Consider the following 57,671-nt stretch of genomic DNA (forward strand, 5'->3'; position numbering starts at 1 on the left):
TGAAGGACCGGCAGGGACCGGTTTCGTGCAGGATACCTCCTGCTATCATAGAGCGTCGCCACCAACGCGCGGAGATCGGCTGATGCTCGCAATCCGCTTCATCAACTAGGCGAGGCTCATCCCCATCCGATAGAGGCCGGGTGCCGGCGGAGCATGCGAATGATCTGGTTCATCCTTGGCGCCACGTTCGCCGTTGCGCAGGCCGGATGGGGCCTGGTTAGAAAGCCGATTTGGAGTGAATACGCCACCCAGGTTTTTGGCACCGCCGCCATTTTGGGCGCGGCCGTGTATGGTGGCATTTTATGGGTGGTTGCCGAAATGGTTCTGAGTGTCTCGACCATATAGCAAGAGCGGGACGGCCCTCCCCCGGAAGGCCCGATCGCTCCGACCAGTAAAATCAGTACCTTCGACTTTCTCGCAACCACCGCAAGCTTCGCGCCTGTCGGACTTTTCGCCAATCGGCGTGGCTGATCGAGCCCATGAGCACGAAATCGGCGCATCGATCAGGCAAACGTCCAGTTCTCATCCATCTTCTCTTTTCCACCGCGTTTCTCTTCTGTATCAATCAAGCGGGGTGGCAACCTGTTGAATGGAGAGGGAATTGATGCGGAAGATTATTGTCGCCGTGGCCGTTGTTGCCGCATTGAGCGGCTGCACCACAACCGAAAAGGATGTGGGCATAGGTACGGCTGCCGGTGCCGTCATCGGCGGGATCGCCGGAGGTGGAAGGGGCGCACTGATCGGCGCGGGCGCAGGCGCACTCGGCGGCCTTCTGGTCCGCAATTTGCGCAACGGATATTGCGAATATCGTGATCGGAATGGGCAAATCTACACCGCCAGGTGCAGGTGATCAGATAGTCCAAACGACCGGAGATCGGATTACCGCTCTCCGGTCCAGCAGGGAACGAATGATGGTGTGCGCAGTTGGTCGCCGATAGGAGGTCGACCCCATGCACTCCCCTTACGCCCGTTTGGCGCTCAATCTCGTGCTCAGCGCCGTCATCATGTATCTGGTTATGTTCGCCATGATCGATGGTCTCGCCGAGTTCTACAACAACATCAATATGCTCTACATGGCGCTGATGATGGTGGCCCCGATGGCCATTCTCATGCTGCTCACCATGGGGGACATGTACAAAAGCAAAGGCCTGAACCTGGCTCTCTATGCCGGGTTCACGATTCTGTTCATCGCGTGCTTCGCTTTCACAAGGGCGCAAAGCTTCGTCGGTGACCAACAATTTCTCCGCTCGATGATCCCTCATCACTCCGGCGCGATTCTCATGTGCCGGGAAGCACCCGTCACCGATGCCGAGATCAAGTCTCTCTGCGAAGACATCATCGCCTCGCAGCGTTCTGAGATCGACCAGATGAAGTCCATTCTGGCGCGTATGTAGACAAATTTCGAAAACGCTTCGCCGAAGCGATCGCGGTCGCCTTCGCTGCCCAACACATGCGGCCGAGCCTTTCTTGCCGATTCAGCCATCCGGATTCGCGCAATACGCGAAACCCGGCCGGTTAACCATCGCGACAGATTTTTTCCCAACACTTTTAACCTTCTGTTAACCAGAACGAAAATTTGTCCATTTGGAGAAAAAATTGTTTTCAAATCAGCAGGCGGCGGACGCCGCAACGGTTGCCTACAACCCGTACACGGATCGGGGCAGCCTGGAATTCAAATTCCGATCTGGCCGTTTCGTCAAAATACGTCAGCTCATAGAAACGATACTCGCCGAGCGTGGCGAGGCACGGATACTCGATATTGGAGGGACCCAGACGTATTGGCTGATCGGCGAGGAATTCCTCCGCCAGCACAGAAATCGCATCAAGATCACGCTGGTCAATACGGAAGTCGAAAACGTCACCGATACGAGGATGTTTGATGCCCTTGTCGGAGACGGCGCGGACCCGGACCTGTTCGGTTCGGAACGGTTCGATCTCGTCCATTCCAATTCGGTAATCGAGCATGTCGGAAGCTGGGAGCGGATGCGCGCCTTTGCGGAAAACACCAAGCGACTGGCCCCGCGCTCCTATGTCCAGACGCCGAACTACTGGTTTCCCTTGGAGCCGCATTTCCGCTTCGCCGGCTTTCAATATCTGCCGGAATGCGTGCGCATTGCCCTTATCATGCGCTATTCGCTCGGGTTTTTCCGGCGAATAGAGGATTTCGACGAAGCTCGCGACATCATCGATCATCACACGCTGATTTCTACGAGGCAGGTCCGCAAACTGTTCGCCGACGCGCAGGTCAGCCATGAGAAATTTCTCGGCTTCAACAAGTCGATCATAGCGATCCGCTCGTAGCGGGCGTCGGAGCCCGTGGCCGGGAAAGTGCTGCGACACTTTTGCTTAACGTTTACCCAGGGCGGGCTATTGCCGAATCATTAAGCAATTTCTATCTTGAGGGTGCTGGCGATCTTCCTCCTCCCTGATGGCCAGCGAGAATGCAGCGCACTCCTCCTCCCAGTGCTGCATTTGGAACTGCAGCCCGTCGCACTTCTTTTCGGCGACGGGCTTTTTCTTTGCCTCACGCATACACACTGGATGAGCTTGGCGGGCGCTCTAGGAGCGCACGTCCGAATGGCGCGTGCACAAAGGACGCCCGGGTTGAGCCTGCGCAAATTTTTTATGAAGTGCTTCCATTTGCACCAGAGGTATTAATTCCTTTTAAAGTAACCTTAAGTTACATATTTCCGACGATTAACATCTTTAGGTTGTATAACAATCTGGGCGGATGGTGAGAGTCATGCGGAGCGGGGCAAATCTCAAACGAACGGGAGCGGTTTTATGTAGCGGCTGGAGGAACCGATCCGGAACTTCCGCGATCGAGTTTGCGATCCTTTCGCCGCTTTTCATGCTGTTCCTTCTCGGCATGCTCGCCTACGGAATCTATTTCGGCGCCAGCCACTCCGTTCAGCAGATTGCAGCCGATGCGGCCCGCACCGCTATCGCCGGCCTGAACGAAGCCGAGCGCGACAAACTCGCCTCCGACTATATTCGTCTTAACGCCGCCGGCTATCCCTTCGTCGATCCTGACAAACTGACCGTGGATGCCCGAGACAGTTCGGCCGACGGCAACCAGTTCGTTATAACCGTCAGTTACGACGCATGGAGCCTGCCGATCTGGAGCCTGCTTCGCGACCTGCCTCTGCCGAAACAGACGATCCTTCGCCGATCGACGATCCGGATAGGAGGCATGTGATGGTGCGCTCAACACGGCCCTGCGCTGCCTCGCTTGCTGCGCGTTTCAGGCATTCCCGTTCAGGCAATATCGCGACCATGACCGCTTTGGTCATGCCGTTGGCCATCGTGCTTTGCGCCGTAGGGATAGATTCGGCCGCGCTCTATACAGAAAGGCGGCAGGCTCAATCCCTGGTCGACCTTGCCGCGATAGCCGCGGCCGCCAATCTCGGCAAAGCCGAAGCCGCCGTTCTTGCAACGCTGCACGACAACGGCATCAGCGATGCGAAGATTGTCCGGGAAGGCGTCGCACTTCCCGATACGCAAGCGGCGGTGGCAACTGTCACGCCGGGACGCTACGTGCCGTTGGCTTCAACCGCCGCAAGTGCCCGCTTCCAGGCCGGAGCGCTGCCTTACAATGCGGTCAAGGTAACGCTCAGGAAGGCGGGCACCCTGCATTTCGGCAGTTCGCTCATCAAGCCTCCGATGATCGCCACGGAGGCAACCGCAAGCCTCTCGGCGCAAGCCGCGTTCTCGATCGGCTCGCGCCTTGCAAGCCTCAAGGATGGCATTCTGAACCAGGTCCTTGGCGGGCTCGTCGGCGGCAAGCTGTCGTTGAAGCTCATGGACTACGAGGCCCTCGTCAGCACGGATGTCGAACTGTTCGACTTCCTCGATGCACTCGCAACCAGGGTCAACGTCACTGCCGGCAGCTATTCGGACGTTCTCGACGCGAGCGCGACTGTCGGCCAGATCGCTGCGGCGATGGCCTCGGTGCCCGGTAGCGATCCTCAAGCAAAACTCGCGCTGCAAGCGGTCGAGAACGCCGCAGGTCAGGCCAAGATCCAGCTTTCCAAGCTCTTCGATCTCGGCCCGCTGGGTGCATTGGCGATTGGCAGCCGCCCGAGCGGCCTGACGGCGAAAACGAGCATCATGGACATTCTGTCGGCGAGCGCTGCGTTGGCAAACGGCAACAGGCAGGTCGATGTCGATCTCGGTGCTTCCGTGCCGGGACTGCTTTCAACGAAGCTTGCGCTCGCCATCGGCGAACCTCCGCAGTCGTCGCCGTGGTTCAGCATCGGCGAGGCCGGCGCCATCGTGCGCACGGCACAGACGCGGCTCTTTCTTGAGGTTAACGTCGGTCTCGCGAAGGTGCTGCCTGTGCTCGACATCATCAAGGTCAGGCTGCCGATCTACCTGGAAGTTGCTTTTGCCGAGGCGAAGCTTGCCGGCATCTCATGCCCTGGAGGAAAACCTGCCGTCTCGATCGCCGCTCGCCCTGGCATTTTCGAGTTGCGCATAGCCGATATTAACGCCGGCAACTTCCGCAACAACCCAGTGCCAACCGCACGGGTGGAAATAGCGCGCCTTCCGGCCATCAGCGTAACCGCGCAGGCCTCCATCGCCAGTTCTAACCTCTCCTATACGGACCTTGCATTCAGCCAGGCCGACATCAACAGCCGCACCGTCAAATCGGTCTCGACCCGGAACATCACGCAGTCGTTGGTAAAGTCATTGATCGGCAAGCCCGGCGCGTTGAAGGTCGAGGTTCTCGGCCTGGACCTTCTCGGGCTGGGCAACATCCTGCTGCCGGCATTGAGCACAGCGCTGCAACCGGTCACCGCAATCGTCGATGAACTGCTCCATACTGTGCTCGCGGCGGTCGGCATTCACCTCGGGGAAGCCGATGTGCGGGTCAACGGCGCAACCTGCGGGCATTCGGTGCTTGTGCAATAAGAAATTTGAGCGTTTTCACGGTCAGATTGAAAATGCTCAAGCTAGCCGATCCTGCCAACAAAAGTTGAGAGGCCGGATAGCGAGACCCTGTCGCCCTTCACCATCGCCGCCGTCTTGGGCAATTCCAGCGGACTTAGCGGACCGAGATCCGACGGCACCCGCCACTCCGCCGGTGTCTCGGCGAAATTGAACAGGCACAGCAGCCTTTCGTTGTCCGCCTCGCGCACGAAGGCAAGTACGTCGCCTTCAGCCTCCAAGAAACTGATCGTTCCAGCAACGAGCGCCGGCTGCTGCCGTCGCAAAGCCAGCATCCGGCGATAATGGGCAAGCACCGATCGTGGGTCGTTTTCCTGGACATCCGCTGCCCGCCGGCGGTGGCTTTCCTGCACCGGCAGCCAGGGTTTGGCAGTGGAGAAGCCCGCATTCAGCGCTTCCGCCTGCCAGGCCATCGGCGTGCGGCAGCCATCTCTGCCCTTGAAGCCCGGCCAGAAGCGAATGCCGTAAGGGTCGCGCAAATCCTCGAAGGCGATATCCGCCTCCTCGAAACCGAGCTCCTCGCCCTGGTAGAGACAGATCGAACCGCGCAGGCAGCAGAGCAAGTCGATGGCGAATTTCGCCACACGATCTGTGTCGCCGCCCGGCTTCGACCAGCGCGAGGCATGCCGCGCGACGTCATGATTGGAGAAGGCCCAGCAGATCCAGCCATCCTTGACGGCATTTTCGAAGGCCTCGACGCTTTTGCGCACGTGGGCAGCCGAAAACTCCGGCCGGAGCAGATCGAATGTGTAGCACATATGCAGCTTGTCGCCGCCTTCGGTGTAGGCGGCGACGGTCTGCAGCGATCGCATCCCGTCACCAACCTCACCGACGGATGTGCGGGCGCCATATTCATCAAGCAGTGTCCGAAACCGCTTCAGGAAATCCAGGTTTTCCGTCTGCGTCTTGTCGAAGACATGCTGCTGATAGCCATACGGATTGGTGCCGGGAATGTCATTCTCAGCCTCCGTCGGCATCGGCGGGTTGTCGCGCAGGAGCTTGTCGTGAACGTAGAAATTCACCGTATCGAGCCGGAATCCGTCGACGCCGCGTTCCAGCCAGAACCGCACCGTTTCAAGAAGCGCATCCTGGACATCCGGATTGTGGAAGTTGAGATCCGGCTGGGAGGCGAGAAAGTTGTGCAGGTAATATTGCCGCCGCGTCGAATCCCACTCCCACGCGGGCCCACCGAACACCGAAAGCCAGTTGTTAGGTGGATTGCCATCTGGCTTCGGATCGGCCCAGACGTACCAGTCGGCCTTGGCGTTGTCGCGGCTGGCACGACTCTGAACGAACCAGGGGTGCCGGTCCGACGAATGCGACAATACCTGGTCGATTATGATCTTCAGCCCCAGGCGATGCGCCTCGGCAACCAGTTGGTCGAAGTCCTCGATCGTTCCGAACAGCGGATCGACGGCGCAATAGTCCGATACATCGTATCCCATATCGGCCATGGGCGACTGGAAGAACGGCGACAGCCAGATCGCGTCGACGCCGAGCGAGGCTATATGCGACAGCCTTTGGGTCACGCCGCTGAGGTCGCCTATGCCGTTTCCGGTGGTGTCCTGAAAGGAGCGAGGATAGACCTGATAGATGACGCAGCTACGCCACCAATCGGCATTGTTGGCATCCGTCAAAATTCAAATCCTTCCGCTCGGCAAAACGCTCTCCTCGGCAAAGACGACGCTTCTGCCGGCAACCAGGATGACGCCGCTTTCCTGCATCGAACCGTCCTCTTCACCCCAGGACATTTGCCATCGCGTTCCATCGCGTTGGGGCAGCACGAAGGTCGAGGCACGGCGATCCGCATTGAACAACACCGCGATCCGCCGCCCGCCACCGCCGTCGAGCATCATGGTGCAGCGCCGACGTGCCGGATCGCTCCAGTGCGCCGCCATCGACTGCCCGGTTTCCGTCAGCCATTCGACATCGGCAAGCCCATGCTCGGACGAGGCCAAGCCGGTCAGAAACTCAACGCCGCCAAATGCCGAAACCGACCTGCGCAACGAAGACAGGCTCGCCACCGCATCTTCCAGCGCCACATTCCGGCCGGCCCAGTCAAGCCATGTCACGGCATTATCCTGTGCATAGGCATTGTTGTTGCCGGCTTGCGTGCGGCCGAACTCGTCGCCCGCCGTCAGCATGATCGTGCCGCGCGAGGCAAACAGCGTCGCCAGCAGCGCGCGTATGTCGCGGCGGCGCCGCTCGATGACCTCACTGTCTTGCGTCTTGCCTTCGACACCGTTGTTCCAGGAAAAATTCTCGTGGTGGCCGTCGTGATTGCCTTCGCCATTCGCCTCGTTTCGCTTGCGCTCATAGGCAACGAGGTCGGCAAGTGTCATGCCGTCATGGGCAGCGATAAAATTTACGCTGCGCGTCCGCTCTCCGGAAAAGACATCCGATGAACCGGCAAGTCGTGTCGCCAAGGCGCCGACCATGCCGTCATCGCCACGCCAGAAGCGTCTTATGTCGTCGCGGTAGCGATCGTTCCATTCGAGAAAGGGCGGCGGGAAATTCCCAAGCTGGTAGCCACCGGGCCCGATGTCCCACGGCTCGGCGATCATCACCCTATCGCTGAGCTCGACATCGTCGCGAATGTCGCAGAACAGCTCGGCATTCGGATCGAAGCCGCTTTCGCCCCGCCCTAGGACGGACGCCAGATCGAAGCGAAATCCATCGACGCCGGCGTAACGGACGAAATGGCGCAGCGCATCGAGGATCATCTCCCGCACGACCGGCCGCTCGCAGGCGAGCGTGTTGCCAGTGCCGGTATCGTTGATGAGCTTTCCCGTGCGGTCGTGCCGGTAATAAGCTTGTGCGTCGAGGCCGCGCAGGCAGAGCGTCGGACCCAGCACATCGCTTTCGCCCGTGTGGTTGAACACCAAATCGAGAATGACACCGATGCCGGCATGGCGCAGCGCCGCCACCGTCTCGCGCAACTCGGCAAGGCCACCCGGTGCAAGGCGCGGCTCGAGCGCCATGAACGAAACCGGATTGTAGCCCCAGGCATTGCTCAGGCCTGGCGGCGGCAGATGACGCTCATCTATCCAGGCCACGACCGGCATCAGTTCGACTGCACTGACGCCGAGCTTTTGGAGATGTTCGATGATCACCGGATGGGCGAGTGCCGCAATCGTGCCGCGCTGCGCTTCAGGGATATCCGGATGCAGCATGGTGAAGGCCCGCACCGGCACTTCGTAGATCAGGCCGCCAGGCTGAAACAGCGGCGGTAACGAGGCAAGCGGATCGGGCAGTTCCGTCACCACGGCTTTCGGCATCAGGAACGCAGTGTCCGGCCCCTCGCCTCTGCGGGCCGAAAGCCGCTCGTCGAAACGGTAGGCCCGGTCGATCGCGACCGCATAAGGGTCCATCAGCAACTTGTCGGGATCGAACCAGAGGCCACGGTCCGGTGCGTAGTCGCCATCGGCACGAAAGCCATAGCGCGCGCCGGCAGCAAGACCAGGCACGAACAGACCATGCACGCCGTCACCTTGCGACTCGAGCGCCAGCCGATCGACTTCGCGATCCTTGTCGTCGAACAGCGAAACCCATACCTGCCGCGCCGCACGCGACCAGACTGAAAATCGCGCGCCGTGCCGCGTCAAGGCCGCACCGAAACGCGGCGTTGCATACTCATGGAAGCTCGGTCGCATCAGGTGATAACGCTCGGTCCGTCGCGGCTGGTATGCCGACGGATGCCGGCAATCTCGTCGGCGGCGGCAAGCAGATCGGCGAGTGCCTCCTGCGTATCGAGATTGTGGCGCGCCGGATCAGGCTCGTATCGCTCGACATAGAGCCGGAGCGTCGCGCCCGAGGTTCCGGTGCCGGAGAGCCGCAGCACGACGCGTGAGCCGCCCTCGAACAGGATGCGGATGCCCTGATGCTCACTGACCGAACCGTCGACCGGATCGCGATAGGCGAAGTCGTCCGCCTTGGCGATCTTCATGCCACGCACCACCTTGCCGGACAGCGTCGCCAGTTTGCCGCGCAATTCATCGACCAGCGCGTTGGCGGCCTCCGTTGCCACCTCCTCATAGTCGTGGCGCGAATAATAGTTCCGGCCGAACGTCGCCCAATGTTCGGTGGCGATCTCTTTGACGCTTTGCCCGCGCACGGCAAGGATGTTCAACCACAGCAGCACGGCCCATAGCCCATCCTTCTCGCGAACATGGTCCGAGCCGGTTCCAGCACTTTCCTCACCACAGATCGTCGCCATGCCGGCGTCGAGAAGATTGCCGAAGAACTTCCAGCCGGTGGGGGTCTCATACATGCCGATGCCGAGCTTTTTGGCAACGAGATCGGCCGCGCCGCTGGTCGGCATGGAACGCGCAATGCCCTTCAAACCGGCGCTGTAACCCGGCGCCAGATGGGCGTTGGCCACAAGCATCGCGAGCGAATCCGACGGCGTTACGAAAATGCCGCGCCCGATGATCAGGTTGCGGTCGCCGTCGCCATCGGAGGCCGCGCCGAAGTCCGGTGCGTTCGGCCCCATCATCTCGTCATACAGAGCTTTGGCGTGGACGAGGTTGGGATCGGGGTGATGGCCGCCGAAATCCGGCAATGGCACGAAGTTGCGGGCGGTGCCTTCCGGCGCACCAAGGTGCTTTTCCAGAATCTCCTTGGCATAAGGGCCGGTCACCGCATGCATGGCATCGAAGGCCATGCGAAAGCCCGACGTGAACATCTTGCGAATGGCATCGAAGTCGAACAGGCTTTCCATCAAATCCGCATAGTCGGCGACCGGATCGATGATTTCGACCTTCATGCCCGCCACTTCGACAGTGCCCATGGTGTCGATATCGACGGGGTCGATATCGACGATCAGATAGCGTGAAATCGCCTTCGAGCGCTCGAACACGGCATCGGTGATCTTTTCCGGCGCGGGACCGCCATTGCCGATATTGTACTTGATACCGAAATCCTCATGCGGCCCGCCTGGATTGTGGCTGGCCGACAGCACGATACCGCCGAACGCCTTGTTCTTGCGGATGATGTGGGAAGCGGCCGGCGTCGACAATATGCCGCCCTTGCCGATGATGGCGCGGCCGAATCCGTTTGCCGCGGCCATCGCGATCACCGTCTGGATGACCTCGCGGTTGTAGAAGCGGCCGTCGCCGCCGACGACCAGCGTCTTTCCTCGAAAGCCTTCGAGCGAATCGAACAACGACTGGACGAAGTTCTCGACATAATGCGGCTGCTGAAACACCGGCACCTTCTTCCTCAGCCCCGAGGTGCCTGGCTTTTGATCGGGAAACGGTGTGGTTTCGACGGTTCTTGCCATGCGTCACGCAGCCTTTCTTGAAATCAGCGATCGGTAGAGTTGTGCGTATTTGCCAGCGCTCCGCGCCCACGAAACGTCCGATTTCATGCCCTGCCGCTGGATTGACGCCCAGACCGGCCGATCCGCGTAGACGGCGACGGCGCGGCGAATGGCATGCAGGAACGAGTTGCCGTTTTCGGGCGCGAACTGGAAACCGGTCGCCACCCCGGCGCCAAGTGCCGCCTCATTGGCCTCGATGACGGTATCGGCGAGCCCCCCTGTCCGCGCAACGATCGGCACGCAGCCATAGCGCAGGCCGTAAAGCTGCGTCAGCCCGCATGGCTCGAAACGCGATGGAATGACGATCGCGTCGCAGCCGCCCTGCATGATATGAGAGAGTGTCTCGTCGAAGCCGATTATCGCACCGACGCGTCCCGGATGGCGGGCGGCGCCCGCAAGCAGCGCCGCCTCGAGCGCCACGTCCCCGGAACCGAGGATGGCCAGTCTGGCGCCCGAGGCCACCACTTCGTCCAGGATCGAACTCAGGACGTCCATTCCCTTCTGCCAGGTCAGTCGGCTGACGACGCAGAGAATAGGGCCGCCGTCTTGATCCAGTTGAAACCGTTCTTCCACCGCTCGCTTGTTGGCGGTGCGAAGCTTCACGGTTTTGGCGGAGAAATTGGCGGCAAGATGGCGGTCTGTCGCCGGATCCCATATGTCCACGTCGATGCCGTTGACGATTCCCGTAAGATCGGCGGCGCGCAAATTGACCAATCCCTCCAGCCCCATGCCGAAGGCGGGCGTGCGGATTTCCTGCGCATAGGTCGGACTGACCGTGGTGATCGCCCAGGCGGCCTGCAGTCCGGCCTTCATGTAGCCGACCCCGCCATAATATTCCACGCCGTCGATCGACATGGCGCTGGCCGGCAATCCGAGCTCGGAAAAGATCGCCGCCGGAAAGCGGCCTTGAAAGGCCAGGTTGTGGACAGTCATGACCGAGGGTACGCCGGCCGCCTTTCCGTAACGCATATAGGCAAGCGTCATCGCCGCCTGCCAGTCATGAGCATGGACGATATCCGGCGCATAGCCAGGGATTGCCCCCGCCGCGATATCGGCGCCAACCTGGCCAAGGGCGGCGAACCGCCGCCAATTGTCGGCCCATTCGGCGCCGCTTGCATCGCCATAAGGCCCACCGATGCGATCGAATAGATGCGGCGCATCGAGCACCAGGAGATCAAGCCCGGATATGTCGATCGCAAAGAGACGCGCCTCGCTGCCCTGGATATCCGAATAGGTCAGGAGCGGCTTCATTCGACTGAAGGCTCCCATCACCACCGGATATCCAGGAACCAGCGTCCGCGTCGAAACGCCCTGCTTGGCGAGCGCTATCGGCAGCGCGCCGGCGACATCGGCGAGGCCGCCACTCTTGACGAGCGGAAAGATCTCCGGCGTGACGGAAAGTACCTGCACTGCTGCCCCTCTTTTGAAGCGGTTCCTGCTTTGAATCGAAGAACCGCTCTAATTACTTGATTCAAATACGAAAGCTATTTCATCCTTCAAGCCGGTCGATCATCGGCTGCGTGATCAGGCAAATGCCCTTTTCCGAAACGCGAAAGCGCTTGGCGTCCGATTCCGGGTCCTCTCCGACCACCAGCCCTTCGGGAATCCTCACCCCATGATCGAGGATGACCCGCTTCAATCGAGCGCTACGACCTACATAGCAATCCGGCAGCATGACGACTTCTTCCAGGTTGGCATAGGAGTTGATGCGCGCGCCGGTAAAGATCAGGCTGCGCCAAAGTGCTGCCCCCGAAACGATGCAGTCGCCGGCCACCAGCGACGACACCGCCATGCCGCGCCTTCCGTCCTCGTCATGGACGAACTTTGCCGGCGGCTTCAACTCGGAATAGGTCCAAATCGGCCAATCGCGATCATATAGATCGAGATCCGGAGTAACGTCGGTGAGGTCGATATTGGCCTCCCAATAGGCGTCGAGCGTTCCGACATCGCGCCAGTAAGCTTCGTCCTCCGCGCTCGAGCGCACGCAGGACTTGGCGAAGCGATGCGCCACCGCCTTACCGTTCTTAACGATATAAGGGATGATGTCCTTGCCGAAATCGCGACTCGACTCCGGATCGTTTGCGTCGCGGCGCAACTGCTCCAGCAGGAAGTTGGTGCGAAATACATAGATGCCCATCGAAACCAGCGAGAAGCCGGGCTTGTCGGGCATGGAAGGCGGATCCGCCGGCTTTTCGACGAAGGATATGATGTTGTCCTTATCGTCGATATGCATGACGCCGAAACTGCTCGCCTCCTCGCGCGGCACTTCCAGACAGCCCACGGTCACGTCGGCGCCGGCTTCGACATGCTGGCGCAGCATCAGTTCGTAATCCATCTTGTAGATGTGGTCGCCGGCAAGGATGACCATGTATTCAGGGCTGTAGCTTTCGATGATGTCGATGTTCTGATAGACGGCGTCGGCCGTTCCCTCATACCACTGTGTCTCGGAAACCCGCTGGCTCGCCGGGAGAATGTCGAAGCTTTCGTTTCGTTCCGGTCGCAGGAAATTCCAGCCCCGTTGAAGATGGCGGATCAGGGAATGTGCCTTGTACTGGGTCGCCACGCCAAGGTGGCGAATGCCGGAGTTCAAGGCATTCGACAGTGCGAAATCTATGATGCGCGTTTTGCCGCCGAAGAAGACCGCAGGCTTGGCGCGGCGATCAGTCAGTTCCTTCAGGCGACTGCCGCGCCCTCCGGCCAGCACATAGGCCATGGCATCGCGCGCCAGCGGCTGCGGTCTTTTCGACATCGGCATGATTTCCTCCCGAACAGCTACTCCCCGACGAATTCAAGCATCAGCGTGGCCAGCGGCGGCAGAACCATCTTCGCGTGGATGTTTCCGTCCTTCCCCGCCACGGCCTCGACCATGCCGGCATTGCCCTTGCCCGACCCGCCGTAATCGGCGGCATCGGTATTCATGATCTCGCGCCATTTACCGGCAAACGGCAAAGGCACGCGGTAGTTCGCGCGCAGCACCGGCGTGAAGTTGGAGACGACGGCAATCGGGCTGGCACCCGGCGCCGAACGCAGCCAGGCAAAGACCGAATTGGCACTGTCATCGACGATGAGCCAGGAGAAACCTTCCGGCTCGCAGTCGCGCGCGTGGAGGGCGGCGCGTGACCTGTATAGGTGGTTGAGGTCGCGAACGAGCATCCGCATGCCACAATGCGGCGCATGGTCGAGCAGATGCCAGTCGAGCTGGCGCGCCTCGCTCCACTCGTCGCGCTGCGCGAACTCCTGCCCCATGAACAGCAGCTTCTTGCCGGGATAGCCCCACATGAAAGCATAGTAAGCGCGCAGACTGCTGAATTTCTGCCAGTCATCGCCGGCCATCTTGTGGAGCAGGCTGCCCTTGCCGTGGACGACCTCGTCATGGGAAAGCGGCAGCACGAAGTTCTCGCTGAAGGCATAGACCAGCCCGAAAGTGATCTCGCCGTGGTGGTGCTTACGATGAACCGGCTCACGCGCCAGATAAGCGAGCGTATCGTTCATGAAGCCCATGTTCCATTTGAAGCCGAAGCCGAGACCGCCTTCATGCACCGGCCGGGAAACCTTCGGCCATGAGGTCGATTCCTCGGCAATCGTCATGATGCCGGGGTGCGCGCCATAGACGGCGCTATTCATCCGCTGAAGAAAGCCGACCGCTTCCAGGTTCTCGCGTCCGCCCTGCTCGTTCGGCACCCATTCGCCTTCCTTGCGGGAGTAATCGAGATAAAGCATCGAGGCGACGGCATCGACGCGCAAGCCGTCGAGATGGTACTTCTCCGCCCAAAACAGCGCGTTGTTGACCAGGTAGGAAGCGACCTCGCGGCGGCCGAAATTGTAGATCGCCGTGTTCCAATCCGGATGGAAGCCCTTGCGCGGATCCTCATGCTCGTAAAGAGCGGTTCCGTCGAAATGCGCCAGCCCATGTTCGTCGGTGGGGAAATGCGCCGGCACCCAGTCGAGGATCACGCCGACGCCGGCGCGATGCGCTCCATCGACGAACCGCGCAAAACCCTCCGGCTCGCCAAATCGGGCCGTCGGCGCATAGAGCCCGGTCGTCTGATACCCCCATGACGGATCGTAGGGGTGTTCGGTGATCGGCATAAACTCGATATGGGTAAAACCCATTTCGACAACGTAAGGGATCAGCGCGTCGGCCAGTTCGTCCCAGCTCAGAAAGCCGCCCTCGCGGCTCCGGCGCCAGGAGCCGGCATGGACCTCATAAATCGACATCGGTTGCCGGCGGGGGTCGGCGCTGCTCCAGAACGCTTGATGCGCCTCGTCGCCCCATCGATGCGAAAGCGGTGCGGCCGTAACCGAGGCGGTTGCCGGCCGCAGCTCTGAGCGGAAAGCAAACGGGTCCGCCTTGAGCGGCAGTTTCTCGCCTTTCGCGCCGATGATCTCGAACTTATAGGTGCGGCCGACGTCGATCTCGGGAATGAATATCTCCCACACACCGGTATCGCGTCGATGCCGCATGACGTGGCGGCGACCGTCCCACTCGTTGAAGTCACCAACCACCGAAACGCGCTTGGCATTGGGCGCCCAGACGGCGAAATGCACGCCCGACGCGCCCTCATGGTCGATCATATGCGCGCCAAGCTTGTCGAAAAGCCTGAGATGCGCCCCTTCGGCGATGTAGTAATCGTCCATCGGTCCCAATACCGGGCCGAAGGAGTAAGGATCGCTCACCCACCATTCGCCACCGGCGTTGCGGGCGCGGTATCGAACCGGCTGGCGCTCGCGGATCGAGAGCCTGCCCTCGAAGAAGCCGGCCTCATGGCGGCGAAGCAGTTCGCCGGCGTCCTCGCCCGTGAGCGTGAAGGCTGTCACAGCCTGCGCATGCGGAATGAAGCAGCGCGCCACGAAGTCCTTCCCGGCCGCCTGGACTCCGAGAATCGAGAACGGGTCCTCATGCGCGCCTTTGACGATCGCCTCGACGTCGCTTGCCGCGATCTCTGAAGGTGGTTCGTGGGTCGCGGCCCTGGCGCGCAGCTCGTTCATATGCCGGCCGCTCCTCCCTTACGGCGTCGGCCCATGCAATCACATCAAAGCGGCACGTTCCATATGTCGTTCGCATATTCCCGAATCGTGCGATCGGAGGAGAACCAACCCATCCGCGCAACATTACGGATGGCCTTGGCGTACCAGTCCGGGCTGTCGTTCCAAACTGCATCGACGCTGCGCTGGGTGGCTGCATAGGCGTCGAAATCGGCGGCGACCATGAACCAGTCGCGATCGTAAAGATCGGAAACAAGGTCCCGGTAACGAGCCGGATCGTCAGGCGAAAACACGCCTGACGAGATCGCGGCCAGCGCCTGCGCCAATTCCGGCGTGTTTTCGATCAGGGCACGCGGGTTGTAGCCGCTGCTTCGGCGCTGCGTCACTTCGTCGGCGGTCAGCCCGAAAATGAAGATGTTGTCGTCGCCGACGTGCTCGCTGATCTCCACATTGGCGCCATCCAGCGTGCCGATGGTCAATGCCCCGTTCAGCGCAAATTTCATGTTGCCGGTACCGGACGCTTCCATGCCGGCTGTCGATATCTGCTCCGACAGGTCGGCAGCAGGGATCATCATTTCGGCCAGGCTGACATTGTAGTTCGGAACGAAAACCACCTTGAGCAGGCCGCGGACGGAGGGATCGCGGTTGATGACTTTCGCGACATCATTGGCAAGTTTGATGATCAGTTTGGCGTTGTGATAGCCGGGCGCCGCCTTGCCGCCGAAGAACTTCACCCGCGCCGTCCAGTCCCGCTCGGGATGCGAACGGATCTGGTCATAGAGCGCCACCGCCTCGATGATGTTCAGGAGCTGGCGCTTATATTCATGTATGCGCTTGATCTGGATATCGAACAAAGCCGACGGATCGAGCCTGACGCCGAGACGCGTGGCGACCAGTGCTGCCAGGCGCTCCTTGTTGGCGCGTTTCACCGCAGCGAATTTCTCCCGAAAGGCGGCATCTTCGGCGAGCCGGTCTAATTCTCTAAGCGCATCGATGTCGTCGAAGAAGCGGTCGCCTATCGCTTCGCGCGCCAGTGCCGTCAGCCCCGGATTGCATTGAAGCAGCCAGCGGCGCGGCGTGATGCCATTCGTCTTGTTGTTGACTCGTGTCGGATAAAGCCGATGCAGATCGGCAAACACCGTCTCCTTCATCAACTGGGTGTGAAGTGCCGACACGCCGTTGACCGAGTGCGAACCGACGAAAGCCAGATTGCCCATGCGCACGCGGCGCTCGCTGTTTTCCTCGATGAGTGAGATACGGCTGATCTGGCAGTCATCGAACTGCCCGCTCATCCGCGCCTCCAGGAGCACCTGCGCATTGATCGCGTAGACGATCTGCATATGCCGCGGCAGCAGCCTCTCGAACAGCGGCACCGGCCAGCTTTCCAGGGCTTCGGGCAGCAGCGTGTGGTTGGTGTAGGCGAATGTCCGCTTGGTGATGTCCCAGGCAGCATCGAAATCAATGCCGTGAACATCCATCAAAAGCCGCATCAGTTCGGCAACGGCGACGGCCGGATGGGTGTCGTTGAGATGAATCGCCGCCTTGTCCGGAAGCGATCGCAACTCGCCATACCGGCTGATATGACGGCGAACGATGTCCTGCAGGGAGGCGGCGGAAAAGAAATATTCCTGCCTCAGCCGCAATTCCTGGCCTGCCGGGCTGGAGTCGGCCGGATAGAGAACCCTGGACAGCGCATCGGCCCTGTTGCTTTCGCGCAGCGCCCCAATGTGATCGCCCGCATTGAAGGCTTCAAGCAGGATCGGATCGATCGGCATTCCCGACCACAGCCTCAGCGTGTTGACGCGGCTGCCGCGCCAGCCGACCACCGGCGTGTCGTAGGCCACCGCAAGCACGCGCTCCTGCGGCTTCCACACATGCTGCTCGCGCTGCCCGTCCGCACTGACGATTGCATCCACCGAGCCGCCAAAGCCGATTTCGGACGATCGCTCGCGCCGTTCGAATTCCCACGGGTTGCCATGATCGAGCCAGGTTTCCGGCAATTCGACCTGCCAACCGTCGGAAATCTCCTGCCGGAACATGCCATTGACGTAGCGAATGCCATAGCCATGGGCGGGCAGGTCCACCGTCGCCATGCTTTCCATGAAGCAGGCAGCAAGCCGGCCAAGCCCGCCATTGCCGAGTGCTGCATCAGGCTCCAGCGTCGCGATTTCATCGAGTTCGACGCCGAGAGAGCCGAGTGCCGCGCGCATCGCCTCCATGAATCCGAGATTGGAGAAGGCGTCACGCATCAGCCGCCCGATCAGGAACTCCAGCGACAGGTAATAGACGCGCTTGGCGCCGCTATCGTCGTCCTGTTTGGTGGAGGCGATCCAGCCGTCGATGATGCGGTCGCGCACGACCTGGATAGAAGCCGTCAGCCAATCGTCCTTGGTTGCGACGGCCGCATCCTTGCCATCCCGATATTTCAGCGCTTTCACGATCTCGGCGGCGAGCGTGGCCGGGTCGGGGATTTCCAGCGGCGGCTTCAGTGGTTCGGACGGTGTTGCAGACGACATTTAACCTCGAATGGATTTCCAGTATCAAGCCGCCATCGCATCCTCCGGCGGCTTCCTCGCACCTGTCATGAAGGCTACTGCGTCGGACATCGTGTAGTCTTTGGGGTCGATGACAGTAAGACGCCGGCCGAGTCTATGGATATGAATGCGATCGGCAACCTCGAAGACATGCGGCATATTGTGCGAGATCAATACGATCGGCAGGCCGCGCTTCTTCACATCAAGGATAAGCTCAAGCACCCGGCGCGATTCCTTGACGCCCAGTGCCGCCGTGGGCTCGTCCATGATGACGACCTTCGAGCCGAACGCAGCGGCGCGTGCCACCGCCACGCCCTGCCGCTGCCCGCCCGAAAGCGTCTCGACGGCCTGAGCGATGTTCTGGATGGTCATCAGCCCGAGCTCGGTCAGCTTCTCTCTCGCGCGCCGCTCCATCGCCGGACGATCGAGCATGCGCAGCCACTTGCCGAGGAAACCGGGCTTGCGGATCTCACGCCCCAGAAACATGTTGTCGGCAATGGAAAGCGCCGGCGACAGCGCGAGGTTCTGATAAACAGTCTCGATGCCGGCGTCACGCCCCTCCATCGGCGACTTGAAGTGGATCGGCTTCCCGTCAAGCCTGATCTCGCCTTCATCGGGCGTGATCGCGCCGGAAATCGCCTTGATGAGCGAGGATTTGCCAGCGCCGTTGTCGCCGATAACGGCGAGAATCTCGCCGGGATAGAGGTCGAAATCGGCATGATCGAGTGCCGTCACGCGGCCATAGCGCTTGACCAATCCGCGTGCGGTGAGGATGGGTTCGCTCGTCATCAGCCCGCGACCTTTCTGATCCATTGGTCGATTGCCACGGCGGTGATGATCAGCGCGCCGATCAGCAGATAGGTCCATTGCGGATCGGTGCCGATCAGGCGCAGGCCGAGCGAGAAAACGCCGACGATCAATGCGCCGAACAGCATTCCGAGGATCGACCCGCGGCCGCCGAATAGTGATATGCCGCCGATCACCACCGCGGTGATCGATTCAATATTGGTGAACTGACCGGCGGTCGGCGAAACCGAGCCGATGCGGCCGATCATTGCCCATCCGGCAAGCGAGCAGATCAGTCCGGCGAGCACATAGACCGAGATCAGCATCCGGTCGACGCGCACGCCGGAAAGCACAGCGGCATCGGGATCGTCGCCGATGGCGTAGAGATGCCGCCCCCAGGCCGTGTGGTTCAGCACATACCACAGCACCGCGACCAGTAGCACCATGGCGATGACGCCATAGGTGAACACCGCACCCCCGAGGCGAAAGGCATTGCCGAAGAACTGCAATATCGGCGCCTGCGCCTCGATATCCTGGGCGCGTATCGTCTCATTGGCGGAGTAAAGGAAATTCGTCGCCAGAACGATCTGCCACATGCCGAGCGTCACGATGAAGGGCGGCAGGCGCATATAGGCGACGAGCGCACCGTTTATCCAGCCGCAAAGCGCGCCGACGCCGAAGCCGCACAGGATCGACAGCGACGGCGGCAATCCGTAGCGGAAGGTGAACTGCCCCATCACCACCGACGACAGCACCATGATCGCGCCGACCGACAGATCGATGCCGGCAGTGAGAATGACAAGCGTCTGCGCCGCGCCGACGATGCCGACGATCGCCACCTGCTGAAGGATCAGCGTCATCGAGAAGGCGGAGAAGAATTTCCCGCCGATCAGCAGGCCGAAAACCGCGAGCGAAGCCATGAGCACTATCAGTGGCACGGCGGCCGGGCTGGAGTGCAGGAAATGCTGGGCCCGCTCTACCGGGGTTCTTGCATGGGTATCAAAACTCGCAACCGAGGTGTCGCTGCCCGAAAGCACGCTTTCGAACTCCTGCGACCGCCCGGCACCTGCCGAAGCGTCACTCATGTGCATTCCTCCGCGGGGGATAATCCACTCCGCCAGGCGAAAGACGGCTTCCAACCGCCTCCCGCACGGCAGACTGTCGGCTCATGGCGCCGTCAAATCAACCCCAGCATTTGTCGAGGCCGGTCTTCACGTCGATCGATTCGACGCCGTTTACGGGCTTGGCCGTCACCAGCGCCACGCCTGTATCGAAGAAATCCTTGCCCTCGGTGGGCTTCGGCTTTTCGCCGGTGTCGGCAAACTTCTTGATTGCCTCGATGCCCATCGAGGCCATCAACAACGGATACTGCTGAGAGGTCGCACCGATCACGCCCGCCTCGACATTCTTCACACCCGGACAACCGCCGTCCACCGAAACGATCAGCACGTTCTGCTCCATGCCGACGGCTTTCAGCGCCTGATAGGCGCCGGCCGCTGCCGGTTCGTTGATCGTGTGCACGACATTGATGCCAGGGTCCTTCTGGAGAAGGTTTTCCATCGCCTTGCGACCGCCCTCCTCGTTACCGTTGGTCATGTCGTGGCCGACAATGCGCGGGTCGTCTTCGTCGCCGATCCGCTTGACGTCCTTCACGTCGATGCCGAAGCCAAGCATGAACCCCTGGTCACGCAACACGTCGACCGTCGGCTGCGACGGCGTCAGGTCGAGAAAGGCGATCTTGGCGTCCTTGGCCGCATCGCCAAGTGTCGCAGCCGCCCATTGGCCAATCAGCTTGCCGGCCAGCAGGTTGTCAGTCGCAAAGGTCGCATCGGCGGCGTCGGCCGGATCGAGTGGCGTGTCGAGTGCGATCACCAATATGCCGGCATCGCGCGCTTTCTTCACCGCCGGCACGATGCCTGCCGTGTCGGACGCGGTCAGCAGAATGCCCTTCACGCCATCGGCAATGCAGGTTTCGATTGCCGCGACCTGGCTTTCGCTGTCGCCGTCGATCTTGCCGGCATAGCTCTTCAGCTCGACGCCGAGTTCAGATGCTTTGGCAGTCGCGCCCTCCTTCATCTTGACGAAGAAAGGATTGGTATCGGTCTTGGTGATGAGGCATGCGCTAACGTCGGCCGCCGAGGCAGACGACGCGAATGAAAACAGAACCGCGGCTGCGGCACCGAACACTGTGGACTTCAAAAATGCGATCTTGGTCACGGACTTCCTCCCGATGAAGTGAAACGTCCGGCGCCCCTCCGGGCGTCGTCAAGCAGACGCCGACACGTGCTTTCGCCCGCCGCATCCGCAGTCAAAAAAACACAGGCCCGCCTCCCCTGTCAATAATTAAATCACTCTTATTTATTATTGACAGGGCTGATGGCTTTCACCACAGTCGCGTGAAATTCGAACATGAAGGCGAAGGATATCGATGGAGGCCGAGGACTTCAGACCCGATCCGGAAGCGCTCGCAAAGGATCATGTCCACCGTGGCACCAATCAAAGCGGGATGCGCGATCACAACGCCCGGCTCGTCCTCACCCTGGTTCGCCGGCACGGCAGTCTCGCCAAAATGGATATTGCGCGAATGACGCGGCTGTCGGCGCAGACCGTTTCCGTGATCATGCGCGAATTGGAAAGCGACGGCCTGCTCGTCCGGCAGGCGCCGGTGCGCGGAAAGGTGGGCCAGCCTTCCATTCCCATGTCGCTCAACCCCGAGGGCGCCTATTTCCTCGGCCTGAAGATCGGCCGGCGTAGCGCGGAGCTCATTCTCATCGACTTTCTCGGCAACACACGCGGTAAGCTGCAGATTTCCTATCGCTATCCGGCGCCCGGTGAGACAATCGATTTCGTCACGAGCGGCATGACCCGGTTGCGCGCCGGCCTGACGCCCGAGGAGGACGCACGCATTGCCGGGCTTGGCATCGCCATTCCGTTCGAATTGTGGAACTGGGCCGACACGATGGGTGCGCCATGCGAGATCAGGGATCAATGGCGACACCGCGACATCCGCGCCGATATCCAGGCTGAATGCAGTTTTCCGGTCTATCTCCAGAACGATGCTACCGCCGCCTGCGGCGCTGAACTGGTTTTCGGCCAGACCGGCGCTCCGCGCGATTTCGTCTATTTCTACATCGGCGCGTTCATCGGCGGCGGCATCGTGTTGAACGGCGCGCTCTACAGCGGCCGTACCGGCAATGCCGGTGCGCTGGGTTCGATGCCAGTACCCGGTGGGGCAGGCCGGCCGAGGCAGCTCATCGATGTCGCTTCGATCGCCATTCTGGAGAAATCGCTGAACGCGCGTGGTGTGGACGCTGCCTTCTTATGGTCCTCCCCCGAGAACTGGGGCGAGATCGGCGAGGAGTTGGGCACCTGGATCGCCTCTGCCGCTGAAGCGCTGGCCTATGCCATCGTAACGGCCACCTCGGTCATAGATTTCGAGGCAGCCGTGATCGACGGCTGGATGCCCATTACTATCCGCCGGCGGCTGGTCGAGGCGGTGGAACTTGCGCTGGCAGCAATCGACGTCGAGGGTTTGCAAGTTCCGGCGGTGCGCGAAGGCACGGTCGGCATCCATGCCCGGGCACTCGGCGGCGCAAGCCTGCCCTTGTCGGAGCGCTTCCTGATCGGCCCCACCTCCTTGTCCAAAGGCGCGTGACGATGCAAAAGCGGGACATCCTTTGGCCGGAAGGCAAACGACCATGATATTGTGTTGCGGCGAAGCGCTGATCGACATGCTGCCGCGCGAAAGCACGGCTGGGGAGCCGGCCTTTGCGCCCTATGCTGGCGGTGCGGTGTTCAATTCGGCGGTCGCGCTCGGGCGCCTCGGCGTGCCGGTCGAGTTCTTCGCAGGCCTGTCGTCGGACCTGTTCGGCCAACAGATCCGCGAGGTGCTCGCCTCCAGCAATGTCGGCTCGCGCTATGCCCACATTTCCGCGCGCCCGACGACGCTGGCCTTCGTGCGCCTCGCCGAGGGTCATGCGACCTACACGTTCTACGACGAGAACACCGCCGGCCGCATGCTGACGGAAGCCGACCTGCCGCTGCTGGACGACGAGATCGAGGCGATGCTGTTCGGCGCCATCAGCCTCATTCCCGAACCCTGTGGTTCGACCTATGAAGCGCTGATGCGCCGAGAGCACGAGCGCCGCGTCATCATGCTCGACCCCAATATCCGGCCGGGCTTCATTCCGGACAGGGAAAAGCACCTCGAGCGCATTCGCCGCATGATGGCGCTTGCGGATATTGTCAAACTCTCCGACGAGGACCTTGCCTGGTTCGGCCATGGCGGCCAGCCGGAAGACTTTGCCCGCACCTGGCTGCGAGACGGACCGAAACTGATAATAATCACGCATGGTGCGGCGGGCGCCGTCGCCTACACCGAACGGCACAGGATTGCGGTGGAACCCAATCGAGTGGAAGTGGTCGATACGGTCGGAGCCGGCGATACCTTCAACGCCGGCGTCCTCGCCTCGCTTCACGAGCAGGGCGCGCTGTCGAAAGCCCGGCTGAGCGAGCTTTCCGAGGCGGAAATTCGCAATGCGCTGACGCTAGGCGCCAAGGCTGCGGCAATCACGGTTTCGCGCGCCGGCGCCAATCCGCCCTGGCGGCATGAGATCACCTGATCTGTCGGACAAGCCGATCACTTTATATTTCCCCCGGTTGAAGGCGTAAGGGCAGCGGCCATTCCGGTACGGACAACCCATGGTTTCGCGGAAGCCCCGGTAACATTCGATCCGCGGCCCTTTGGCCTTTCGGGTAGGCCAAATCTTTCTTGGCCGCTTCAACTCTGTTATCAGCGGGCCCAATCAGATATCGAGCTTGGAAAAGTAGGCATGCAATTCATCGATCTTGGCGCGCAGCGTGAACGAATTCGGGAAAAGCTGAGGGCGGCAATGGAAAGCGTCGTCGATGACGGGCGCTATATCCTCGGGCCGCAGGTGACCGAGTTCGAGAAGCAGATTGCCGCCTATGTCGGAACCAAGCACGCCATCGCCTGCGCCAACGGCACCGACGCGCTGCTTTTGCCCTTGCTGGCATCAGGGATCGGACCGGGCGATGCCGTCTTCGTTCCGAGCTTCACCTTTGCGGCGACCGCCGAAGTCGTGGCGCTCGCCAAGGCAAGCCCTGTATTCATCGACATCGATCCCGACACTTACAACATCGACATCTCGAGCCTTGAAGCGGCTATCGCCATGATCAAGGCCGAGGGCGAACTGAAGCCGAGGGCGATCATCCCGGTCGACCTGTTCGGCCTTGGCGCCGATTATTCCGCCATCATGCAAATCGCCGAGCGCGAAAATCTGCTGGTCATCGAAGACGCCGCGCAGGCAATCGGCGGCTCGGTGGATGGCAAGATGTGCGGCTCGTTCGGCAAGGTCGGCTCGACCAGCTTCTATCCGGCAAAGCCCCTCGGCTGCTATGGTGACGGCGGCGCCATGTTCACGGATGACGATGCATTCGCCGAGAGGCTGCGTTCCTTTGCCTTCCACGGCAAGGGAGAGACGCAATATGACAACGTCCATGTCGGGTTGAATTCACGCCTCGATACATTGCAGGCGGCGATCCTGATCGAGAAGCTTGCCATTCTCGAAGACGAGATGGAGGCCCGCCGGAAAGTCGCGCAGCGATATCGGGACGGGCTTCACAATGTCGTCAAAACTGCCGTTATGCCCGAAGCCAGCCGCTCGGCCTGGGCACAATACGCCATCGAAACCTCGCACCGCGACGCCTTGAAGGCGCATCTGCAGGCGCAGGGTATTCCCACGGTGATCTATTATGTCAAGCCGCTGCACCAGCAGGTCGCCTACAACCGCTATCCCGTCGCTCCCGGCGGGCTGCCGGTGTCGGAATCGCTGCCGGGGCGCATTCTGTGCCTGCCGATGCATCCCTATCTGACCACGGACGATCAGGATCGGGTCATCGCGGCGATCAGCGATTTCATCGCCGCGCAATCGGCAAAGGACGCGGCCGAATAGGTTATTCTGCGGTCTGCGGCCACGCTGGCAAACCAGGCAGGCCGGAAGTCCTGCCGGTTGCAATGAACGACGGATTGACGAAATCCAACTTGCCCTGCTGGTTGCGCTTGCCATAGATCAACGGCTTGCCGTCGGTTGTTCTGGTGATGCCGCCCGCCGCGCGCAGAACCGCGTCGCCCGCCGCCGTATCCCACTCCATAGTGCGGCCGAAGCGCGGATAGACATCCGCTTCGGCACTGGCGATCAGGCAGAATTTCAACGACGACCCGACCGACACGATTTCCGCGGCCTGAACCTGGCGGATGAAGTCGTTGGTCTCCGGCGTCCGGTGCGAGCGGCTGGCGACAATGCCGAGCGGCACCTGCCCCTCGCGCACCTCGATGCGGCGCCTGCCCGTCATCTGATGGTCGGGCGAAACCTCGATCGCATAGGCAGCACCCGGTCTCCCGGAAAAAAACCGCCTTGTGCATGGCGCATAGACGACCCCGAGTTCGGGCCTTCCGTTGCGGATGAGCGCGATATTGACCGTGAAATCGGTATGCCGGTCGATGAATTCCTTGGTGCCATCGAGCGGATCGACCAGGAAAAAGGTGTCGCCAAGCTCTCGCGGCGCAGCCCCTTCCGAGGCTTCCTCCTCGGCCACGCAGGGAATGTCGGGAAAATGCGAGCGCAGACCGTCCAGAATGAGCTTTTCGCTGGCGCGGTCGGCGTCGGTCACCGGAGACGCGTCGAGCTTACGCCGGATGATGATGTCGGCATTGAAGACGGTCATGACCAGGCGCCCGGCTTCCAGCGCCAGGCGCTCGCATAGAGCGAGCATCGCCTCGTCGTCAGATGCCGTCGCCGTGGTCGTAGTTTTGATCTGCAATGTCGCGCTCGCGTAACCAGTCCTCAAGAACATCTACCATCTCTTCCGGCGTTTTGCCGAGCGTTTCCAAATGAATTTCCGGATTTTCCGGCGGCTCATAAGGTGAATCGAGCCCGGTGAAGTTCCTGATCTCACCATTCAGTGCGCGTGCATAGAGGCCCTTGGGGTCGCGGCTGGCGCATTCTTCGAACGGCGTATCGACAAACACTTCGACGAATTCGCCTTCCTCCAGCAGTTCGCGCGCTGCCCGGCGTTCGGCGCGGAAGGGCGAAATGAAGGAGACGAGCACGATCAGACCAGCATCCGCCATCAGCCGCGCCACCTCGGCGACACGACGGATGTTCTCCACCCGGTCCGCCTCGGTGAAGCCGAGATCGCGGTTCAGGCCATGCCGAATATTGTCGCCGTCGAGAGTGTAGGTGTGCCTTCCGGCGATATGCAGCTTCTTTTCGAGCAGATTGGCGATCGTCGACTTGCCCGAGCCGGAAAGGCCGGTGAACCAGAGCACGGCCGGTTTCTGGTGCTTTGCTGCCGCCCGCGCCTTTTTGGCGACATCGAGCGATTGCCAATGGATGTTGTCGGCGCGCCGCAGAGGATGCAGGATCATGCCGGCGCCAACGGTCGCATTGGTCATGCGATCGATCAGAATGAACGCACCCGTGGCTCGGTTGCCGGCAAATGCGTCGAACACCAACGGCGACTGCACCGAGATGTTGCACACGCCCACCTCGTTCATCGCCAGAGATTTGGCTGCTTCATGGGCGAAATCGTTGACGTTGAGACGGTAGCTGAGATCGGTGACCGCGGCGCTCGTCTGGTCGGTTTCGGTGCGCAGCAGGTAGGATCGGCCCGGCAGCAGCGCCTGCTCGTCGAACCAGACGATATTGGCCGCGAACTGGTCGGCCACGTGCGGGCGCGCCGTTGGCGACACCAGCATGTTGCCGCGCGATACCTCGACCTCGTCGTCCAGAACTATGGTGACCGCCTGCCCTTCCACGGCTCTCGCAAGATCGCCGCCATGCGCCACGATCCGCCGGACCCGTGCGGATTTGCCCGACTTGGCCACGACGACCTCGTCGCCCTCTGCAATCGAGCCCGAGGCGACCGTTCCGGCAAAACCGCGGAAGTCGAGGTTCGGGCGATTGACGAATTGGACCGGAAACCGGAACGGCGCTTCCACGGCCGCCCGCTCGATCTCCACCGTCTCCAGATGCTCTACAAGGCTCGGCCCTTCATACCAGTCCATATTGGCCGAACGGCTGGTGACATTGTCGCCAAAGCGCGCCGAGATCGGGATTGGGACGATGGTTTCGAAGCCGAGTTTTTCAGCGAATTCAACATACTCAGCGACGATCTTATCGAATGTGCCGCGATCGAAACCGACGAGATCGATCTTGTTGACCGCAAGCACGATGTGGCGGATGCCGAGCAGCGAGGCGATGATCGAATGCCGTCTGGTCTGGCGCAATATTCCCTGCCTGGCATCGACCAATACGATCGCCAGATCGGCGGTGGAGGCGCCGGTCGCCATGTTGCGGGTGTATTGTTCGTGGCCCGGCGTATCGGCGACGATGAATTTACGCTTCGGGGTGGCAAAAAACCGGTAGGCGACATCGATGGTGATGCCCTGCTCGCGTTCCGCCTCCAGCCCGTCGACCAGAAGCGCGAAATCCACGTCGCCGCCGGTGGTGCCGTATTTGCGTGAATCGCGTTGCAGCGCCGCAAGCTGATCCTCGAATATCTGCTTCGTCTCGGAGAGAAGCCGACCGATCAGCGTCGACTTGCCGTCATCGACCGACCCGCAGGTGAGGAAACGCAACAGCGACTTGCGCTCCTGACCAGCTAGATAATCCTCGACATTGTCGGCTGCGACTATGGCTTCCGCCCTTACATGGCGCATGGTCAGAAATACCCCTCGCGCTTCTTCTTCTCCATCGACCCGACCTCGTCCTTGTCGATCAGCCGGCCCTGGCGCTCCGAGGTGCGGGCAATAAGCATTTCGCTGACGATGCCCGCGAGGTCCGTCGCATCCGATTCGATTGCCGCCGTCAGCGGATAGCAGCCAAGCGTCCTGAAGCGGACCAGCCGGTTTTCCACCACCTCGCCCGGCCTCAGCACCATGCGTTCGTCGTCGCGCAGTATCAGCATTCCGTCACGCTCGACCACCGGCCGTTCCTTGGCGAAATAGAGCGGCACGATAGGAATGTCTTCCTGAAGGATATATTGCCAGATATCCAGCTCGGTCCAGTTGGACAGCGGAAAGACGCGTATCGATTCGCCCGCCGCTATGCGCGTGTTGAATATCTTCCACATTTCCGGGCGCTGGCTCTTCGGGTCCCAGGCATGGCTGGAATTGCGGAACGAAAAAATGCGCTCCTTGGCGCGTGATTTCTCCTCGTCGCGGCGCGCGCCGCCGAAAGCTGCATCGAAGCCGTATTTGTCCAGCGCCTGGCGCAGCGCCACCGTCTTCATGATATGCGTGTGAGTGTTCGAGCCATGGTCGAACGGGTTGATGTTGTCGCGCGCACCCTCCTCGTTGATGTGAACGAGCAGGTCGAAGCCCAGCCGTTCGGCCATGGCGTCGCGAAATGCGATCATCTCGCGGAATTTCCAGGTCGTGTCGACATGGAGAAAGGGAAAAGGCGGCTTGGCCGGATAGAAAGCCTTCATCGCCAGGTGCAGCAGGACCGAGGAATCCTTGCCGATCGAATAGAGCATTACCGGCTTGCTGAAGGTCGCCGCCACCTCACGAAATATATGGATCGCCTCGGCCTCGAGACGATCGAGATGGGTAAGCTTGGCCAGCATGCGAATGCCTTTGGTGGGCGGCGACGTGACACGAACGCGCAACTAATTGAGACTTCGGCGATTTTCCCAGAACGCGCCTTTTGCTCAAGAAGAAGCCTACCAAATTTGCTTGCCTGCCCGATTGGATCGTGCGCCCAAACCTCGTCGGTTGGAAAGCTGTTCTCACACCGGAAAAAAAAGCCGCCATGTGCGGCGGACACTCAAAAACGCAAAAAGCCGCAGGGGATAACCTGCGGCCTTCGGATTTGCTTTGGATTTTTCTACTTGTGCTTCGGCAGCAGTGCCCAGATCGCCGGTGCCAGGGTCGCGGCAAGCGCGACCTTGATAAGGTCGGGCACGATGAACGGAACGACGCCGAACTGCCAGGATTTTTCCGGGCCGATCAGCGCGGCAAGCCAGGCGAAGCCCATCGCCATCATGACGATCTCGGCGGTGAGGATGGCGCCAAACAGCTTCACCGGGCTACGGTCCCAACCGCGATCGGCTGCCCAGCCGACGATTGCGGCCATCACGACGAAGCCGGCGAGGTAGCCGCCGGTGGAGCCCAGCATATAGGCGATGCCGATGCCCTTTTCCGGGGTGCTCTGGAATACCGGAAGGCCCATCGCGCCCTCAGCCATGTAAAGCAGCAGCGTCGCGACGGCGAGTTTCCTGCCATAGGCGATGGCGATCAGGAAGATCACCAGTGTCTGGAGCGACATGTCGACCGGACCGAGAACAACCTTCATCCGGGAGGAGAGCGCAATCAGCAGCGTGCCTGCGGCAGCCAGGAAGATTTGAGTGGCAAGGCGCGCGGCGCGGCCCTCGGGCAGTGCGAGCGACACCAGCGGGCGCGCGATTGTAGAATCTGTCATATTTCTCCCCATTCGGTTGAGGCCAGCGATCGCCGGTCGGGTTCCCGTATATTCGTTGCCATGCTAAGCGGCAAACCATTTTCAACGCTCGCACACCAAAGCTGGATGGATTTCCCGATGGCGCTGGACCTGGACACGACATTCGAGCCTGCCTACGGTCAAGCCGTAGTGGTTGCCGAACACGTGCTGCGTGTGACGGTGAACAATCCGAGCGCATTCACCTTTCGCGGCACCAACAGCTATATCGTCGGGCGCGACACGCTTGCCGTCATCGATCCCGGACCCGAGGACGATGCCCATTTCGACAGTCTGATGCGCGCCATAGCGGGGCGGCCGGTCAGCCACATATTCGTCAGCCATACGCACCGCGATCACTCGCCGCTTGCGGCAAAGCTGGCGCTTCAGACGGGCGCCATCGTCGCGGCCGAGGGGCCGCATCGCTCGGCACGGCCGCTCAGGATCGGCGAAATCAACCCGCTCGATGCCAGCGCCGATTTCGACTTCTCGCCGGACCTGCGGCTTGCCGACGGCCAGACCGTCGAGGGCGACGGCTGGGCGATCAGCACGGTGCTGACGCCGGGCCACGCGGCCAACCATGCCGCTTTCGCGCTGGAGGGAACCGGCATCCTGTTTTCGGCCGACCACGTCATGGCCTGGGCGACGTCGATCGTCGCACCTCCCGATGGCGCGATGTCGGACTATATGGCGTCGCTGGATCGCCTGATGGAGCGCGACGACACCGTGTTCCTGCCTGGCCATGGCGGGCCGGTCGAAAAACCTGCAGCCTTCATGCGCGGACTCAAGGCCCATCGCAAGATGCGCGAACGCGCGGTCTTGGAGCGGTTGAATTCCGGCGACCGCACCATCGCGCAACTCGTGGCCGCAATTTATCGCGACACCGACCCACGGCTTCACGGCGCAGCGGCACTCTCGGTCCTGGCGCATCTGGAGGATCTCGTGGCGCGTGGCCAGGTGCTTGCCGAGGGCGACGTGTCGATCGACGGTTTCTTTTCTCCAGCCTGATCAGGACCAAACGACACTCAGGATTTGAGGCGTGGTATGAGCAAAGGAGCGGAGCCGAAGGCGCCCTGCGCCGAGGCTTCGCGACGCGGAAATGGACGATTTTGGCCATATCCCTGCGGGACCCGGCGGATTTCGACCCTGAATGTCGATTGGTCCTAATCGGCGGGTGGGTCTTCGTCAGGCGCCTCCACCGGCATGGCATCTGCTTGCGCGGCCATTTCGGCATCGAGTTCGTCAAGAAAGCCGATGATTCGGGCTGCATTGTCGCCAAGATCATGCCTGCCGTATCGCGAAGCGGAGCGCATATCGACATAGGTGCTCGTGCCCTCGTCGGTCAGGCGGATCGCCACATCGATCGGGAAAGCCAGAATGGTGGTGTAGGCGACTGCCTCAATCGTGACTTCGCTTCGTCCTGCGGCCACAGGCTGCGCCCCCTTTATCTGCCAGTCCTTGTTTGTCAGCACCGCCTTGACGGCATTGAGGGCGAGAGTGAATGGCAGATCATACCGACGCCCTGAGACATTCGGATATCTCGCAAGCTGCAGCTTCTTTTGCCCGGAGGTGAGCGGCGCGACGGGGTTCATATCGGTCGTGCGCGATCGCGCCGCATCGTTGAGGGCCGGCGGGTCCTCGAGATCGGTGGAAACGTCGTTGAGTTCCGGATAGGCAAAGCCGCGATAGGCCGAAAGCACGAACGGCACCAGCACCAGCAGCGCCACGATTGCACCGAAAGTCAGGTCGCCGCCGCCGCGGTCTCCCCTTCGCCAGACGCGCGAAAAGGCCAAGGCCGCCAGAGCCAGCGCACAGAGCGCAAGCAATGCCACCAGCCCGAACACTACCAGAAACGCCCTGGTCTCAAGAAGGCCGTAACGGTGCGACACCGCGGAGGTCAGCATCAACATCGCCGAAAATGCCGCCAGTCTTCGTGACCACACAGCGGCACGCGAGGTTCGCTGTTCCAAATATGCCGCCATGTTTTCGCTTCAGATCCGCTCCACTCGAAGCGCTTCAATAATGCCTTTGCGTGCGTGGTAGAAGCCCTCAAGCTCCCTTGCCACAATCCGGCCATTGTCGACGCGGATTCTTGGGCAGCGGGTGGGCTTGACTGGCGACATACGACGAGGTTTCGCATGACCGAACAGTCTGCCGAACAGGATTCCGTGGCCACGCTTGCCGAAACCACCGTCGAGGTTCCGGTCAAAGGCGAGACCGTTTCGGATCAGGACTTCGAGGACGTCGTTCGCGGCACGCTCGATGCCGTGGGTGGCACGCTGCTGTTCAAGCTGCGGGTCGACGAGGACGAACATCCCCATCATGCGGCCGCCGCCTTTGTCGGCGAGGGCGAAAACCGCCAGTTTCTGGTCCTGACGATGCCGATCGCGGGCGGTCAGCTACGGGTCGAGACGGCTGCCGACAGCGCCAGCCCAATCGCTCGCATTGCCGCCGCCTATGCCGGTCTGGCGGACGCCTTTTCTACCGCCGCCTAGAACATCGGAGAGTGCGTCCTATCGGACGCACGGGCCTTGGACGATCGCTGTAAACCGGCGAGCGCCATCGTTTTCACGATGATTTCCGCGCCGATTTGACCGCCGCCTGCGCTGCGGCGAGCCGCGCGATCGGCACACGGAAGGGCGAACAGGATATGTAATCCAGACCGACCTCTTCGCAGAAATGGATCGAGGCAGGATCGCCGCCGTGCTCGCCGCAGATGCCGAGCTTGATGCCGGCTCGGGCGCCCCTGCCCTTCTCCGCGCCGATCCGCACCAATTCGCCGACACCTTCCACGTCGATCGAGACGAACGGATCCTGCTCCATGACGCCCTTCTGGCGATAGACCTCGAGGAAGGAGGCCGCGTCGTCGCGCGAAATGCCGAAGGTGGTCTGGGTCAGATCGTTGGTGCCGAAGGAAAAGAACTCGGCGCTTTCGGCGATGACATCGGCGCGAAGGGCCGCTCGCGGCAGTTCGATCATCGTGCCGGTCAGGTATTCGACCTCGACACCGGTTTCGTCCATCACGTTCCTGGCGACCGCATCGATGCGCGCCTTGACGAAGTCGAACTCCTCCTTCAACCCGACCAGCGGCACCATGATTTCGGGCACAACCGGGCTTCCCGTCCGCTTGCCCGCCTCGACCGCGGCCTCGAAAATCGCCCGCGCCTGCATCTCGGCGATCTCGGGATAGGTCACCGCCAGGCGGCAACCGCGATGGCCAAGCATCGGATTGAACTCGTGCAGCGTTTCGGTGCGCTGACGCAGCCGATCGACGGAAACATCCATCGCCGTGGCCACTTCCTCGATTTCCTCCTCCGTCTTCGGCAGGAATTCGTGCAGCGGCGGATCAAGCAGGCGGATCGTTACCGGCAGGCCGGCCATGATCTCGAAAAGCTCGAGAAAATCCGAGCGCTGCATCGGCAGCAAAAGGTCGAGTGCGGCGCGGCGCTCCTTTTCCGTATCGGAAAGGATCATTTCGCGCATGGCGACCACGCGCTCTCCCTCAAAGAACATATGCTCGGTGCGGCAAAGCCCGATGCCTTCCGCCCCGAACGACCGCGCCATGCGCGCATCGGCTGGCGTTTCGGCATTGGTGCGCACCGTCATGCGGCGAATGGCGTCGGCCCATTCCATGATCGAGGCGAAATCGCCTGAAAGCTCCGGCTGCAGCATGGCGACCGAGCCTTTCAGCACCTGCCCCGTGCTGCCGTCGATGGTGACGATGTCGCCCTTGCGGAACGTCGTGCCAAGCGCCGACATCGTGCCTGCCTTATAGTCGATGCGCAGCGAGCCGGCGCCCGACACGCAGGGCTTGCCCATGCCGCGCGCCACAACCGCCGCGTGGCTGGTCATGCCGCCTCTCGCCGTCAGGATGCCTTCGGCGGCGTGCATTCCATGAATGTCTTCCGGGCTCGTCTCAACGCGAACAAGGATGACCTTCTTGCCGATCGCCCGCATTTCCTCGGCTTCATCCGAGGAAAAGACGATCTCGCCGGTAGCAGCGCCCGGCGAAGCCGGCAGACCGACGGAGATCACGTTGCGTTCGGCCTTCGGGTCGATCGTCGGGTGAAGCAACTGATCCAGCGAGGCCGGGTCGATGCGGGCGACGGCCTCTTCCTTGCTGATGAGACCTTCGGCCGCCATGTCCACGGCGATCTTCAGCGCGGCCTTCGCCGTGCGCTTGCCGGAGCGCGTCTGCAGCATCCACAACTTACCGCGCTCTATGGTGAATTCGAGATCCTGCATGTCGCGGTAATGGTTTTCCAGACGCTCGGAAATCGCCATGAAAGAGGCGAAGGCATCCGGCATCAATTTCTGCAGCGACGGCTTGTCGGAACCAGCGGCGATGCGGGCCTGCTCGGTGATGTTCTGCGGGGTGCGGATGCCGGCGACGACGTCCTCTCCCTGCGCATTCACCAGGAACTCGCCATAGAGCACCTTTTCGCCGGTCGAGGGATTGCGCGTGAAGGCGACGCCGGTGGCCGAGGTCTCGCCCATATTGCCGAACACCATCGCCTGCACGTTGACGGCCGTTCCCCAGCTCGCCGGGATGTTGTGAAGCCTGCGATAGGTGATGGCGCGCGGGTTCATCCAGCTCGAAAACACCGCTCCGATCGCGCCCCAGAGCTGATCGTGCGGATCCTGCGGGAACGGCTTGCCGAGTTCCTCTTCGACCTTGGCCTTGTAGAGCCCGATGACGTGCTGCCATTCGGCGGCGCTCAGCGCAGTGTCGAGGTCGTGGCCAAGCCGCGCCTTCTCTTCCTCCAGAATTTCCTCGAATGCCTCATGGTCGAGATCCATGACGACGTTCGAATACATCTGGATGAAACGGCGGTAGCTGTCATAGGCAAAGCGCGCGTCACCGGAGTCTGCGGCAAGTGCCTCCACCGTCGCGTCGTTCAGGCCGAGGTTGAGAACCGTATCCATCATGCCCGGCATCGAGGCGCGCGCGCCCGAGCGCACCGAAACCAGAAGCAACTTTTCCGGGTCGCCGAAGCGGCGGCCGGTCAGCGCGGCGATGTGGTCGAGGGCCGCCGTGACATCGGCCTCGAACGAATCGGGAAAAGTCTGGCCGTTGGCGTAGTACCAGTTGCAGGCTTCGGTGGTGATGGTGAACCCCGGGGGGACCGGAAGGCCCAGATTGCACATCTCGGCCAGATTGGCGCCCTTGCCGCCAAGCAGGCTCCTGTCGCCCGCGCCTCCTTCGGCGGTTCCATCCCCAAAGGTGTAGACCCACTTGGCCATCTCTGCTCCTCGCCAATCGTCTGCGGACCATCGCGAAGGAAACGCGGCCAGCCCTTTGCGCGCAGCGTTAAATTGCTGGTTCGCGAAAGGCAACCTCTGCTTTTCGCCCGCCTTGCCCTACAATCGATTAAGAAATCCACAGGTAACGAGACTTGAAGTCGCACCTGGAATTCTGTAGAACATATCAGGAACACGAGGCAGCCATGAAAAAGACCGGAAAAATCGACTATCTCGAAATGTCCGCCACAGGCGGCACGCTGGACAGCGTGAAGGCTTTCTACAGCGCGGCGTTTTCATGGTCCTTCCAGGATTATGGCCCGACCTATTCGGCCTTTGACGAAGGACTTGAGGGTGGTTTCCAGACCGACGGCACTGAAGCGGCGGCCAAGCCGCTGCCGGTGCTCTATTCGGAGAATCTGGAAGACACGCTCGCGGCGGTCGAGAATGCCGGCGGAAAGATCGTCCGTCCGATCTTCTCCTTTCCCGGCGGCCGCCGGTTTCATTTCACCGACCCGGCAGGCAACGAACTCGCCGTGTGGGGAGAATGATCCTGCGCTCCTTGCCCTGCCCGGCGCATGGCCTCGCAACGGGCAGAAATTGAGCGGGTAAAATTGAGCGTAACGATTTTGTCGCGATTGTACTTTTCGATCGCACTGAATATAACGCCGCTCATGCTCGGCGCAGACGCCGGGTCTTGGGGCGTAGCCAAGTGGTAAGGCAGCGGTTTTTGGTACCGCCATTCGGAGGTTCGAACCCTCCCGCCCCAGCCAGCTTCCTCTGATTTTCAGCGACAGTCGATGTTGACGTCCTGCGTGAGCTCGCAGCGGACACCGGGTTGGCGCCGCTCAGCTTGCTTCGCGCAACTGTTCCGCGGTCTGGAGGTCGACCGAGACAAGCTGGCTGACGCCCTGCTCGGCCATGGTGACGCCGAACAGCCGGCTCATCCGCGCCATGGTGATCGGGTTATGCGTGATGACGACGAACCGCGTCTCGGTGGTGCGTGCCATTTCGTCCATGAGATTGCAGAAGCGCTCGACATTGTGGTCATCGAGCGGCGCATCGACCTCGTCGAGCACGCAGATCGGCGCCGGATTGGTGAGGAACACCGCGAAAATCAGCGCCATCGCCGTCAGCGCCTGCTCGCCGCCGGACAAAAGCGTCATCGTCTGCGGCTTCTTGCCGGGTGGGCGGGCCAGGATTTCCAGCCCGGCCTCAAGCGGATCGTCCGATTCGATCAGTTGCAGTTCGGCCGTACCGCCACCGAAAAGATGCGTGAACAGCCGCTGGAACTGCGCATTGACCACGTCGAACGCCGCCAGCAGCCGGTCGCGCCCCTCGCGATTGAGGCTCTGGATCGCCTGGCGCAGCTTGCGGATCGCCTCGATAATGTCGTCGCGTTCGGCGACAATCGTCTCCAGCCGCTCGGAAAGCTCCCTTTGCTCCTCCTCGGCCCGCAGATTGACGGCTCCCAGCCGTTCGCGTTCGATCTTGAGCCGCTCCATATGCCGCTCGACATCGGCCATGTCGGGCATTTCCGCATCCGGTTCGAGACCGGTGTGGCGGATGACCAGATGCGGCGGCGTATTCAGCACTTCCTGTATCCGTGCCTCGATTTCCTTGCGGCGGTCGTCGGCGGCCGTCAGGCGCTCTTCGGCGCGCCCCCTCGCCTCGCGCGCTTCCGAAAGCTGCTGGATCGCCGCCGTCGCCTGTTTGTCGAGCACCGCCTGACGCGTCTCGGCTTCCTGAAGCTCGTCGGAAGCTTTCTTGCGCAGGGTTTCGGCCTCGGCAAGCTGGGTCATCAGCGCGCGGCGTCGCGCGTCGATCTCATCGGGTGCTTCGACCAGTCTTTCGCGCTCATCGAGCGCCTCGGCCTTTCGTTCACCAAGCGATGCGATCTGGCTTGCGGCATTTTCGGCGCGCTGTGTCCAGTTCCGACGCTCGGCACCGATCGCCTCCAGCCGGCGCGCACGCTGATCCGCCTCGCGCTTCAGCCCGTCATGAACGGCTCGCGCATCCGCAACTGCGGCGCGGTCGCGGGCGACATGGGAAGCGGCCTGATCGAGGCGCGACTGAAGATCGCTCAAATCGGGAGCGGAGGCGAGTTGCGATTCGGCCTCGACAACTGTCGCGGCCGCCTCCTCGTGATCTTCCTCGATCCGCGCGCGGGTCTCGTCGAGTGCCGACCTGCGGCTCGACAATTCGCCTGCTGCCTTCTCCGCGCTTGCCAACGCGTCTCGCGCCTGCCCGAGCGCAGTCTGGGCGTCACGCCCGGCCTGACGGGCCAGACGCTCGTTTTCCGTGCTTTGGCGCACGGCGTTCTCGGCCTTGGCCAACGCTTCCTCGGCGGCGCGCACGGCAAGGGTTGCCGCCACCGCCTCGGCATCGAGTTCGGCCAGCCGGTTCTTCTGCGCCAGCCGCTGCGCGGCGGCCGTCGGCGCATCGGCGCTGGCAGTCAGCCCGTCCCAGCGCCAAAGCGCTCCCTCGCGGCTGACCAGCCGTTGCCCCGGCGCCAGCAGCGGTTGAAGCCGTCTTCCGTCAGCCGCTTCGACAATGCCGATCTGCGCCAGGCGCCGGGCAAGCTGGCGCGGCGCGCGCACCACGGACGCCAGGCTTGGCACACCATCGGGCAGCGCCGGATCGCCCGGGGTCGGCTCGACCTCGCCCCAATGAACGGGCGCGCTGCGATCAAGCGGCACGTCGAGATCCTCGCCAAGTGCCGCACCCAAAGCCGTCTCAAAGCCGCGATCGACGCTGAGCTGCTCAAGAACGGACGGGAAAAGATCGCCGCTGGTGGCGTTCAGGATCTTTGCCAGCGTGCGCGCTTCCGTCTCGATGCGGGCAAGTTCGGCGCGTGCCTCCTGAACCGGCGTGCGCGCCGCACTTTCCGCCGCCCGTGCCGCGGCTACGGATTCTTCAGCGGAAGCAGTCGCGATCTCGGCGTCCTCAAGCGCCGACAGCGCCTCCTCGACAAGAATCTTCTTCTCAGCCGGATCAGCGAGCCCGGCGATCCGCGAGGCGATTTCCGAAATTTCGCGACCAACGTCGGCCAATTGCCGGGCGAAGCGATCGCGGCGCTCGGTGGCTTCACGCAGCATGCGCTCGAGCTGGGTGCGGGATGCAGCCGCCTCGGCGCGTTCCGCGGTGAGTGCCGAAAGAGCGCCTTCGCTCAGAGCCAGGGTCGCCGCCGCTTCCTCGAAGGCGGAGCGCACCGTGGCCTCGCGCTCGACCGCGCCGGCATTTTCGCCCTTCAGTTCCTCCTCTTCGGCGGCGAGCCGCGCAAGTATCTCGCCATTGTCGCGCACCATCTGCTGCTCGCGGGCAATATCGGCGTCGAGTTGCTGCAACCGGCGATCGAGTTCGGCCTGCCTGGTGCGAATGCGGCCGGCCTCCTCCTCGATCTGCGTTCTGGCGATGGACAGCCGCTGGAAAGCAGCGGCGGCCGAAGCTTCCGCTTCGCGCAATTGCGGCAATCGGTGCGCGCCGACCGCCTGATCTTTTGCTGCATTCATCTGCGAGGCGGCCCGCTCGCCGACCAGCGAGGTTGCAAGCGCCAGCGCCGAGCGTGCCTCGCCTTCCTGCGTTTTCGCCTGCGTCCAGCGCAGATGCAGCAGCGTGGCTTCCGCCTTGCGGATATCGGCCGACAGGTTCTTGAAACGCGACGCCTGGCGGGCTTGGCGCTTCAGGCTTTCGATCTGCCCCCCCAGTTCGCCGACCACATCGTCAAGGCGTTCTAGGTTCTGCTCGGCCGCGCGCAGCCGCAGTTCCGCCTCGTGGCGGCGCGTGTGCAGGCCGGATATGCCCGCCGCCTCTTCGAGCAACGCCCGGCGTGCCTGCGGCTTGGCCTGGATGAGTTCGCCGATGCGCCCCTGGCCGACCATGGAGGGCGAGCGCGCGCCGGTCGACTGGTCGGCAAACAGAAGCTGTACGTCCTTGGCGCGCGCTTCCTTGCCGTTGATGCGATAGACCGAGCCCGCTTCGCGCTCGATGCGGCGCGACACCTGCAGTTCGTCGGCATCGTTAAAGGCGGCGGGGGCGGTGCGATCGCTATTGTCGAGGAAAAGCGTGACTTCGGCCGTGTTGCGGGCCGGCCGCGTGCCCGATCCGGAGAAGATCACGTCGTCCATGCCCGAGGCGCGCATGTTCTTGTATGAGCTTTCGCCCATCACCCAGCGCAACGCCTCGACCAAGTTGGACTTGCCGCAGCCATTCGGCCCGACCACGCCGGTCAGGCCACGTTCGATGACGAACTCGCCGGGCTCGACAAAGGACTTGAAGCCGAGCAGGCGAAGACGGGAAAATTTCATGGGCGCAATTCCGCGCCCGCAGGCGCGCGAAGACGCCTGCGGCCCGGCCTCGCCGGGACGTCAGAGCATGCCGTCGATAATCGCCGACATTTCCTCAATAGTCCGCGCCCCTTTGTACATATTGCCGTTGATGAAGAAGGTCGGGGTGGAGTCGACCCCGAAATCCTCCGCGCCACGCTTTTGTACAGCCCTGACATCGTCCAGAAGTTTCTGGTCCGTCAAGCAGGCCTCGAAGGACTCCTGTGAAAAACCCGCCATCTTGGAGATTTGCAGCAGTGCGTCCTTGGCGTTTTGCACACCGGCCCAATTATCCTGCTGCTTGAACAGCACGTCGATCATCGGGAAATAGTTGTCCTTGGCGCAGCGAGCCAGCATGAAGCCAGCCTCGGCGCGTGGATCGAAGGGGAATTCACGGAACACCAACCGCACCTTGCCGGTGTCGATATACTTCTTCTTCAGCTCCGGAAACGTCGTCTCGTGGAAATGCGCGCAGTGGCCGCAGGTCATCGACGCATATTCGACGATGGTGACGGGCGCGTCGTCCTTGCCGAGGCTCTTTTCAGGCAGCGCGCCCGGCTCGAGCAGTTTGGCCATGTCCACGGTGCCCTGCGGCTCGGGTGCCGATGCAGCAGGGGCGGCCGGCGCCGTCGTGCTTTCCTGCGCTACGGCCTCATTGCCGGAATCGCTGCATGAAGCAAGCACAACCGCTGCGGGAAGAAGCGCCATCGAAGCGAGAACGGTTCTGCGTGGAATGGAACGGATCATACGAATCACCTGCCTGACAATGTATTGTGCGACGTTTAATCAAGAAAAAGCGAGAGTTGGCGCGAAATAAGGCATCCTTTCGCGCAATCCAACCGCCATTGCCTGCAACTGCGTTCACGAAAGCGAGAGTTCAGGGCCGACTTAGCGCTTCTTCATGCCGATGATGGTCGCGCCAAGCCGCTCCAGCGATGCCCGCAAGGCGTCATCCTCGACTTGACCGACCACGCTGGAGAGTTTCGCCTGCTCCTTCGCGTCGAGCGATCTGGGGCGCGGCCTGGGCGGCGGCGCATCGCCGAGCATCGGCTTCTGCACGATGCGGATGCGACCGATGGCGGTGAAACCCAGAAATGCGTTGACCCGGCCGATGATCTCGGCCGTCTCGTGCTGAAGGTGAAGGGCGGCCATGCCCTCGCAGGCGATCACCAGCGTTGCGGGCTGGAACGGATCGTCTTCATGCAGGCGGCGCGGCCATTGAATCTTTTCCGGCCGCGTGTGGCGTGCCAGCCGAGGGCCGACGATCTCCTCCCATGACTGCACAAGCCCGACCGAAATGCCGGCGCGCTTGCGCAAAACCGGATCGAGAATCTCGCTGGCGAGATCGCTGACCGGAACGGGATTGCCGCGACGGCTTTTCCCTGCCATGTGCGTTCTCCAGACAATATCGCACCCAAGGGCACAGGCGCATCAACCGATCAATGGCATCACCCGAACCTAGTCGCAAGAGCGCGCACCCGCCGCTTCCCGATATCGCGACCCATCTTCTCGACTGGTACGATGCCAATCATCGCGACCTGCCGTGGCGCGTACCGCCGCGCCACATCGCCGCCGGCAGAAAGCCCAATCCCTATCATGTCTGGCTGTCGGAAATCATGCTCCAGCAAACGACGGTCGAGGCGGTGAAACCCTATTTCCGCGCATTTCTGGAGCGGTGGCCCGATGTGAAGGCGCTCGCGGCCGCTGACACCGAGGATGTCATGAAGGCGTGGGCGGGACTTGGCTATTATTCCCGCGCCCGCAAACTGAAAGCCTGCGCCGATCTGGTAGCGTCGGGCTCGGGTGAGTTCCCGGCTACGGAAAAAGAGCTGCTCCAACTGCCCGGTGTCGGCCCCTATACGGCGGCAGCGATCGCAGCAATCGCCTTCGATCGTCCGGCGGCAGTCATGGACGGAAATGTCGAGCGCGTCATGTCGCGACTGTTCGCCATCGCCACGCCGCTGCCGGAGGCGAAACCGGAAATCCGGTCGCGGTTGACGACGCTGGTACCCGAGCAGCGTCCCGGAGACTTCGCGCAAGCCATGATGGACCTCGGCGCGACTATCTGCACGCCGCGCCGCCCACGCTGCATGCTTTGCCCACTGCGCGCTGATTGCCTGGTGTTGGGCAATGGCGACCCCGAGCTTTATCCGGTGCGGGCGCCCAAGCCTGAAAAGCCTTCGCGCCGAGGGGCGGCCTTTGTCGCCGTAACGCCGGATGGCGCGGTCCTGCTGCGCAAGCGTCCGGAAAAGGGCCTGCTCGGCGGCATGAGCGAAGTACCGACAACGGCATGGACGGCTCGCATCGACGGCGACACCGGCCCCGACGCCGCACCCTTCCCCGCCGATTGGCGCAAAGTCGGCCACATCTCGCATGTTTTCACGCATTTCGCGCTCGATCTAGCAGTTTACCGTGCGGCCGTGGAATTCGAAGCCGCCCCGGCCGGTCACTTTTGGGCCTCGGCCGGCAACCTGCACGGCGAGGCGCTGCCGACCGTCATGAAAAAGGCAATCGAAGCGGCAATACCGGGTTCGACCCGCAAGCCGACATCCATTCACAAGAGATCGACATGAACGAAATCCGCCACATCGTCTTCGACATCGGCAGGGTGCTCATCCATTACGACCCCGACCTGCCGTTCAGCCGGCTGATTCCTGACAATACAGAGCGGAGTTGGTTCCTTGAGAATGTCTGCACGGCGGAATGGAACATCGAACAGGACCGCGGGCGCAGTTGGCGGGAAGCCGAGGACCTGCTGATTGCGCTGCATCCGGATCATGCCGAGAACATCCGCAACTTCCGCCGCTATTGGCACGAGATGGTGCCGCACGCCTATGACGACAGCGTCGCCATCATGGAAACGCTGATCGACAAGGGGCATGACGTGACGATGCTGACGAATTTCGCCTCTGATACATTCGCCGATGCCAGGCGGCGCTTTCCCTTCCTCAACCGTCCGCGTGGCGTCACGGTGTCGGCAGACATCGGGATGATCAAGCCGGACCGGGGCATTTACGAGCACCACGCCGCAAGCTTCGGCCTCGCCCCCGAAGCAACGCTTTTCATCGACGACAGTCAGAAGAATGTCGATGGCGCCAAGGCGGCGGGCTGGCATGCCGTTCTGTTCCAGAATGCCAAAACGCTCGAGGCGGACCTCGAGCGTTTCGGGATCAGCCGGTGACTGGAAGCCGGCTCATCGGTGAACTCTGGCATGACCCCCGAAAAAGTCGCGGACTTTTTGGGCAGGATCATGCGCTGAAGAACAATCTTTCAGCCGCCGGCGCGCTCCATGCCAAGACGCGCGATACGGCGTAGCTCGTCTATCTGCATCAGCCCGCCGTTGCGCTCATAGTGCCAGAAGGTCCAGCCATTGCAGGCCTCCAGCCCTTGCACCTGTGCGCCGACGCGGTGGATGGAGCCAGCCGTTTCGCCCACGGCAAGCGTGCCGTCGGCACGCACCTTGGCGGCCCAGCGCCGCTTGGCATCGTAAAGAGTGGTCCCCGGCTTCATCATCCCGGTATCGATGAGATTGACGAAAGCGACGCGCGGCTCGGCGCGCTTGCCCGAAAGCACCGTCAATTCCGCGTCGCCCAGCGGCCTCACGGCGGCGATCCGCTCATTGGCGGCGTCGATATAGGCCTGCTCGCGCTCGATGCCGACGAAGTGACGGCCGAGACGCTTTGCAACCGCTCCCGTCGTGCCTGAGCCGAAGAAAGGATCGAGCACCACATCGCCCGGTCTGGTCGATGCCATCATGATGCGGGCAAGCAGTGCCTCCGGCTTCTGGGTGGGATGCAGCTTTTCACCATCGTCGTTCTTCAGTCGCTCGGCGCCGGTGCAAATCGGAAACAGCCAGTCAGAACGCATCTGTACGTCGTCATTGGCCGCCTTCAGCGAGTCATAGTTGAAGGTGTAGCCCTTCGAGGACTGGTCGCGCGACGCCCAGATCAGCGTTTCGTGCGCGTTCTGGAAGCGGCGCCCCCGGAAATTCGGCATCGGATTGGTCTTGCGCCAGACGATATCGTTCAGGATCCAGAAGCCGAGATCCTGCATCGAAGCGCCGACGCGGAAGATGTTGTGATAAGAGCCGATCACCCAGATCGTGCCGTTCGGCTTCAGCACCCGGCGAGCCGCCAGGAGCCAGGCTCGGGTGAAGGCATCATAGGCCGCGAAACTGTCAAACTGGTCCCAGGCGTCGTCAACCGCGTCGACCTTCGACTGGTCGGGTCGGTGCAGGTCGCCGTTAAGCTGGAGGTTGTAGGGCGGATCGGCGAAGATCACGTCGACCGACTTCTCCGGCAGCTTTTCGAGCGCCGCCACGCAGTCGCCTTTCAGGATCGTGTCGAGCCATTCGGCTTGTTGCGGCAGGGGGGAGAGATCGGCAAGAGCACGCACGGCTGACATTCTGATACCCGGATCACGCGTTACTGTTTTACTTCCCGTTATGGTTACCCATCAGCGTAAATTTTTAATGAAGCGAGCCCGGGATTTGCCGTGGCAAGCCTCATGGTGTATGCCCCGCGGCGAATGCCGACCACCGATGGCGGCCTCCTTCCCCTTTCCGGAGCATCATGACCCAGCCTGAACTCGTCATTTTCGATTGCGACGGCGTGCTCGTCGATTCAGAAATCATCGCCGCGCGGGTGGAAGCCGATCTTTTGACCGAGGCAGGCTTTCCGATCACCGCCGGCGAGCTTGCCGAGAGCTATGCCGGACTGACCTTCACCGATATTCTGCTGCGCATCGAGGAGCAGGCGAAAATCCCCCTCCAGGCGTCGCTCATCAGCCAGGCTGAAGCACTTGTCGACCGGCGGCTGATGAACGAAGTTCGGGCGATCGAGGGTGCATATGAGGCGGCGGCCGGTGTCACCGTCAAGCGTTGCATCTGCTCCAATTCGAACAGCCTGCGCCTGGAAATGATGCTCGGCAGGACCAATCTGCTGCCGCTTTTTGCTGGCCGCCTCTTTTCCTCGCTGGAGACGCCGTCAGCGAAACCGAAACCCGCTCCCGACGTGTTTGTCCATGCAGCGGCGACGCTTGGCGTGGAGCCGGCGCACACCTTCGTGATCGAGGATTCGGTTCACGGGGTCACTGCTGCCAAGGCCGCCGGCATGCGGGTGATCGGCTTCACCGGCGCCTCGCACAGCTATCCGGGACACGCCGATGTCCTGACCGAAGCCGGAGCCGAAACCGTCATCCGCCGCTGGGCGGATTTCCATGGCGTCCTGGCCGCATTGTCGGAGTGGTCGGAAGACGCGTGAAAGAGACGTCACTTCTTCTTCGGCGGGCCTTCGTCATAGCCGGCATAAATGCGAATGTTCTGTTCGGCCGGGGTCGGGAAGGTCACGGCAGGGTCGTTGAAGACGAATTGTGTGGCAGCGGAGGAGCCTGCGACGGAAATCTGATAGTTGTGCAGCTTGGAGTAGAGCACCTCCTCGCCTCGCACCGCGACGACGCGGATCGGCATCGTGACATTGCCCTGCGCTCCGGCAGGACCCGGAACGACCTTGCCGGCGACTGCGACATTCAGGGTGATCATGCCGTCGGCATGGGTACAACTGCGTGTGACATCGGTAATGGAGGCTTGATAAGCGACTTTGGAAGGATCGTCCTGGCCGCCCTTGGCATAGCTGTTGAAATAGGCTGTTCCTTCGCGCAGTGTCACCGGCGGACAATAAGCTCGAAGTTCGCTTTCAAGAACCTTTTCCTGCGTCGCCCCAGCGGGCTTGCCGGCGCCACCGGATTGGCAACCGGCAATTGCAAGCGCAAGGCTGGAGACAGTCAAGACCGCACCGAAGCGGCCATTGAGCAAACGAAACGTCATATACGGCACTTCCCTCTCGCAAAGCTGCTGCTGTATATCAACCCCGCGGCAGAAATGCGACTGACGGGATACAGTTTTTCACGGGACCCTGGGCTGAATGCAGGCTCCCTCACAATGAATGGATGACGATGCGCTATGTCAGCACTCGCGGAGAGGCTCCCGCGCTTGGCTTTTCAGATTCGATCCTGGCGGGCCTGGCTCGCGACGGCGGCCTTTACATTCCGGACGAATGGCCCCGCTTCAGCGCGGACGAAATCCGCGCCATGCGGGGTCTCCCCTACCCCGATCTGGCGATACGCCTGCTGACACCGTACCTCGGCAATGAGATCGCAGCGCCGGCCTTCGAGCGCATCGTGCGCGAAGCTTACGCGACCTTCCGCCATGAGGCGGTCTGCCCGCTCGTACAGACCGGTTCGAACCGTTTCGTACTGGAGCTTTTCCACGGCCCGACGCTTGCCTTCAAGGACGTCGCCATGCAGTTGCTGGCCCGGCTGATGGATCATGTTTTAGCCGAGCGCGGGCAGCGCGCGACGATCGCCGCCGCTACCTCCGGCGACACCGGGGGCGCGGCTATCGACGCCTTTGCCGGACGCGACCGCACCGACATGTTCGTGCTGTTTCCGCATGGGCGGGTGTCGCCCGTGCAGCAACGGCAGATGACGACGCCGACCGCCTCGAACGTGCATGCACTCGCCATCGAAGGCAATTTCGACGACTGCCAGGGCCTGGTCAAAGACATGTTCAACGACCATGCCTTCCGCGACCGCGTGGCGCTTTCGGGCGTGAATTCGATCAACTGGGCCCGCATCATGGCCCAAATCGTCTATTATTTCTCGTCTTCACTCTCGCTTGGCGCGCCGGACCGGCCAGTATCGTTTACGGTTCCAACCGGGAATTTCGGCGACATCCTCGCCGGCTATGCCGCCAAGCGCATGGGCCTGCCGATCGAGCGGCTGGTGATCGCCACCAATGACAACGACATTCTGGCGCGCACTCTGGAGACCGGCGAATACCGCACCAGCGGCGTCGTCGTCACCACCTCGCCGTCGATGGACATTCAGGTCTCGTCGAATTTCGAGCGCCTTTTGTTCGAGGCCAGCGAGCGCGATGCGGCCGCGGTGCGCCGCTACATGGCTGGGCTCAAGCAATCCGGCGCGTTTTCCATCGAGCCGCCGGCGCTTGGCCGAATCCGCGAGGAATTCGACGCCGGCCGCGCCACGATGGACGAAACCGCGCGGACGATCCGCGACACGCTGGCGGCGAGTTCCTATCTGCTCGACCCCCACACCGCCACAGCCATGCACGTCGCCGAACGCCATGCGCAGACCGGCGTGCCCATGATCGTTCTGGCGACCGCGCATCCGGCAAAATTCCCGCAAGCGGTCGAAGAAGCCAGCGGCGTGCGGCCGGCTTTGCCTTCCTGGCTTGCGCAGATCATGGAAAAGGAAGAGAAATACACGGTACTTCCATCCGAATTGAAAATGGTGGAAGATCATGTCGCGCGCCACGCGCGGGCGACGCGTTAGGGAGTAGTATCTATATGGGTGTTGAGGTAAGCCGTCTGTCGAACGGCCTGACGGTCGCCACCGAAACCCTTCCAAGTATCGAATCCGTCGCATTGGGTGTCTGGGTCAAATCCGGCGCACGCAACGAGCGCGACGACGAACATGGAATGGCCCATCTTCTCGAGCACATGGCGTTCAAGGGTACAAGCACCCGCAGTGCCTTCGACATAGCCTCGGAAATCGAGAATGTCGGGGGCGAAATCAACGCCGCCACCAGCGTCGAGACGACCTCGTTCTACGCGCGCGTGCTTGCCGACGATGTGCCGCTGGCGATGGACCTGCTTTCCGACATCCTGACCGACTCCACCTTCGATCCGGAGGAGCTGGAGCGCGAGCAGAACGTCATCCTTCAGGAAATCGGCGCCGCCCACGACACGCCCGATGATGTCGTGTTCGACCATTTCACCGAGACGGCTTTCCGCCACCAGACGATCGGGCGCTCGATCCTGGGCACCGCTGAGACCGTCAAATCATTCACGTCGAAACAGCTCCATGCCTTCATGGAGCGGCAATATGGCGCCGACCAGATGGTGGTGGTGGCCGCCGGCGACATAAAGCACGATGCGTTCGTGCGCGATGTCGAAAAACGGCTCGGGCATTTCCGCGCCAAATCCGAAAACGTCGTGCCGCAATATGCCCAATATGTCGGCGGCGAATTCCGCGAGCACCGCGATCTTCAGGATGCGCAGATTGTGCTCGGATTCGAGGGTCGCGCGTATCATGTGCGCGATTTCTACGCCTCGCAGGTGCTCTCGATGATCCTCGGCGGCGGCATGTCCTCGCGCCTCTTCCAGGAGGTGCGTGAAAAGCGCGGCCTTTGCTATTCCGTCTATGCGTTCCACTGGGGCTTTTCGGACACCGGCATTTTCGGCGTTCATGCCGCGACCGGACAGGGCGATATCGACAAGCTGATTTCCGTCATCATCAACGAACTGGAGCGGGCGGGACAAAACATCTCGCAAGAGGAACTGAACCGCGCGCGGGCACAATATCGCGCCGGGCTCATCATGTCGGGCGAAAGCGCATCGAGCCGCGCCTCGCAGATCGCCCGCCAGCTTCTGCTTTTCGGACGGCCGGTTCCGAAGGAAGAATTGGTGGAGCGGCTTTCGGCGTTGACGGTCGATCGCCTGACCGATCTTTCCTCTCGCCTGTTCTCGACCAAGCCGACCGTCACCGCGGTCGGACCGGTGGGCACGCTTCCCTCCTATGAGGCAATCCGCGACGCGCTGCCGCGCGCCGATAACGGCCTGAACAAACTGGCCGTTTGAGCCCGCGTCACAGGCGATGTTTGCATTACCGTTCTTCCGCCGCGACTCTCCGGCGCTGAAAGGTGATCGCATTACGCTGAGGCTGCCTGAATCGCGCGATTATCGGGAATGGGCGGCACTGCGAGCTGAAAGCCGGACCTTCCTGGAACCGTGGGAGCCGAAATGGGCAGCGGACGAGCTGGGGCGGCCGGCGTGGCGCGCACGGCTGATGCGCTACCGCGAGGACTATGCCAATGGCAGCTCCATCGCATTCTTCATATTCGAGAATGCATCTGGCAGGCTCGTCGGCGGCATCACCATCGGCAATATCCGCCATGGCGTGGCGCAGAGCGGGCAGATCGGATACTGGATAGGCGAGCGTTTCGCCGGCCGCGGGTTCATGCGCGAAGCGCTGGTGCTGATCTCGCACTATGCGTTCGATACGCTAAGGTTGCACCGGATCGAGGCTGCCTGTATTCCCGACAATGCGCGTTCTATCCGCGTGCTTGAAAAAGCCGGATTTCAACGCGAAGGACTGTTGCGATCCTATCTGAGGATCGCCGGAACCTGGCAGGACCACTACCTTTACGCCCTGATCGCGGAGGATCGGCGGGGCGTCACGACAAAGGGCTGATTATTGGCGTATTTCATTTCGATCGAGCGCCTGTTGGCCTTCGCTCTCGCGGCTATCCTCAGCCTGTGCACCCTCTCGTCGGCATTCGCCATCGAGCCGATCAAGATCGCGCGCGACGACGTGGCGCTGGATCTTTCCGGCGCGGTCGAGATCTATCGCAACCAGGGCGAAAACTTCCAGGTCTCAACGGCGCCCGGTCCCGACGGAATCGTGCGGCGCATCGAGGTGGAAGCCAATGATGCGCGCTCCACCGGCGACTGGGCGGTGTTCGCGCTGGCCAACACCACCGAACAGCAGATCGACCGGCTGATCGTCGCCCCCCATTTCCGTCTGGTGAACTCCGGCCTCTTCTGGCCCGATCTGGGCTCGAGCCGCATCGCGGCCATCACGCCGAGCGAAGGCTTCGCCCTCGACCGTCAGGCCAGTTCCGACGCCGACGTCTTTCTGGTGACGCTGAATCCCGGTTCCGTCGTCACCTTCATCGCGGAACTCGCCTCGCCAAAACTGCCGCAGGTCTATCTGTGGGACCCCGAGCCCTACAAGGACTCAGTCAATTCCTATACGCTTTACCGGGGCATCGTGCTCGGCATCTCCGGCCTTCTGGCGCTGTTCCTGACCATCCTGTTCGTCGTCAAGGGCACATCGATGTTTCCGGCGACCGCAGCGCTGTCATGGGCCGTCCTTGCCTATATCTGCGTGGATTTCGGCTTCCTCAACAAGTTGATCGAGATTTCGCCCGGCAACGAGCAGATATGGCGAGCAGGCGCCGAGGTGGCGTTGGCGGCGACGCTGGTGATGTTCCTGTTTGCCTATCTCAATCTCAATCGATGGCATGGCAATTTCAGCTATGGCGCATCGGTGTGGATCTTCGGCCTGCTGCTGATCGCCGGCGTCGCCGTCTTCGATCCGGCTGTTGCCGCCGGCATTGCGCGGTTCTCCTTCGCCGCCACCGCCGTCGCCGGTCTCGGGCTCGTCATATTCCTTGGCATTCGCCGCTATGACCGCGCAATCATGCTGATACCCAGTTGGGCGATGGTGCTGCTCTGGCTCTGCGGCTCCTGGATGGCCGTCACCGGCATGGTGGACAACGACATCGTCCAGCCGGCGCTCGGCGGCGGTCTCGTGCTGATCGTGCTCCTGATCGGCTTCACCATCATGCAGCACGCCTTTGCGGGCGGTGCGCTGCATCAGGGCCTGTTCAGCGATCTGGAGCGCCGGGCGCTGGCGGTCGCCGGTTCCGGCGATACCGTGTGGGATTGGGACGTGATGCGCGACCGGGTCGTCACCCGCCCCGACGTCAGCCTGCAGCTTGGTCTGGAGCCTGGCAGTCTGGGCGGCCCGGCTCGCAACTGGCTGCCGGTGCTTCACGCCGACGATCGCGACAATTTCCGCACCACGCTTGACGTTATCCTCGAACATCGGCGTGGGCGGGTGACGCAGAATTTCCGCCTGCGCGGCGCGGACGGCCACTATCACTGGTTCCTGCTGCGGGCGCGCCCTGTCATCGGCTCGGATGGCGAGGTGATGCGTTGCGTGGGCACTCTCATCGACGTGACCGAGCAGAAGAAGTCCGAGGAGCGCCTGCTTCACGATGCCGTGCACGACAATCTGACCGGTCTGCCCAACCGCGAATTGTTCATAAACCGTCTGGAGGCGATCATCTCGATCGCCAAGACCGAGGACAAGGTGCGGCCGACGGTATTCGTCATCGATATCGACCGCTTCAAGCACGTCAACGACAGCCTTGGTATTTCGGCCGGCGACACCATCCTCCTGACCATCGCGCGGCGTCTGCATCGCCTGCTGAAGCCGAAGGATTCCCTCTCGCGCCTTGCCGGCGACGAGTTCGCGCTGATGCTGCTGTCCGAACAGGACCCCGCCAGCATCGCGGCCGTGGCCGATGCGATCAAACAGGCGATCTGCTCGCCGATCACATTCGCCAGGCGCGAAATCGTGCTCACAGCTTCCATCGGCCTGATTACCTGGACGGCCGCCCACACCTCCGCCGAAGACGCCGTCAAGGACGCCGAACTGGCAATGCATCAGGCAAAGCGGTTCGGCGGCGACCGTATCGAGCCGTTCCGGCCTGCCTTCCGTTCGGTGGGCACCGACAGGCTGCAATTCGAATCGGATCTGCGCCGCGCAATTGAGCGCAAGGAATTCTCGCTCGCCTACCAGCCCATCGTGCGCCTGGAAGACAGGAGCGTAGCCGGCTTCGAGGCGCTTCTGCGCTGGGACCATCCGCGTCGCGGGCCGATACCGCCGTCGGACTTCATTCCGATCGCGGAAAGTTGCGGGCTGATCGTCCAGCTCGGCCTGTTCGCCATGCAGCGCGCCGCCGAAGACCTGGCAAGCTGGCAAAAGCAGATCAGCGACGCGCCGCTTTCGGTCTCGGTCAACCTCTCAAGCCGCCAGCTTATCCGCCGCGATCTGGTCAACGACGTCCGCTCGGTCGTGGCAAGGGCCAATCTGAAGGCGCGCTGCTTCCGGCTGGAGCTCACCGAATCTCTGGTGATGGACAATCCCGAGCAGACCGCTCATGTGCTGGCCAAACTCAAGCAGTTGGGCATCGGCCTGTCGCTCGACGATTTCGGCACCGGCTATTCGTCCCTGTCATATCTCACGCGCTTTCCCTTCGACACGATCAAGATCGACAAGAGCTTCGTCGACGACGCCTCGCCGAAGCGCGCTGTTCTGCTGAAATCCATGATCAACATGGCGCATGAACTCGGCATGTCGGTCGTAGCCGAGGGCGTGTCCGATGAAAGCGATGCGCTTCAGTTGCGCCAGATGGGCTGCGAATATGTGCAGAGCTTCATGTTCGGCACGCCGATCCCCGGCGATCAGGTGCTCAAACTGCTGAAGGAGCAGTACCCGCTCGCTCAGGCGTGACCGGCATCCTGGCTGAGATGAGCGAGATTGACGCCGATGGAGGCGAGTATCCGATCGTATTTCCGCTCGATATCGCCGTCGAAAAGCAGGTCGGGCTTCGCCGGACAGGTCAGCCATCCGTTCTGCGCGATCTCGCTTTCGAGCTGGCCTGCCCCCCAGCCCGCATAGCCCAGCGCCATCAGCGCATGGCGGGGCCCACGTCCGGCGGAGATCGCCCGCAATATATCCACTGTCGCGGTCAGGCAGATTTCGTTCGAGACCGGCAGCGAGGATTCAACCGTATAGTCGTCGGTGTGAAGCACAAAGCCGCGGCTGCGGTCCACCGGGCCGCCGTTGCGCACGACGAAATCGCGTGCCGACGCAGGCAGCCGGATCGCCTCCTGCTCGTCCAGAATGCCAAGCTGAACCAAAAGATCGGGAAACAGGACCTGCTGTGACTGGTTGATGATCAGGCCCATCGCCCCTTCATCGCTGTGGGCGCACACATAAATGACCGCCCGCGCGAACCGGTCGTCCTTCATGCCCGGCATGGCAATCAGGAACTGGTCGTCGAGAAATCCGCGCGCGGCGGCGGACTTTTTCTGGCGCAAAAGGTCCATATGTGGAGCGTAACGCGTTTTTTGTACGCTTTAAAGCCACGCTTTGGTGAAATTGATGCAATCTGAGCGCGCCGCTTTCACGAGAAAATGATGCTATCCGGATATCAACACGGTTGCGAAATGGCGCAGGAGCAATCAAATCGAGCCATGATACGCCTTGCAACCATCGTTTCCTGCCTTGCCAGCCTTATTTGTGTCACCGGCCCGGCTTTCGCCGCCTCCACCGACTGGGTCGAAACAGAAGGCGGGCGGCTGCGACTGGTGACCGCAGGCGCGCCGGATGAGCAGGGTCGGCTGATCGGTGCTCTCGACATCGAGCTCAAGCCCGGCTGGAAGACCTATTGGCGCGATCCGGGCGACGCCGGTGTTCCGCCTACTATCGAAATCACCGCAAGCACCAATATTGCCCGAGCGGATTTCGAGTTCCCCGCCCCGCAACGTCAGGATGACGGCTATTCGAAATGGGCGGGCTATGCCCAACCGATTGCGCTGCCAGTGACGTTTCAACTCGCTTCGCCACAGGAACCGGCGTTGATCAAGGCGGAAATCTTCCTGGGCATCTGCCAGTCCATCTGCATTCCCGTGAGCGCGAGGCTGACGCTCGATCCGGCGAACGATCCGACCAGCGCTGAAGATGCAGAACTGGTTTCAGCGGCGGTCAAGGCGCTGCCTGAAGCCGCTAGGGCGGATTTCGGCGCCGTTCTTGTCGAGAAAGGTGAAGACAGGCTGATGGTCGAGGCGAAATTCACTGGCGATCCGAATTCGGCGGATTTCTTCATCGCCGGCATCGACGGTTATTCGTTCGCGACGCCCGAACGGCTGAGCAAGGACGGCAAGACGCTGTTTTCCGTGGAGATCCTGAACCGCCCGACCGATGTTCCCGCAGGCGACGGCATTCCCTACACGCTGGTTACGCCGGCTGGCGCCGTAAGTGGAACGTTGCCTTACATGTGAAAGGCAATCTGCCCTGCCTGTTGCCCTTGCCGTGGTGAACCGGTACCCCACCTTTGCCCAAATGCAATTGATTGAGGTGTAGAATGACGATTTCCGTTGGTGAGCGACTGCCCGATGCGACCTTCAAGACCATGACAGCGGACGGCGCCAAAGCCGTCGACACGGCCGAGATATTTTCGGGCAGGAAGGTGGTGCTTTTCGGCGTGCCCGGCGCCTTCACCCCGACATGCAGCAACAACCATCTGCCCGGCTTTCTCGAAAACCGTGACGCAATCCTGGCGCGCGGCGTCGACACGATCGCCGTTGTGGCGGTCAACGACCATTTCGTCATGGGCGCATGGGAAAAGTTCACCGGCGGCGAAGGAAAGCTGCTCTACCTGGCAGACGGCAATGGTGATTTCGTCCGCGCTGCCGGCCTCGAAGCCGATCTCAGTGGCGGCGGTCTCGGGCTGCGCTCCAAGCGATTCTCGATGATCGTCGACGACGGCAAGGTCACAGCGCTGAACATAGAGGATGCACCCGGACAGGCTGTGGAATCGGGTGCCGCAAGACTCCTGGAACAGCTCTGACGACTATCTGCCTGACCAGACCTTCTTCGTCCGGCTTTTTTCAGCCATGGGCGCGGCCGCTGCGGGTCGCGCCGGTTTGAAGGGCGCCATGCCCATGCGCGCAAGCTCGTCGGCCCGCTCATTTTCGGGATGGCCGTTGTGGCCTTTCACCCAATGCCAGGTGATGTCATGGCGCTTGCGCGCCTCATCGAGTGCCTGCCACAGCTCAGCGTTTTTCACCGGTTTCTTGGCTGCCGTCTTCCAGCCATTGCGCTTCCAGCCCTCGATCCAGCCGTTGATGCCGTCCTTGACGTAGTTGCTGTCGGTGTAGAGATCGACCGCGCAAGGCCGCTTCAACGCGTTCAAGGCTTCGATTGCCGCGGTCAGTTCCATGCGGTTGTTGGTGGTTTCCGCTTCGCCGCCCGACAGTTCCTTGGTTACGCCGTTGAAGCGCAATATCGCACCCCATCCCCCCGGGCCTGGATTGCCCGAACATGCGCCGTCGGTGAAAACCTCGACCGTCTTCGTCATTTCAGGCCATACTCCGAAGCCGAAGCGATCTGACGGTGGAACCGCACCCGTCGAATGTATTCCATCGGATCGCGCTTCTGCACCAGCGCTCCATCGGGGATCGTCAGCCAATCATAAAGCCGTGTCAGCATGAAACGAAGCGCCGAGCCATGCGCCAGAATCGGCAGCGCCTGACGTTCCGCCTCGCTCAGCGGCCGCACAGCCTGATAGGCCGCCAGCAGCGCCGTGCCCTTGGTCAGGTTGAAGGAATAGTCCTTCTCGAAGCACCAAGCGTTCAAGCAGGTCGCAAGATCGTAGGCGTAAAAGTCGTTACAGGCGAAATAAAAGTCGATCAGGCCCGACAGCCGACTTCCAAGAAAAAACACGTTGTCCGGAAAAAGGTCGGCATGAATGATGCCGGCCGGCAAGTCCGTCGGCCAGCTTCGCGTAAACTCGGCGAAGTCGGCATCCACTTCGGCTGCAAGCCCCGGCTCGACCTCATCGGCGCGAGCACGCGAGCCATCCCACAACTTCCGCCAGCCTGCAATATCGAGCGAATTGGCGCGCGACAGCGGGAAATCCATGCCGGCGATATGAAGATCGGCCAGCGCCTTACCAACCTCGCGGCAGTGCTGGACGGTGGGGCGGCGCATCCACATGCCTTCCAGGAAGGTGATGAGAGCGGCCGGGCGGCCGGCGAGCTGCCCTACGATAGTGCCGTCGTTGCGATGCACCGGCAGCGGGCATGAAATGCCCTTCTTCGCCAGGTGATCCATGAGCCCGAGGAAGAACGGCAAGTCCGTCTTGTCGACGCGCTTTTCATAAAGCGTCAGAATGTAGGAGCCGCTCGAAGCATGAAGCAGGAAATTGGAATTTTCCGAGCCCTCCGCGATACCCTTGTAAGAGAGCAGTTCGCCGACGGCGTAATCCTTCAGGAAAGCCTCGAGTTCGCCTTCCGTGACATCCGTATAGACTGCCATTATGCCGTTCCGTTGACGAAGGCCATGTCGGCGGCGGTGAGTTCGACGTCGCGAAGCACGCGCATGACAGGAAAATCTTCCGTTTCCGTCGCCGTGACCGCGAGATCCACCGATACGTCGAAACGGGCACGGAACGCATCGATGATCTCCTCCACGATGATCTCGGGTGCCGATGCACCGGCCGACAAGCCAAGCGTCGAAATCTCGCCGATCTCGTCCCACGGAATCTCGGAGGCTCGCTGCACCAGAAGCGCCATTCTGGCTCCGGCGCGCTCGGCGACTTCGACCAGGCGGCGTGAATTCGACGAATTGGGCGCCCCGACGATGAGGAACAGGTCCGCGCCGGGCGCGGTTTCCTTCACCGCTTCCTGGCGGTTGGTGGTGGCGTAGCAGATCGATTCGGCGGCCGGTGCCTTCATCGCGGGAAAGCGCTGCTGTAGCGCCCGGATGAGACCGGCGGTGTCCTCGACCGACAATGTCGTCTGCGTCACGAAGCCAAGCGCTTCGGGATCGGCAGGCGCGAAGGCCGCAACATCCGCCTCTGTCTCGATCAGGGTGACCGCCCCGTCCGGCAGTTGGCCCATGGTGCCGATCACCTCCGGGTGGCCGGCGTGGCCGATCAGCAGCACGTGACGGCCGAGCCGCTGATGCCGCATCGCCTGCTTGTGGACCTTAGACACCAGCGGGCATGTCGCATCGAGATAAAAGAGGTGGCGCGCCACGGCATCGGCCGGAACCGATTTCGGTACGCCATGCGCCGAAAACACCACCGGGCACTCGCGATGCTCCGGCGGAATCTCGTGCAGTTCCTCAATGAACACCGCGCCAAGATTTTGCAGCCCCTCGACCACGTAGCGGTTGTGAACGATCTCATGGCGCACATAGACCGGCGCGCCATACTTCTTCAGCGCCAGCACCACGATCTGAATGGCGCGGTCAACGCCGGCACAGAAACCGCGCGGCTGGCAGAGCCGCATTGTCAAAGGTGGCTTGGAGGATAGTTCAGGCATGGCTTCCGCTCTTTCGATAGGGCCGACATGATGTCTGCACCCCCCTTCTGTCAAGGCGGGAGGCGCATTCGGCGTCATGCTCCGGGTCGCCGCGAACGCCACACGAAGACGCCAAGCACGCCGGCAAGCGCAGCAGCCAGGCCGTACCAGGTGACGGCATATTGCAGATGGCTGTTGGGCAGCTCGATCAGTGTGACGCCGCCAACCGGCAAGCCGCCCGGATTGGCCGCCTTGTCGGCATCGATGAAGAACGGCACGAGGGACGTTTCGATCGGCAGGCCGGCGCTTGTGGCCATGGCGTCCCGGTCCTTCCAGTAGAAGATGTTCTTCGCCGGCTCGTTGTCCGGAATAAGCGATGATGGCTTTTCCGCGAGCGGGTTACGGGCAAGACCGGTAACGGTGATCGTCCCTGTGACCTGCCCCTCCGGTCGCAGCGCGGGATCCTTCCGATCATAGGGAACGAAGCCGCGATTGATGAAGACGAAGCGCCCGTCTTCAAGGCGCAGCGGGGTGTAGATATAAAAGCCGGATTGACCGTCATGAGTTGCGAAGAAATGCCGTTCGCCTTCGTGCCGGAACTCGCCCGTCACCGTTACCGGCCAATAATCGACATCACCGTCTTCAGCGAACTTTCGCTCAACGTCCGCCAGGGGCAGTGGTGTCGAATGGATCCGCTCATCGATCGTCGAGATCAGCGCTTCCTTCCACTGGAGGCGCTGCACCTGCCATGTGCCGAGGCCAATGAGAACGACGAGGGCACCTAGGCCCAGCGCCAGAACCAGCCAAAGTGCCGGCCGACGGTTGCCAGTTGCCGCTTCGCCGCTCATTTGGCCTGATCCAGCCGCCCTTCGGCGGCTTTGTTTCGATATTGCAGGGCAATCAGCACGCCCTTGATCAGTCTCAGCGCCCAAAGGCTGAGGATCACTGTCAGCGGAATCCAGAGCAGGAAATGCAGCCAGAGCGGCGCCCCGTAGGAGACTTCCGTCCAAAGCGCCAGGCCGACAACGATGAAGCCGATGATCAGGATGACGAAAACCGCCGGGCCGTCGCCGGCGTCGGCGAAGGAATAGTCGAGCCCGCAGCTATCGCAGCGCGGCGCCAAGTTCAGAAAACGGGAAAACAACCGCCCTTCTCCACACCGCGGGCAGCATCCTTTCAAGCCAGCCGCAAAGGGCTCGACTGGTGCCCGGTTGGCCCGATCCTCGCTCATGTTCTCCATCCTGCCGCAGTCACATCGATGACCCGGCACATGCCAGTCAATGCTTCCGCACCATTGCGCCGAAAAAGCGAAGGCGGCCATGTCGCCACGGCCGCCTCCCGCTTTCAAACAGCTCGTCGCTTCAATGGCCGGCGGCGATCGTCGCGCCCATCGACGCCCAGACATAGATGCTGGCAAACAGGAACAGCCAGACGACGTCGACGAAGTGCCAGTACCAGGCAGCCGCTTCGAAACCGAAATGCTGCTTCGGCGTGAAATCACCCTTCATTGCCCGCAGCAGGCAAACGAGCAGGAAGACCGTTCCGATAAAGACGTGGAAGCCATGAAAGCCGGTCGCCATGAAGAAGGTTGCGCCGTAGATCGAATCCTTGAACGCGAACGGTGCGTGAATGTACTCGTAGGCCTGCACGAAGGAGAAGAGGATGCCGAGGCCGACCGTCAGCACAAGGCCGTTCACCAGCCCCTTGCGGTCGCCATGCAGCAGCGCATGATGCGCCCAGGTGATCGTCGTGCCCGAGAGCAGCAGGATGATCGTGTTGTAGAGCGGCAGGTGGAAGGGATCGAGAACCTCGATGCCCTTCGGCGGCCAGACGCCGCCGGTATACTCGGTGCGCGCAACTTGGGCAGCTTCGCCTGGAAACAGGCTGGCATCGAAAAACGCCCAGAACCAGGCGACGAAAAACATCAATTCGGAGGTGATGAACATGATCATGCCATAGCGCAGGTGCAGCGACACCACGCGCGTATGGTGGCCTTCGTGGGCCTCCTTGATCGTGTCCGACCACCATCCGAACATCGTGTAGAGAACGATGGCCAAGCCAATGAAGAACAGCCAGGGATTGGCGATGTTGTAGCCGAAGAGCGGGAACTCGCCCTCATTCAGATACTGCATCCACGCCACGCCGCCGATCGCCATGACGAGGGCGCCGACCGAGCCGAGAAACGGCCAAGGGCTCGGGTCGATGATGTGATAGTCGTGTTGTGGTTTGGCGTGTGCGTCTGCCATATCAACCCCCGAGGTTACTGT

General features: G+C 61.8%; 50 protein-coding genes and 1 tRNA gene (1 of these 51 running past the window's edge). 22 read left to right on the forward strand and 29 right to left on the reverse strand.

Annotation, left to right across the window (positions count from 1 at the left end):
- Positions 1-159 precede the first annotated feature (159 nt).
- From ACLKMW_RS17740 to ACLKMW_RS17765, 6 genes are all read left to right on the forward strand, one after another.
- Positions 160-345: a hypothetical protein gene (locus ACLKMW_RS17740; RefSeq protein WP_415725822.1), complete on the forward strand. Its 186-nt coding sequence runs from the start codon at positions 160-162 to the stop codon at positions 343-345.
- A gap of 259 nt (positions 346-604) precedes the next feature.
- Positions 605-850, forward strand: coding sequence for a YMGG-like glycine zipper-containing protein (locus ACLKMW_RS17745; RefSeq protein ID WP_415725824.1), 246 nt, complete (start codon positions 605-607; stop codon positions 848-850).
- Between the two features lie 100 nt (positions 851-950).
- On the forward strand, positions 951-1,394 hold the full coding sequence (locus tag ACLKMW_RS17750) for a DUF305 domain-containing protein (RefSeq protein ID WP_415725825.1): 444 nt from the start codon (positions 951-953) through the stop codon (positions 1,392-1,394).
- A 202-nt stretch (positions 1,395-1,596) separates the two neighbouring features.
- Complete coding sequence (locus tag ACLKMW_RS17755) at positions 1,597-2,301, forward strand: methyltransferase domain-containing protein (RefSeq protein ID WP_415725826.1); 705 nt, start codon at positions 1,597-1,599, stop codon at positions 2,299-2,301.
- A gap of 442 nt (positions 2,302-2,743) precedes the next feature.
- Positions 2,744-3,199, forward strand: coding sequence for a TadE/TadG family type IV pilus assembly protein (locus tag ACLKMW_RS17760; RefSeq protein ID WP_415725827.1), 456 nt, complete (start codon positions 2,744-2,746; stop codon positions 3,197-3,199).
- Positions 3,199-4,914 (forward strand): pilus assembly protein TadG-related protein, encoded by a 1,716-nt coding sequence (locus ACLKMW_RS17765; protein ID WP_415725828.1) that lies wholly within the window; start codon positions 3,199-3,201, stop codon positions 4,912-4,914. The genes ACLKMW_RS17760 and ACLKMW_RS17765 overlap by 1 nt, the downstream gene beginning before the upstream one ends.
- 41 nt (positions 4,915-4,955) lie before the next feature.
- Here the strand turns inward: ACLKMW_RS17765 and bglA are convergent, their stop codons facing one another.
- The 10 genes from bglA to ACLKMW_RS17815 form a co-directional block, all read right to left on the reverse strand.
- A complete protein-coding gene (gene bglA, locus ACLKMW_RS17770; RefSeq protein WP_415725829.1) occupies positions 4,956-6,587 on the reverse strand; it encodes a beta-galactosidase BglA in 1,632 nt (543 codons plus the stop codon).
- A 3-nt stretch (positions 6,588-6,590) separates the two neighbouring features.
- Complete coding sequence (gene glgX / locus ACLKMW_RS17775) at positions 6,591-8,603, reverse strand: glycogen debranching protein GlgX (RefSeq protein WP_415725830.1); 2,013 nt, start codon at positions 8,601-8,603, stop codon at positions 6,591-6,593.
- Positions 8,603-10,231, reverse strand: coding sequence for an alpha-D-glucose phosphate-specific phosphoglucomutase (locus ACLKMW_RS17780; RefSeq protein ID WP_415725831.1), 1,629 nt, complete (start codon positions 10,229-10,231; stop codon positions 8,603-8,605). The genes glgX and ACLKMW_RS17780 overlap by 1 nt, the downstream gene beginning before the upstream one ends.
- A gap of 3 nt (positions 10,232-10,234) precedes the next feature.
- Positions 10,235-11,680 (reverse strand): glycogen synthase GlgA, encoded by a 1,446-nt coding sequence (gene glgA, locus ACLKMW_RS17785; protein WP_415725832.1) that lies wholly within the window; start codon positions 11,678-11,680, stop codon positions 10,235-10,237.
- A 79-nt stretch (positions 11,681-11,759) separates the two neighbouring features.
- A complete protein-coding gene (glgC, locus tag ACLKMW_RS17790; RefSeq protein ID WP_415725833.1) occupies positions 11,760-13,025 on the reverse strand; it encodes a glucose-1-phosphate adenylyltransferase in 1,266 nt (421 codons plus the stop codon).
- Between the two features lie 17 nt (positions 13,026-13,042).
- Complete coding sequence (glgB, locus tag ACLKMW_RS17795; RefSeq protein WP_415725834.1) at positions 13,043-15,259, reverse strand: 1,4-alpha-glucan branching protein GlgB; 2,217 nt, start codon at positions 15,257-15,259, stop codon at positions 13,043-13,045.
- Between the two features lie 44 nt (positions 15,260-15,303).
- A complete protein-coding gene (locus tag ACLKMW_RS17800; RefSeq protein WP_415725835.1) occupies positions 15,304-17,772 on the reverse strand; it encodes a glycogen/starch/alpha-glucan phosphorylase in 2,469 nt (822 codons plus the stop codon).
- Between the two features lie 24 nt (positions 17,773-17,796).
- Entirely contained in the window at positions 17,797-18,579 is a 783-nt protein-coding gene (locus ACLKMW_RS17805) for an ATP-binding cassette domain-containing protein (protein WP_415725836.1), read from the reverse strand.
- Positions 18,579-19,661 carry an ABC transporter permease gene (locus tag ACLKMW_RS17810; RefSeq protein WP_415725837.1) on the reverse strand — a complete coding sequence of 361 codons (1,083 nt, stop codon included), beginning with the start codon at positions 19,659-19,661 and terminating at the stop codon, positions 18,579-18,581. Before ACLKMW_RS17810 ends, ACLKMW_RS17805 begins: the two co-directional genes overlap by 1 nt.
- A 97-nt stretch (positions 19,662-19,758) precedes the next feature.
- Positions 19,759-20,775 carry a sugar ABC transporter substrate-binding protein gene (locus ACLKMW_RS17815; protein ID WP_415725911.1) on the reverse strand — a complete coding sequence of 339 codons (1,017 nt, stop codon included), beginning with the start codon at positions 20,773-20,775 and terminating at the stop codon, positions 19,759-19,761.
- Positions 20,776-21,004: 229 nt separating this feature from the next.
- Here ACLKMW_RS17815 and ACLKMW_RS17820 point away from each other — a divergent pair, with 229 nt between their 5' ends.
- From ACLKMW_RS17820 to ACLKMW_RS17830, 3 genes are all read left to right on the forward strand, one after another.
- Complete coding sequence (locus ACLKMW_RS17820; protein WP_415725838.1) at positions 21,005-22,231, forward strand: ROK family transcriptional regulator; 1,227 nt, start codon at positions 21,005-21,007, stop codon at positions 22,229-22,231.
- Positions 22,232-22,274: 43 nt separating this feature from the next.
- Positions 22,275-23,198 carry a carbohydrate kinase family protein gene (locus tag ACLKMW_RS17825; protein ID WP_415725839.1) on the forward strand — a complete coding sequence of 308 codons (924 nt, stop codon included), beginning with the start codon at positions 22,275-22,277 and terminating at the stop codon, positions 23,196-23,198.
- A gap of 210 nt (positions 23,199-23,408) precedes the next feature.
- Positions 23,409-24,551 (forward strand): DegT/DnrJ/EryC1/StrS family aminotransferase, encoded by a 1,143-nt coding sequence (locus tag ACLKMW_RS17830; protein ID WP_415725840.1) that lies wholly within the window; start codon positions 23,409-23,411, stop codon positions 24,549-24,551.
- Between the two features lies 1 nt (position 24,552).
- On the opposite strand, the gene cysQ is transcribed toward ACLKMW_RS17830, so the two are convergent.
- The 4 genes from cysQ to ACLKMW_RS17850 all read right to left on the reverse strand — a co-directional run bounded on the left by cysQ (position 24,553) and on the right by ACLKMW_RS17850 (position 29,081).
- A complete protein-coding gene (cysQ, locus tag ACLKMW_RS17835; protein WP_415725912.1) occupies positions 24,553-25,371 on the reverse strand; it encodes a 3'(2'),5'-bisphosphate nucleotidase CysQ in 819 nt (272 codons plus the stop codon).
- Positions 25,372-25,381: 10 nt separating this feature from the next.
- Positions 25,382-27,319, reverse strand: coding sequence for a sulfate adenylyltransferase subunit CysN (gene cysN, locus ACLKMW_RS17840; protein WP_415725841.1), 1,938 nt, complete (start codon positions 27,317-27,319; stop codon positions 25,382-25,384).
- A gap of 2 nt (positions 27,320-27,321) precedes the next feature.
- Positions 27,322-28,227, reverse strand: coding sequence for a sulfate adenylyltransferase subunit CysD (gene cysD, locus ACLKMW_RS17845; RefSeq protein WP_415725842.1), 906 nt, complete (start codon positions 28,225-28,227; stop codon positions 27,322-27,324).
- A 260-nt stretch (positions 28,228-28,487) separates the two neighbouring features.
- The gene (locus ACLKMW_RS17850; protein ID WP_415725843.1) at positions 28,488-29,081 is read right to left on the reverse strand and encodes a biotin transporter BioY; all 594 of its coding nucleotides are present in this window, start codon (positions 29,079-29,081) and stop codon (positions 28,488-28,490) included.
- Positions 29,082-29,198: 117 nt separating this feature from the next.
- Here ACLKMW_RS17850 and ACLKMW_RS17855 point away from each other — a divergent pair, with 117 nt between their 5' ends.
- Positions 29,199-30,104, forward strand: a complete 906-nt coding sequence (locus tag ACLKMW_RS17855) for an MBL fold metallo-hydrolase (protein WP_415725844.1) — start codon at positions 29,199-29,201, stop codon at positions 30,102-30,104.
- Positions 30,105-30,259: 155 nt separating this feature from the next.
- Here ACLKMW_RS17855 and ACLKMW_RS17860 read toward each other — a convergent pair whose 3' ends face one another.
- A complete protein-coding gene (locus ACLKMW_RS17860) occupies positions 30,260-31,000 on the reverse strand; it encodes a DUF1499 domain-containing protein (protein WP_415725845.1) in 741 nt (246 codons plus the stop codon).
- 234 nt (positions 31,001-31,234) lie between these two features.
- Here ACLKMW_RS17860 and ACLKMW_RS17865 point away from each other — a divergent pair, with 234 nt between their 5' ends.
- Positions 31,235-31,591, forward strand: a complete 357-nt coding sequence (locus ACLKMW_RS17865; RefSeq protein WP_415725846.1) for a hypothetical protein — start codon at positions 31,235-31,237, stop codon at positions 31,589-31,591.
- Positions 31,592-31,664: 73 nt separating this feature from the next.
- On the opposite strand, the gene ppdK is transcribed toward ACLKMW_RS17865, so the two are convergent.
- Entirely contained in the window at positions 31,665-34,340 is a 2,676-nt protein-coding gene (ppdK, locus tag ACLKMW_RS17870) for a pyruvate, phosphate dikinase (RefSeq protein ID WP_415725847.1), read from the reverse strand.
- Positions 34,341-34,543: 203 nt separating this feature from the next.
- Between ppdK and ACLKMW_RS17875 the strand changes: the two genes are divergently transcribed.
- Together ACLKMW_RS17875 and ACLKMW_RS17880 are read left to right on the forward strand one after the other, a co-directional pair.
- Positions 34,544-34,888: a VOC family protein gene (locus tag ACLKMW_RS17875; RefSeq protein WP_415725848.1), complete on the forward strand. Its 345-nt coding sequence runs from the start codon at positions 34,544-34,546 to the stop codon at positions 34,886-34,888.
- Positions 34,889-35,035: 147 nt separating this feature from the next.
- Positions 35,036-35,110: transfer RNA gene (locus ACLKMW_RS17880), tRNA-Gln, on the forward strand.
- 75 nt (positions 35,111-35,185) lie between these two features.
- On the opposite strand, the gene ACLKMW_RS17885 is transcribed toward ACLKMW_RS17880, so the two are convergent.
- The 3 genes from ACLKMW_RS17885 to ACLKMW_RS17895 all read right to left on the reverse strand — a co-directional run bounded on the left by ACLKMW_RS17885 (position 35,186) and on the right by ACLKMW_RS17895 (position 40,051).
- The gene (locus ACLKMW_RS17885) at positions 35,186-38,644 is read right to left on the reverse strand and encodes a chromosome segregation SMC family protein (RefSeq protein ID WP_415725849.1); all 3,459 of its coding nucleotides are present in this window, start codon (positions 38,642-38,644) and stop codon (positions 35,186-35,188) included.
- Positions 38,645-38,704: 60 nt separating this feature from the next.
- Positions 38,705-39,409, reverse strand: a complete 705-nt coding sequence (locus ACLKMW_RS17890; RefSeq protein ID WP_415725850.1) for a DsbA family protein — start codon at positions 39,407-39,409, stop codon at positions 38,705-38,707.
- 141 nt (positions 39,410-39,550) lie between these two features.
- The gene (locus ACLKMW_RS17895) at positions 39,551-40,051 is read right to left on the reverse strand and encodes a DUF721 domain-containing protein (RefSeq protein WP_415725851.1); all 501 of its coding nucleotides are present in this window, start codon (positions 40,049-40,051) and stop codon (positions 39,551-39,553) included.
- Between the two features lie 53 nt (positions 40,052-40,104).
- On the opposite strand from ACLKMW_RS17895, the gene mutY reads away from it, so the two are divergent.
- Positions 40,105-41,235, forward strand: coding sequence for an A/G-specific adenine glycosylase (mutY, locus tag ACLKMW_RS17900; RefSeq protein ID WP_415725852.1), 1,131 nt, complete (start codon positions 40,105-40,107; stop codon positions 41,233-41,235).
- Positions 41,232-41,843 (forward strand): HAD family hydrolase, encoded by a 612-nt coding sequence (locus tag ACLKMW_RS17905; protein ID WP_415725853.1) that lies wholly within the window; start codon positions 41,232-41,234, stop codon positions 41,841-41,843. The genes mutY and ACLKMW_RS17905 overlap by 4 nt, the downstream gene beginning before the upstream one ends.
- Before the next feature lie 89 nt (positions 41,844-41,932).
- Here the strand turns inward: ACLKMW_RS17905 and ACLKMW_RS17910 are convergent, their stop codons facing one another.
- Positions 41,933-43,066 (reverse strand): site-specific DNA-methyltransferase, encoded by a 1,134-nt coding sequence (locus ACLKMW_RS17910; protein WP_415725854.1) that lies wholly within the window; start codon positions 43,064-43,066, stop codon positions 41,933-41,935.
- A 167-nt stretch (positions 43,067-43,233) separates the two neighbouring features.
- Here ACLKMW_RS17910 and ACLKMW_RS17915 point away from each other — a divergent pair, with 167 nt between their 5' ends.
- Positions 43,234-43,923, forward strand: a complete 690-nt coding sequence (locus ACLKMW_RS17915) for an HAD family hydrolase (RefSeq protein ID WP_415725855.1) — start codon at positions 43,234-43,236, stop codon at positions 43,921-43,923.
- Positions 43,924-43,931: 8 nt separating this feature from the next.
- On the opposite strand, the gene ACLKMW_RS17920 is transcribed toward ACLKMW_RS17915, so the two are convergent.
- A complete protein-coding gene (locus tag ACLKMW_RS17920) occupies positions 43,932-44,486 on the reverse strand; it encodes a hypothetical protein (RefSeq protein WP_415725856.1) in 555 nt (184 codons plus the stop codon).
- A 128-nt stretch (positions 44,487-44,614) separates the two neighbouring features.
- Between ACLKMW_RS17920 and thrC the strand changes: the two genes are divergently transcribed.
- The 4 genes from thrC to ACLKMW_RS17940 are packed head-to-tail and all read left to right on the forward strand — an operon-like array spanning position 44,615 to position 50,824.
- Entirely contained in the window at positions 44,615-46,012 is a 1,398-nt protein-coding gene (thrC, locus tag ACLKMW_RS17925) for a threonine synthase (protein WP_415725913.1), read from the forward strand.
- Between the two features lie 14 nt (positions 46,013-46,026).
- Positions 46,027-47,319, forward strand: coding sequence for a M16 family metallopeptidase (locus ACLKMW_RS17930; protein WP_415725857.1), 1,293 nt, complete (start codon positions 46,027-46,029; stop codon positions 47,317-47,319).
- Positions 47,320-47,335: 16 nt separating this feature from the next.
- Positions 47,336-47,932, forward strand: coding sequence for a GNAT family N-acetyltransferase (locus ACLKMW_RS17935; RefSeq protein WP_415725858.1), 597 nt, complete (start codon positions 47,336-47,338; stop codon positions 47,930-47,932).
- Between the two features lie 30 nt (positions 47,933-47,962).
- Positions 47,963-50,824: an EAL domain-containing protein gene (locus ACLKMW_RS17940; RefSeq protein WP_415725914.1), complete on the forward strand. Its 2,862-nt coding sequence runs from the start codon at positions 47,963-47,965 to the stop codon at positions 50,822-50,824.
- On the opposite strand, the gene ACLKMW_RS17945 is transcribed toward ACLKMW_RS17940, so the two are convergent.
- Positions 50,815-51,423 (reverse strand): YqgE/AlgH family protein, encoded by a 609-nt coding sequence (locus tag ACLKMW_RS17945; RefSeq protein ID WP_415725859.1) that lies wholly within the window; start codon positions 51,421-51,423, stop codon positions 50,815-50,817. The two genes, ACLKMW_RS17940 and ACLKMW_RS17945, sit on opposite strands and share 10 nt — an antisense overlap.
- 147 nt (positions 51,424-51,570) lie before the next feature.
- Here ACLKMW_RS17945 and ACLKMW_RS17950 point away from each other — a divergent pair, with 147 nt between their 5' ends.
- Both ACLKMW_RS17950 and ACLKMW_RS17955 read left to right on the forward strand, forming a co-directional pair.
- Positions 51,571-52,377, forward strand: a complete 807-nt coding sequence (locus tag ACLKMW_RS17950; protein WP_415725860.1) for a protein-disulfide reductase DsbD domain-containing protein — start codon at positions 51,571-51,573, stop codon at positions 52,375-52,377.
- Between the two features lie 83 nt (positions 52,378-52,460).
- A complete protein-coding gene (locus tag ACLKMW_RS17955; protein ID WP_415725861.1) occupies positions 52,461-52,946 on the forward strand; it encodes a peroxiredoxin in 486 nt (161 codons plus the stop codon).
- Positions 52,947-52,949: 3 nt separating this feature from the next.
- Here the strand turns inward: ACLKMW_RS17955 and rnhA are convergent, their stop codons facing one another.
- The 7 genes from rnhA to ACLKMW_RS17990 all read right to left on the reverse strand — a co-directional run.
- Complete coding sequence (rnhA, locus tag ACLKMW_RS17960; protein WP_415725862.1) at positions 52,950-53,456, reverse strand: ribonuclease HI; 507 nt, start codon at positions 53,454-53,456, stop codon at positions 52,950-52,952.
- On the reverse strand, positions 53,453-54,415 hold the full coding sequence (locus tag ACLKMW_RS17965; protein WP_415725863.1) for a homoserine kinase: 963 nt from the start codon (positions 54,413-54,415) through the stop codon (positions 53,453-53,455). The genes rnhA and ACLKMW_RS17965 overlap by 4 nt, the downstream gene beginning before the upstream one ends.
- The gene (gene ispH / locus ACLKMW_RS17970; protein WP_415725864.1) at positions 54,415-55,425 is read right to left on the reverse strand and encodes a 4-hydroxy-3-methylbut-2-enyl diphosphate reductase; all 1,011 of its coding nucleotides are present in this window, start codon (positions 55,423-55,425) and stop codon (positions 54,415-54,417) included. Before ispH ends, ACLKMW_RS17965 begins: the two co-directional genes overlap by 1 nt.
- A 74-nt stretch (positions 55,426-55,499) precedes the next feature.
- On the reverse strand, positions 55,500-56,252 hold the full coding sequence (locus ACLKMW_RS17975; protein WP_415725865.1) for an SURF1 family protein: 753 nt from the start codon (positions 56,250-56,252) through the stop codon (positions 55,500-55,502).
- A complete protein-coding gene (locus ACLKMW_RS17980; protein ID WP_415725866.1) occupies positions 56,249-56,635 on the reverse strand; it encodes a DUF983 domain-containing protein in 387 nt (128 codons plus the stop codon). The genes ACLKMW_RS17975 and ACLKMW_RS17980 overlap by 4 nt, the downstream gene beginning before the upstream one ends.
- Before the next feature lie 130 nt (positions 56,636-56,765).
- Complete coding sequence (locus ACLKMW_RS17985) at positions 56,766-57,650, reverse strand: cytochrome c oxidase subunit 3 (protein ID WP_415725867.1); 885 nt, start codon at positions 57,648-57,650, stop codon at positions 56,766-56,768.
- A gap of 1 nt (position 57,651) precedes the next feature.
- Positions 57,652-57,671, reverse strand: the end of a protein-coding gene (locus ACLKMW_RS17990; protein WP_415725868.1) for a cytochrome c oxidase assembly protein. 616 nt of this gene lie beyond the right edge of the window; 20 of the gene's 636 nt are visible here — the last part of the coding sequence; the start codon falls outside the window, past its right edge; the stop codon is at positions 57,652-57,654.

The sequence above is a fragment of the Borborobacter xinjiangensis genome, from assembly GCF_047739745.1.
In the GTDB taxonomy this organism is placed as follows: domain Bacteria; phylum Pseudomonadota; class Alphaproteobacteria; order Rhizobiales; family Rhizobiaceae; genus Pseudaminobacter.

Bases quoted from the DNA above. Each gene is read 5' to 3' on its own strand.
- ACLKMW_RS17740 (WP_415725822.1), top strand. From the start codon at position 160: ATGATCTGGTTCATCCTTGGCGCCACGTTCGCCGTTGCGCAGGCCGGA.
- ACLKMW_RS17745 (WP_415725824.1), top strand. From the start codon at position 605: ATGCGGAAGATTATTGTCGCCGTGGCCGTTGTTGCCGCATTGAGCGGC.
- ACLKMW_RS17750 (WP_415725825.1), top strand. From the start codon at position 951: ATGCACTCCCCTTACGCCCGTTTGGCGCTCAATCTCGTGCTCAGCGCC.
- ACLKMW_RS17760 (WP_415725827.1), top strand. From the start codon at position 2,744: ATGCGGAGCGGGGCAAATCTCAAACGAACGGGAGCGGTTTTATGTAGC.
- ACLKMW_RS17765 (WP_415725828.1), top strand. From the start codon at position 3,199: ATGGTGCGCTCAACACGGCCCTGCGCTGCCTCGCTTGCTGCGCGTTTC.
- glgX (WP_415725830.1), bottom strand. From the start codon at position 8,603: ATGCGACCGAGCTTCCATGAGTATGCAACGCCGCGTTTCGGTGCGGCC.
- ACLKMW_RS17780 (WP_415725831.1), bottom strand. From the start codon at position 10,231: ATGGCAAGAACCGTCGAAACCACACCGTTTCCCGATCAAAAGCCAGGC.
- glgC (WP_415725833.1), bottom strand. From the start codon at position 13,025: ATGCCGATGTCGAAAAGACCGCAGCCGCTGGCGCGCGATGCCATGGCC.
- glgB (WP_415725834.1), bottom strand. From the start codon at position 15,259: ATGAACGAGCTGCGCGCCAGGGCCGCGACCCACGAACCACCTTCAGAG.
- ACLKMW_RS17800 (WP_415725835.1), bottom strand. From the start codon at position 17,772: ATGTCGTCTGCAACACCGTCCGAACCACTGAAGCCGCCGCTGGAAATC.
- ACLKMW_RS17805 (WP_415725836.1), bottom strand. From the start codon at position 18,579: ATGACGAGCGAACCCATCCTCACCGCACGCGGATTGGTCAAGCGCTAT.
- ACLKMW_RS17810 (WP_415725837.1), bottom strand. From the start codon at position 19,661: ATGAGTGACGCTTCGGCAGGTGCCGGGCGGTCGCAGGAGTTCGAAAGC.
- ACLKMW_RS17820 (WP_415725838.1), top strand. From the start codon at position 21,005: ATGGAGGCCGAGGACTTCAGACCCGATCCGGAAGCGCTCGCAAAGGAT.
- ACLKMW_RS17825 (WP_415725839.1), top strand. From the start codon at position 22,275: ATGATATTGTGTTGCGGCGAAGCGCTGATCGACATGCTGCCGCGCGAA.
- ACLKMW_RS17830 (WP_415725840.1), top strand. From the start codon at position 23,409: ATGCAATTCATCGATCTTGGCGCGCAGCGTGAACGAATTCGGGAAAAG.
- cysQ (WP_415725912.1), bottom strand. From the start codon at position 25,371: ATGCTCGCTCTATGCGAGCGCCTGGCGCTGGAAGCCGGGCGCCTGGTC.
- cysN (WP_415725841.1), bottom strand. From the start codon at position 27,319: ATGCGCCATGTAAGGGCGGAAGCCATAGTCGCAGCCGACAATGTCGAG.
- cysD (WP_415725842.1), bottom strand. From the start codon at position 28,227: ATGCTGGCCAAGCTTACCCATCTCGATCGTCTCGAGGCCGAGGCGATC.
- ACLKMW_RS17850 (WP_415725843.1), bottom strand. From the start codon at position 29,081: ATGACAGATTCTACAATCGCGCGCCCGCTGGTGTCGCTCGCACTGCCC.
- ACLKMW_RS17855 (WP_415725844.1), top strand. From the start codon at position 29,199: ATGGCGCTGGACCTGGACACGACATTCGAGCCTGCCTACGGTCAAGCC.
- ACLKMW_RS17860 (WP_415725845.1), bottom strand. From the start codon at position 31,000: ATGCTGACCTCCGCGGTGTCGCACCGTTACGGCCTTCTTGAGACCAGG.
- ACLKMW_RS17865 (WP_415725846.1), top strand. From the start codon at position 31,235: ATGACCGAACAGTCTGCCGAACAGGATTCCGTGGCCACGCTTGCCGAA.
- ppdK (WP_415725847.1), bottom strand. From the start codon at position 34,340: ATGGCCAAGTGGGTCTACACCTTTGGGGATGGAACCGCCGAAGGAGGC.
- ACLKMW_RS17875 (WP_415725848.1), top strand. From the start codon at position 34,544: ATGAAAAAGACCGGAAAAATCGACTATCTCGAAATGTCCGCCACAGGC.
- ACLKMW_RS17885 (WP_415725849.1), bottom strand. From the start codon at position 38,644: ATGAAATTTTCCCGTCTTCGCCTGCTCGGCTTCAAGTCCTTTGTCGAG.
- ACLKMW_RS17890 (WP_415725850.1), bottom strand. From the start codon at position 39,409: ATGATCCGTTCCATTCCACGCAGAACCGTTCTCGCTTCGATGGCGCTT.
- ACLKMW_RS17895 (WP_415725851.1), bottom strand. From the start codon at position 40,051: ATGGCAGGGAAAAGCCGTCGCGGCAATCCCGTTCCGGTCAGCGATCTC.
- mutY (WP_415725852.1), top strand. From the start codon at position 40,105: ATGGCATCACCCGAACCTAGTCGCAAGAGCGCGCACCCGCCGCTTCCC.
- ACLKMW_RS17905 (WP_415725853.1), top strand. From the start codon at position 41,232: ATGAACGAAATCCGCCACATCGTCTTCGACATCGGCAGGGTGCTCATC.
- ACLKMW_RS17910 (WP_415725854.1), bottom strand. From the start codon at position 43,066: ATGTCAGCCGTGCGTGCTCTTGCCGATCTCTCCCCCCTGCCGCAACAA.
- ACLKMW_RS17915 (WP_415725855.1), top strand. From the start codon at position 43,234: ATGACCCAGCCTGAACTCGTCATTTTCGATTGCGACGGCGTGCTCGTC.
- ACLKMW_RS17920 (WP_415725856.1), bottom strand. From the start codon at position 44,486: ATGACGTTTCGTTTGCTCAATGGCCGCTTCGGTGCGGTCTTGACTGTC.
- thrC (WP_415725913.1), top strand. From the start codon at position 44,615: ATGCGCTATGTCAGCACTCGCGGAGAGGCTCCCGCGCTTGGCTTTTCA.
- ACLKMW_RS17930 (WP_415725857.1), top strand. From the start codon at position 46,027: ATGGGTGTTGAGGTAAGCCGTCTGTCGAACGGCCTGACGGTCGCCACC.
- ACLKMW_RS17935 (WP_415725858.1), top strand. From the start codon at position 47,336: ATGTTTGCATTACCGTTCTTCCGCCGCGACTCTCCGGCGCTGAAAGGT.
- ACLKMW_RS17945 (WP_415725859.1), bottom strand. From the start codon at position 51,423: ATGGACCTTTTGCGCCAGAAAAAGTCCGCCGCCGCGCGCGGATTTCTC.
- ACLKMW_RS17950 (WP_415725860.1), top strand. From the start codon at position 51,571: ATGATACGCCTTGCAACCATCGTTTCCTGCCTTGCCAGCCTTATTTGT.
- ACLKMW_RS17955 (WP_415725861.1), top strand. From the start codon at position 52,461: ATGACGATTTCCGTTGGTGAGCGACTGCCCGATGCGACCTTCAAGACC.
- rnhA (WP_415725862.1), bottom strand. From the start codon at position 53,456: ATGACGAAGACGGTCGAGGTTTTCACCGACGGCGCATGTTCGGGCAAT.
- ACLKMW_RS17965 (WP_415725863.1), bottom strand. From the start codon at position 54,415: ATGGCAGTCTATACGGATGTCACGGAAGGCGAACTCGAGGCTTTCCTG.
- ispH (WP_415725864.1), bottom strand. From the start codon at position 55,425: ATGCCTGAACTATCCTCCAAGCCACCTTTGACAATGCGGCTCTGCCAG.
- ACLKMW_RS17975 (WP_415725865.1), bottom strand. From the start codon at position 56,252: ATGAGCGGCGAAGCGGCAACTGGCAACCGTCGGCCGGCACTTTGGCTG.
- ACLKMW_RS17980 (WP_415725866.1), bottom strand. From the start codon at position 56,635: ATGAGCGAGGATCGGGCCAACCGGGCACCAGTCGAGCCCTTTGCGGCT.
- ACLKMW_RS17985 (WP_415725867.1), bottom strand. From the start codon at position 57,650: ATGGCAGACGCACACGCCAAACCACAACACGACTATCACATCATCGAC.